At 37.0% G+C, this 57,671-nt stretch carries 60 protein-coding genes, 1 pseudogene, 2 riboswitches and 1 other annotated feature (1 of these 64 running past the window's edge); of the genes and pseudogenes, 23 read left to right on the top strand and 38 right to left on the bottom strand.

What is annotated here, in order from left to right:
- The 4 genes from ACIP9W_RS20615 to ACIP9W_RS20600 all read left to right on the top strand — a co-directional run.
- On the top strand, positions 1 to 143 hold the end of the coding sequence (locus tag ACIP9W_RS20615) for a DUF3889 domain-containing protein (RefSeq protein ID WP_400793051.1). Its footprint begins 187 nt before the window's first position; 143 of the gene's 330 nt are visible here — the last part of the coding sequence; the start codon falls outside the window, past its left edge; its stop codon occupies positions 141 to 143.
- Positions 144 to 282: 139 nt separating this feature from the next.
- Positions 283 to 540, top strand: coding sequence for a translation initiation factor 2 (locus tag ACIP9W_RS20610; protein ID WP_400793031.1), 258 nt, complete (start codon positions 283 to 285; stop codon positions 538 to 540).
- A gap of 187 nt (positions 541 to 727) precedes the next feature.
- A complete protein-coding gene (locus tag ACIP9W_RS20605) occupies positions 728 to 1,153 on the top strand; it encodes an SRPBCC family protein (protein WP_400793030.1) in 426 nt (141 codons plus the stop codon).
- Positions 1,154 to 1,313: 160 nt separating this feature from the next.
- Entirely contained in the window at positions 1,314 to 2,453 is a 1,140-nt protein-coding gene (locus tag ACIP9W_RS20600) for a zinc-dependent alcohol dehydrogenase (RefSeq protein WP_400793028.1), read from the top strand.
- A 75-nt stretch (positions 2,454 to 2,528) separates the two neighbouring features.
- On the opposite strand, the gene ACIP9W_RS20595 is transcribed toward ACIP9W_RS20600, so the two are convergent.
- Together ACIP9W_RS20595 and ACIP9W_RS20590 are read right to left on the bottom strand one after the other, a co-directional pair.
- Positions 2,529 to 2,975: a hypothetical protein gene (locus ACIP9W_RS20595; RefSeq protein ID WP_400793027.1), complete on the bottom strand. Its 447-nt coding sequence runs from the start codon at positions 2,973 to 2,975 to the stop codon at positions 2,529 to 2,531.
- A gap of 163 nt (positions 2,976 to 3,138) precedes the next feature.
- Complete coding sequence (locus tag ACIP9W_RS20590) at positions 3,139 to 4,329, bottom strand: MFS transporter (protein WP_400793026.1); 1,191 nt, start codon at positions 4,327 to 4,329, stop codon at positions 3,139 to 3,141.
- A gap of 474 nt (positions 4,330 to 4,803) precedes the next feature.
- On the opposite strand from ACIP9W_RS20590, the gene ACIP9W_RS20585 reads away from it, so the two are divergent.
- The 3 genes from ACIP9W_RS20585 (at position 4,804) to ACIP9W_RS20575 (ending at position 9,228) form a co-directional block, all read left to right on the top strand.
- Positions 4,804 to 4,992 carry an SE1561 family protein gene (locus ACIP9W_RS20585; RefSeq protein WP_282242371.1) on the top strand — a complete coding sequence of 63 codons (189 nt, stop codon included), beginning with the start codon at positions 4,804 to 4,806 and terminating at the stop codon, positions 4,990 to 4,992.
- A 662-nt stretch (positions 4,993 to 5,654) separates the two neighbouring features.
- The gene (locus tag ACIP9W_RS20580) at positions 5,655 to 7,184 is read left to right on the top strand and encodes a fumarate hydratase (RefSeq protein ID WP_400793024.1); all 1,530 of its coding nucleotides are present in this window, start codon (positions 5,655 to 5,657) and stop codon (positions 7,182 to 7,184) included.
- Between the two features lie 145 nt (positions 7,185 to 7,329).
- Complete coding sequence (locus ACIP9W_RS20575; protein WP_400793023.1) at positions 7,330 to 9,228, top strand: heavy metal translocating P-type ATPase; 1,899 nt, start codon at positions 7,330 to 7,332, stop codon at positions 9,226 to 9,228.
- 823 nt (positions 9,229 to 10,051) lie between these two features.
- On the opposite strand, the gene ACIP9W_RS20570 is transcribed toward ACIP9W_RS20575, so the two are convergent.
- Both ACIP9W_RS20570 and ACIP9W_RS20565 read right to left on the bottom strand, forming a co-directional pair.
- Complete coding sequence (locus tag ACIP9W_RS20570) at positions 10,052 to 11,020, bottom strand: YihY/virulence factor BrkB family protein (protein ID WP_400793021.1); 969 nt, start codon at positions 11,018 to 11,020, stop codon at positions 10,052 to 10,054.
- 24 nt (positions 11,021 to 11,044) lie between these two features.
- On the bottom strand, positions 11,045 to 11,419 hold the full coding sequence (locus ACIP9W_RS20565; protein ID WP_400793020.1) for a YtxH domain-containing protein: 375 nt from the start codon (positions 11,417 to 11,419) through the stop codon (positions 11,045 to 11,047).
- A 149-nt stretch (positions 11,420 to 11,568) separates the two neighbouring features.
- Here ACIP9W_RS20565 and ACIP9W_RS20560 point away from each other — a divergent pair, with 149 nt between their 5' ends.
- Positions 11,569 to 11,790: a DUF1128 domain-containing protein gene (locus tag ACIP9W_RS20560; protein WP_282242366.1), complete on the top strand. Its 222-nt coding sequence runs from the start codon at positions 11,569 to 11,571 to the stop codon at positions 11,788 to 11,790.
- A gap of 56 nt (positions 11,791 to 11,846) precedes the next feature.
- Here ACIP9W_RS20560 and ACIP9W_RS20555 read toward each other — a convergent pair whose 3' ends face one another.
- The 4 genes from ACIP9W_RS20555 to motA form a co-directional block, all read right to left on the bottom strand.
- A complete protein-coding gene (locus ACIP9W_RS20555) occupies positions 11,847 to 12,755 on the bottom strand; it encodes a pseudouridine-5'-phosphate glycosidase (RefSeq protein ID WP_400793019.1) in 909 nt (302 codons plus the stop codon).
- Complete coding sequence (locus ACIP9W_RS20550) at positions 12,752 to 13,852, bottom strand: PfkB family carbohydrate kinase (RefSeq protein ID WP_400793018.1); 1,101 nt, start codon at positions 13,850 to 13,852, stop codon at positions 12,752 to 12,754. The genes ACIP9W_RS20555 and ACIP9W_RS20550 overlap by 4 nt, the downstream gene beginning before the upstream one ends.
- Before the next feature lie 108 nt (positions 13,853 to 13,960).
- Positions 13,961 to 14,728: a flagellar motor protein MotB gene (gene motB / locus ACIP9W_RS20545; protein ID WP_282242363.1), complete on the bottom strand. Its 768-nt coding sequence runs from the start codon at positions 14,726 to 14,728 to the stop codon at positions 13,961 to 13,963.
- Positions 14,712 to 15,515 (bottom strand): flagellar motor stator protein MotA, encoded by an 804-nt coding sequence (gene motA, locus ACIP9W_RS20540; protein WP_142540213.1) that lies wholly within the window; start codon positions 15,513 to 15,515, stop codon positions 14,712 to 14,714. The genes motB and motA overlap by 17 nt, the downstream gene beginning before the upstream one ends.
- Before the next feature lie 193 nt (positions 15,516 to 15,708).
- On the opposite strand from motA, the gene ACIP9W_RS20535 reads away from it, so the two are divergent.
- From ACIP9W_RS20535 to ACIP9W_RS20520, 4 genes are all read left to right on the top strand, one after another.
- Positions 15,709 to 16,941 carry an aminopeptidase gene (locus tag ACIP9W_RS20535; protein WP_400793017.1) on the top strand — a complete coding sequence of 411 codons (1,233 nt, stop codon included), beginning with the start codon at positions 15,709 to 15,711 and terminating at the stop codon, positions 16,939 to 16,941.
- Positions 16,942 to 17,031: 90 nt separating this feature from the next.
- The gene (locus ACIP9W_RS20530) at positions 17,032 to 17,166 is read left to right on the top strand and encodes a hypothetical protein (protein WP_268238284.1); all 135 of its coding nucleotides are present in this window, start codon (positions 17,032 to 17,034) and stop codon (positions 17,164 to 17,166) included.
- Between the two features lie 406 nt (positions 17,167 to 17,572).
- The gene (gene mreBH / locus ACIP9W_RS20525) at positions 17,573 to 18,580 is read left to right on the top strand and encodes a rod-share determining protein MreBH (RefSeq protein WP_400793016.1); all 1,008 of its coding nucleotides are present in this window, start codon (positions 17,573 to 17,575) and stop codon (positions 18,578 to 18,580) included.
- A 76-nt stretch (positions 18,581 to 18,656) separates the two neighbouring features.
- On the top strand, positions 18,657 to 19,226 hold the full coding sequence (locus ACIP9W_RS20520; RefSeq protein WP_400793015.1) for a beta-class carbonic anhydrase: 570 nt from the start codon (positions 18,657 to 18,659) through the stop codon (positions 19,224 to 19,226).
- Positions 19,227 to 19,406: 180 nt separating this feature from the next.
- On the opposite strand, the gene ACIP9W_RS20515 is transcribed toward ACIP9W_RS20520, so the two are convergent.
- Positions 19,407 to 19,952, bottom strand: a complete 546-nt coding sequence (locus tag ACIP9W_RS20515; RefSeq protein WP_400793014.1) for a GNAT family N-acetyltransferase — start codon at positions 19,950 to 19,952, stop codon at positions 19,407 to 19,409.
- Between the two features lie 7 nt (positions 19,953 to 19,959).
- The gene (locus ACIP9W_RS20510) at positions 19,960 to 21,762 is read right to left on the bottom strand and encodes a M3 family oligoendopeptidase (RefSeq protein WP_400793013.1); all 1,803 of its coding nucleotides are present in this window, start codon (positions 21,760 to 21,762) and stop codon (positions 19,960 to 19,962) included.
- Positions 21,763 to 21,919: 157 nt separating this feature from the next.
- On the opposite strand from ACIP9W_RS20510, the gene ACIP9W_RS20505 reads away from it, so the two are divergent.
- The gene (locus ACIP9W_RS20505; RefSeq protein ID WP_400793012.1) at positions 21,920 to 22,645 is read left to right on the top strand and encodes a tryptophan-rich sensory protein; all 726 of its coding nucleotides are present in this window, start codon (positions 21,920 to 21,922) and stop codon (positions 22,643 to 22,645) included.
- A gap of 26 nt (positions 22,646 to 22,671) precedes the next feature.
- Here ACIP9W_RS20505 and map read toward each other — a convergent pair whose 3' ends face one another.
- Positions 22,672 to 23,421 carry a type I methionyl aminopeptidase gene (gene map / locus ACIP9W_RS20500; RefSeq protein WP_400793010.1) on the bottom strand — a complete coding sequence of 250 codons (750 nt, stop codon included), beginning with the start codon at positions 23,419 to 23,421 and terminating at the stop codon, positions 22,672 to 22,674.
- Positions 23,422 to 23,468: 47 nt separating this feature from the next.
- The gene (gene thiT, locus ACIP9W_RS20495) at positions 23,469 to 24,050 is read right to left on the bottom strand and encodes an energy-coupled thiamine transporter ThiT (protein ID WP_400793009.1); all 582 of its coding nucleotides are present in this window, start codon (positions 24,048 to 24,050) and stop codon (positions 23,469 to 23,471) included.
- A gap of 63 nt (positions 24,051 to 24,113) precedes the next feature.
- A riboswitch (TPP riboswitch) is annotated at positions 24,114 to 24,205 on the bottom strand.
- 104 nt (positions 24,206 to 24,309) lie between these two features.
- On the opposite strand from thiT, the gene ACIP9W_RS20490 reads away from it, so the two are divergent.
- Together ACIP9W_RS20490 and ACIP9W_RS20485 are read left to right on the top strand one after the other, a co-directional pair.
- A complete protein-coding gene (locus ACIP9W_RS20490) occupies positions 24,310 to 25,377 on the top strand; it encodes a M20 family metallopeptidase (RefSeq protein ID WP_400793008.1) in 1,068 nt (355 codons plus the stop codon).
- 35 nt (positions 25,378 to 25,412) lie between these two features.
- Entirely contained in the window at positions 25,413 to 25,754 is a 342-nt protein-coding gene (locus tag ACIP9W_RS20485; RefSeq protein ID WP_400793007.1) for a magnetosome magnetite crystal formation protein family, read from the top strand.
- 196 nt (positions 25,755 to 25,950) lie between these two features.
- Here ACIP9W_RS20485 and ACIP9W_RS20480 read toward each other — a convergent pair whose 3' ends face one another.
- The 6 genes from ACIP9W_RS20480 to ACIP9W_RS20455 all read right to left on the bottom strand — a co-directional run bounded on the left by ACIP9W_RS20480 (position 25,951) and on the right by ACIP9W_RS20455 (position 31,188).
- Positions 25,951 to 26,820: an SGNH/GDSL hydrolase family protein gene (locus tag ACIP9W_RS20480; protein ID WP_400793006.1), complete on the bottom strand. Its 870-nt coding sequence runs from the start codon at positions 26,818 to 26,820 to the stop codon at positions 25,951 to 25,953.
- A gap of 15 nt (positions 26,821 to 26,835) precedes the next feature.
- A complete protein-coding gene (locus ACIP9W_RS20475) occupies positions 26,836 to 28,065 on the bottom strand; it encodes an aminopeptidase (RefSeq protein WP_400793004.1) in 1,230 nt (409 codons plus the stop codon).
- 2 nt (positions 28,066 to 28,067) lie between these two features.
- On the bottom strand, positions 28,068 to 29,219 hold the full coding sequence (locus tag ACIP9W_RS20470) for a DEAD/DEAH box helicase (RefSeq protein ID WP_282242350.1): 1,152 nt from the start codon (positions 29,217 to 29,219) through the stop codon (positions 28,068 to 28,070).
- A 444-nt stretch (positions 29,220 to 29,663) separates the two neighbouring features.
- Entirely contained in the window at positions 29,664 to 29,834 is a 171-nt protein-coding gene (locus ACIP9W_RS20465; protein WP_142540227.1) for a Fur-regulated basic protein FbpA, read from the bottom strand.
- 58 nt (positions 29,835 to 29,892) lie between these two features.
- The gene (locus ACIP9W_RS20460) at positions 29,893 to 30,456 is read right to left on the bottom strand and encodes a VanZ family protein (RefSeq protein ID WP_400793003.1); all 564 of its coding nucleotides are present in this window, start codon (positions 30,454 to 30,456) and stop codon (positions 29,893 to 29,895) included.
- Complete coding sequence (locus tag ACIP9W_RS20455) at positions 30,457 to 31,188, bottom strand: AAA family ATPase (protein WP_400793002.1); 732 nt, start codon at positions 31,186 to 31,188, stop codon at positions 30,457 to 30,459. It lies immediately after the preceding gene.
- 54 nt (positions 31,189 to 31,242) lie between these two features.
- On the opposite strand from ACIP9W_RS20455, the gene ACIP9W_RS20450 reads away from it, so the two are divergent.
- Both ACIP9W_RS20450 and ACIP9W_RS20445 read left to right on the top strand, forming a co-directional pair.
- Positions 31,243 to 31,851, top strand: coding sequence for a DUF3298 and DUF4163 domain-containing protein (locus ACIP9W_RS20450; RefSeq protein WP_400793001.1), 609 nt, complete (start codon positions 31,243 to 31,245; stop codon positions 31,849 to 31,851).
- 62 nt (positions 31,852 to 31,913) lie between these two features.
- Positions 31,914 to 32,690 carry an HAD family hydrolase gene (locus ACIP9W_RS20445; RefSeq protein ID WP_400793000.1) on the top strand — a complete coding sequence of 259 codons (777 nt, stop codon included), beginning with the start codon at positions 31,914 to 31,916 and terminating at the stop codon, positions 32,688 to 32,690.
- 175 nt (positions 32,691 to 32,865) lie between these two features.
- Here the strand turns inward: ACIP9W_RS20445 and serA are convergent, their stop codons facing one another.
- The gene (gene serA, locus ACIP9W_RS20440) at positions 32,866 to 34,452 is read right to left on the bottom strand and encodes a phosphoglycerate dehydrogenase (RefSeq protein ID WP_400792999.1); all 1,587 of its coding nucleotides are present in this window, start codon (positions 34,450 to 34,452) and stop codon (positions 32,866 to 32,868) included.
- Positions 34,452 to 35,612, bottom strand: coding sequence for a pyridoxal-phosphate-dependent aminotransferase family protein (locus tag ACIP9W_RS20435; protein ID WP_142540233.1), 1,161 nt, complete (start codon positions 35,610 to 35,612; stop codon positions 34,452 to 34,454). Before ACIP9W_RS20435 ends, serA begins: the two co-directional genes overlap by 1 nt.
- Positions 35,613 to 35,672: 60 nt before the next feature.
- Positions 35,673 to 35,904, bottom strand: a binding site (T-box leader).
- A 381-nt stretch (positions 35,905 to 36,285) separates the two neighbouring features.
- On the opposite strand from ACIP9W_RS20435, the gene ACIP9W_RS20430 reads away from it, so the two are divergent.
- Positions 36,286 to 37,650, top strand: a complete 1,365-nt coding sequence (locus ACIP9W_RS20430; RefSeq protein ID WP_400792997.1) for an aspartate kinase — start codon at positions 36,286 to 36,288, stop codon at positions 37,648 to 37,650.
- Between the two features lie 98 nt (positions 37,651 to 37,748).
- Here ACIP9W_RS20430 and ACIP9W_RS20425 read toward each other — a convergent pair whose 3' ends face one another.
- From ACIP9W_RS20425 to ACIP9W_RS20360, 14 genes and pseudogenes are all read right to left on the bottom strand, one after another.
- The gene (locus ACIP9W_RS20425; protein WP_400792996.1) at positions 37,749 to 38,570 is read right to left on the bottom strand and encodes a hypothetical protein; all 822 of its coding nucleotides are present in this window, start codon (positions 38,568 to 38,570) and stop codon (positions 37,749 to 37,751) included.
- Between the two features lie 207 nt (positions 38,571 to 38,777).
- Positions 38,778 to 39,350, bottom strand: a complete 573-nt coding sequence (locus ACIP9W_RS20420; protein ID WP_400792995.1) for a class I SAM-dependent methyltransferase — start codon at positions 39,348 to 39,350, stop codon at positions 38,778 to 38,780.
- A 46-nt stretch (positions 39,351 to 39,396) separates the two neighbouring features.
- Complete coding sequence (locus ACIP9W_RS20415) at positions 39,397 to 40,299, bottom strand: NAD(P)/FAD-dependent oxidoreductase (RefSeq protein WP_400792994.1); 903 nt, start codon at positions 40,297 to 40,299, stop codon at positions 39,397 to 39,399.
- 23 nt (positions 40,300 to 40,322) lie between these two features.
- Positions 40,323 to 40,736 (bottom strand): RrF2 family transcriptional regulator, encoded by a 414-nt coding sequence (locus tag ACIP9W_RS20410; protein ID WP_400792993.1) that lies wholly within the window; start codon positions 40,734 to 40,736, stop codon positions 40,323 to 40,325.
- A gap of 437 nt (positions 40,737 to 41,173) precedes the next feature.
- Positions 41,174 to 41,446, bottom strand: a complete 273-nt coding sequence (locus tag ACIP9W_RS20405; RefSeq protein WP_483880180.1) for a hypothetical protein — start codon at positions 41,444 to 41,446, stop codon at positions 41,174 to 41,176.
- Positions 41,447 to 41,571: 125 nt separating this feature from the next.
- The gene (locus tag ACIP9W_RS20400; protein ID WP_400792990.1) at positions 41,572 to 42,648 is read right to left on the bottom strand and encodes a helix-turn-helix transcriptional regulator; all 1,077 of its coding nucleotides are present in this window, start codon (positions 42,646 to 42,648) and stop codon (positions 41,572 to 41,574) included.
- 94 nt (positions 42,649 to 42,742) lie between these two features.
- Entirely contained in the window at positions 42,743 to 43,240 is a 498-nt protein-coding gene (locus tag ACIP9W_RS20395; RefSeq protein ID WP_400793050.1) for a GNAT family N-acetyltransferase, read from the bottom strand.
- A pseudogene (locus ACIP9W_RS20390) lies at positions 43,238 to 43,720 on the bottom strand (NUDIX hydrolase); the annotation flags it as partial. The gene ACIP9W_RS20395 and the pseudogene ACIP9W_RS20390, both read right to left, overlap by 3 nt.
- A gap of 391 nt (positions 43,721 to 44,111) precedes the next feature.
- Positions 44,112 to 45,389: an MDR family MFS transporter gene (locus ACIP9W_RS20385; RefSeq protein WP_400792989.1), complete on the bottom strand. Its 1,278-nt coding sequence runs from the start codon at positions 45,387 to 45,389 to the stop codon at positions 44,112 to 44,114.
- 509 nt (positions 45,390 to 45,898) lie between these two features.
- Positions 45,899 to 47,167: a nucleobase:cation symporter-2 family protein gene (locus tag ACIP9W_RS20380; protein WP_400792987.1), complete on the bottom strand. Its 1,269-nt coding sequence runs from the start codon at positions 47,165 to 47,167 to the stop codon at positions 45,899 to 45,901.
- Entirely contained in the window at positions 47,164 to 47,751 is a 588-nt protein-coding gene (locus tag ACIP9W_RS20375; RefSeq protein WP_400792986.1) for a xanthine phosphoribosyltransferase, read from the bottom strand. The genes ACIP9W_RS20380 and ACIP9W_RS20375 overlap by 4 nt, the downstream gene beginning before the upstream one ends.
- A gap of 147 nt (positions 47,752 to 47,898) precedes the next feature.
- Positions 47,899 to 48,000, bottom strand: a riboswitch (purine riboswitch).
- A gap of 138 nt (positions 48,001 to 48,138) precedes the next feature.
- A complete protein-coding gene (locus ACIP9W_RS20370; protein WP_400792985.1) occupies positions 48,139 to 48,432 on the bottom strand; it encodes a hypothetical protein in 294 nt (97 codons plus the stop codon).
- Positions 48,433 to 48,462: 30 nt separating this feature from the next.
- Positions 48,463 to 49,551, bottom strand: coding sequence for an NAD(P)/FAD-dependent oxidoreductase (locus ACIP9W_RS20365; protein ID WP_400792983.1), 1,089 nt, complete (start codon positions 49,549 to 49,551; stop codon positions 48,463 to 48,465).
- A 3-nt stretch (positions 49,552 to 49,554) separates the two neighbouring features.
- Positions 49,555 to 50,586, bottom strand: a complete 1,032-nt coding sequence (locus tag ACIP9W_RS20360; protein WP_400793049.1) for a S66 family peptidase — start codon at positions 50,584 to 50,586, stop codon at positions 49,555 to 49,557.
- 210 nt (positions 50,587 to 50,796) lie between these two features.
- On the opposite strand from ACIP9W_RS20360, the gene ypfJ reads away from it, so the two are divergent.
- The 4 genes from ypfJ (at position 50,797) to ACIP9W_RS20340 (ending at position 53,784) form a co-directional block, all read left to right on the top strand.
- Entirely contained in the window at positions 50,797 to 51,645 is an 849-nt protein-coding gene (ypfJ, locus tag ACIP9W_RS20355) for a KPN_02809 family neutral zinc metallopeptidase (RefSeq protein WP_400792982.1), read from the top strand.
- Positions 51,646 to 51,746: 101 nt separating this feature from the next.
- The gene (gene dapF / locus ACIP9W_RS20350; protein ID WP_400792980.1) at positions 51,747 to 52,589 is read left to right on the top strand and encodes a diaminopimelate epimerase; all 843 of its coding nucleotides are present in this window, start codon (positions 51,747 to 51,749) and stop codon (positions 52,587 to 52,589) included.
- 210 nt (positions 52,590 to 52,799) lie between these two features.
- A complete protein-coding gene (locus ACIP9W_RS20345) occupies positions 52,800 to 53,357 on the top strand; it encodes a 3D domain-containing protein (protein WP_282242331.1) in 558 nt (185 codons plus the stop codon).
- 100 nt (positions 53,358 to 53,457) lie between these two features.
- A complete protein-coding gene (locus ACIP9W_RS20340) occupies positions 53,458 to 53,784 on the top strand; it encodes an antibiotic biosynthesis monooxygenase family protein (RefSeq protein ID WP_400792979.1) in 327 nt (108 codons plus the stop codon).
- A 68-nt stretch (positions 53,785 to 53,852) separates the two neighbouring features.
- Here ACIP9W_RS20340 and ACIP9W_RS20335 read toward each other — a convergent pair whose 3' ends face one another.
- From ACIP9W_RS20335 to ACIP9W_RS20320, 4 genes are all read right to left on the bottom strand, one after another.
- On the bottom strand, positions 53,853 to 54,149 hold the full coding sequence (locus ACIP9W_RS20335) for a DUF3817 domain-containing protein (RefSeq protein WP_400792977.1): 297 nt from the start codon (positions 54,147 to 54,149) through the stop codon (positions 53,853 to 53,855).
- Between the two features lie 130 nt (positions 54,150 to 54,279).
- The gene (locus ACIP9W_RS20330) at positions 54,280 to 54,915 is read right to left on the bottom strand and encodes an NUDIX hydrolase (protein WP_400792976.1); all 636 of its coding nucleotides are present in this window, start codon (positions 54,913 to 54,915) and stop codon (positions 54,280 to 54,282) included.
- A 52-nt stretch (positions 54,916 to 54,967) separates the two neighbouring features.
- Positions 54,968 to 55,606, bottom strand: coding sequence for a FusB/FusC family EF-G-binding protein (locus ACIP9W_RS20325; protein WP_400792974.1), 639 nt, complete (start codon positions 55,604 to 55,606; stop codon positions 54,968 to 54,970).
- 139 nt (positions 55,607 to 55,745) lie between these two features.
- Positions 55,746 to 56,009 carry a CD3324 family protein gene (locus ACIP9W_RS20320; RefSeq protein ID WP_400792973.1) on the bottom strand — a complete coding sequence of 88 codons (264 nt, stop codon included), beginning with the start codon at positions 56,007 to 56,009 and terminating at the stop codon, positions 55,746 to 55,748.
- A gap of 262 nt (positions 56,010 to 56,271) precedes the next feature.
- Here ACIP9W_RS20320 and ACIP9W_RS20315 point away from each other — a divergent pair, with 262 nt between their 5' ends.
- The gene (locus ACIP9W_RS20315) at positions 56,272 to 57,402 is read left to right on the top strand and encodes a polysaccharide deacetylase family protein (RefSeq protein WP_400792971.1); all 1,131 of its coding nucleotides are present in this window, start codon (positions 56,272 to 56,274) and stop codon (positions 57,400 to 57,402) included.
- Positions 57,403 to 57,671: the final 269 nt, after the last annotated feature.

Raw genomic sequence — 57,671 nt, 5'->3', positions numbered from 1 at the left:
AATCTAAACACGATTCAACCGTTGAAAAGTTCAAGCTTTGGTTAAAAGAGGGTGACCACGAATTCGGCGTTTTTGTGAGAATCGAGTATAGTACTATAACTGAGAAGGTGGTAAATATTGAACTGCAAGAAACGTCTCAATAGAATAATTATATTAAGGTTAACCAAGAAATCTGGTTAGCCTTTTTTGTTCTTCTATCTAGGTTTTACATAAGCAATTCTTTATAAGCATAGGATACATTGGAGTTATTTTATTTATGTAATATCGGAGGTTATTCGAAAAATGACAAATAGCGGGAGCATAAATCAAAATAATCAAGATTCCAATAAAGCAATCAGTGCAGCAGAGCTTGCTGTCCTAGGTGCACTTTTTACGACATTTGGTGATGTGTTATCTACTATTGCCGCAGTGCTTGCATTAGAGGAAGAGAGAAAAGATTCAGATGACAATAATGATTTACAAAAACAGATCGATGACTTGACTAATGAAGTAAAAAAACTAAAAAAACATCTAAACAATGATAAACCAAGACGTTTTTAGAAGTTAACATTTCCGCTCAACTGGTCAAACTATAACTCGCAGCGTTATTATACTTTTTCTTCAAACTTGGAATAGAAATCTGGTTAACCTAATTACTATTTTCACTTTCTCAATGGAGATAAATTATGTTACGATGTCTCTGTAATAACTAAATATTCTAAAATATATCGTAGAACGGTGGATGATTATGGAAAACAAATCCAATAACAAAGTTACGGTGGAGGCAATAGTACATGCACCAGTTGAGAAGGTTTGGAATTATTGGACGGAGCCAGAGCATATAACTAAATGGAATAGTCCTTCGGATGATTGGCATACACCATCTGCTGAAAATGACTTGCAAGTCGGCGGTAAATTTTCTTCCCGAATGGAAGCGAAAGACGGAAGCTTTGGATTTGATTTTGGCGGTGTGTATGATGAAGTTAAATCAAATGAGTTCATCGCTTATACATTAGGCGATGGAAGACAAGTTGAAATATCTTTTATCACTCAAGATAACAACACGAAAATTATTGAAGTATTTGATACAGAATCAGAAAATCCTATCGAAATGCAGCAGCAAGGTTGGCAGGCAATTTTAAATAATCTTAAAAAGTATACAGAACAACAATAAACATAAGGGCAATCAGGACTTTCACCGTCTTGATTGCCCTTATTTATTTTTCCTTACATAACTTAGTACATAAATAAATCCATTAATTTAAAGGAATATTAGTTTTTTTATATAAAAATGGGTAAAGAATAAGGAGAAAGCAATTTGAGGAGGAGATTTTTTGAAGGCAGTAACATACCAGGGAGCTAAAGATGTTGAGGTTAAAGAAGTACCGGATGCAAAGCTAGAAAAAAAAGATGATATAGTCGTTAAAATTACTTCAACGGCCATTTGTGGATCTGATCTTCATATTTATAGAGGCGCCATTCCTACTCACAAAGACTACGTCATCGGTCATGAGCCGATGGGTATCGTCGAAGAAGTTGGACCAGATGTAACAAAAGTGAAAAAAGGAGATCGTGTGGTTATCCCATTTAACGTATCTTGCGGGGAGTGTTTTTATTGTCAAAACGATTTGGAGAGTCAGTGTGACAATTCAAATGACAATCCAGCAGTGGATTCGGGAGGGTATCTTGGATTTACAGAACGATACGGCAATTATCCAGGCGGACAAGCCGAGTATTTAAGAGTACCATATGGAAACTTCATGCCTTTTGTCATTCCCGAATCTTGTGAATTAGAAGATGAGTCATTGCTATTTATATCAGACGTTCTCCCGACTGCCTATTGGAGTATCGAAAACTCTGGTATGAAATCTGGCGATACTGTTGCGGTGCTTGGATCAGGTCCTATCGGATTAATGGTCCAAAAATTTGCATGGATGAAAGGTGCTAAACGAGTTATTGCGGTAGATCATCTTCCTTATCGTCTAAATCACGCGGTCAAAATGAATAAAGTAGAAGCGTATAATTTTGATGAGTTCGATGATATGGGAAGTCATATTAAGGAAATTACAAACGGTGGAGTTGATGTGGTCATCGATTGTGTAGGGATGGATGGAAAAATGAATCTCATGGAAAAGGTTGAGCAAAAACTGAAGCTTCAAGGCGGGACATTGAGTGCCATTGATATTGGCTTAAACGCAGTGCGTAAGTTTGGAACTATCCAATTAACGGGTGTTTACGGTTCATTGTACAATATGTTCCCTCTCGGTAATATTTTTGAACGCAATGTAACACTCAAAATGGGACAAGCACCCGTTATTCATTATATGCCGAAGCTATTTGATATGATCAACAAAGGTGAGTTCGATCCAAGAGAAATTATTACACATAGCGTTCCTTTAAGTAAAGCTAGTGATGCCTATCGAATTTTCCATGACCATGAGGAAGAAAGTATTAAGTTCATCTTAAAACCGTAAGTAAAATATTGAATTCTAAACTAGGAAAGCGTTGAATACCAGATGTTCATTTCAATCTAGTATTCAACGTTTTTTTCATTCATTGTTTGTTACTTTTGGTGAAGTACTAAATAAGCCTATCATTAGTGTTAAACCAGCAATAATTGCTGGAATCCCATTGAAGTTCATTTGTAGCAACGGATATAGAAATGGTACTGAATAATTGCTAGGATCTGATGTAGTATTTTCAATTATTGAGATAACTATAGGATAATAACAAGCGAAAAATAAAGATGGTAACGTAACACAAACAAGTAAAGACCAGTTCCTATTAAATGACCATTTTTTTATAAAAAGTAAAGAAAGATAAACCCCTAATACTAAATTAGCAATAAATTGGAACCAAATAATAGGAAGCATATGAAAGGTAGTTGCCACATGAGTCTTCACCTTTAGCTCTAGGTTATAACTAATCATCAATAAAACAATTAACCCAATAGTCCATAATAATTTCCAAACATATGGAGACCAATTTTTACGCAAGATATCTCCTCCTTTCCATATAATTTCCTTACAAATATCATATACATATTCACATGCATTTGCACCCTTATTTATTTTACTTTTCAGAATAAAATAAAAAAGCACTACAAATTGTTCTCTCCTTTTAAGAGACACAAATCTGTAGTGCTTTATTCATTGCATACTAAGTTGTTTCCTGCAGCTTTCGATTCTTTTGCGGATTGGCAAAAAAGATAATACACGCAAGTGTTCCAAGGAGAACCGCAACTAATACTAAAAAGCTAACTCCTTCGAACACTTGGATAAACAGACCACCTAAAAATGGACCAGAAAGACTTCCAATACTAAAAGAAATTCCACACATCAAATTACCAGTTGGGAGAAGTGCCTTTGGCGTTAAATCTGCCATATAAGAAATGCCAAGTGAAAATGTGGATCCAACAAACATACCCGCTATGAAAAAGAGCGCACCTATTATCAAAGAGGAGTTTTCGAAAAAGCTGGCTATTCCAAAAGTCAATGATCCTAGACCTATCATAATCATCAGTACTTTTCGTCTTCCTATTTTGTCACTTAATACACCAAGCGGTAATTGCGAGACAACCCCTCCTATTGAAAAGGCTGCCAATATGTACGATAAACTAGTTACTTCTATAGAATTACGTAGTGCATAAACCGGGTAAATGGCATTAAGTGATGATTCTAAAAAACCATAGCTAAATGGCGGTATAAATGCCACCCAAGCAACTGCTAAGGCTGCACCAAAACGTTTCCACGTTCCTCCTTCATGAGCAGAAGCACCTTTAATAATCTCTGGTTTTTCATTTTTCACAAAGAAAATAAGTACCCATGCACCTAAACAAAGAATGCTGGAAATAATAAACGGCAGTCCTTCGAAAATTTCTACTAGTTGGACAAACAAAGGGCCAACAGCAAATCCGACTCCAAAAGAAAGACCATAAATAGCAATATTTCGTCCTAAACGATGCTGAGGAGAAAAGCTCGTAATCCACGTCTGTGTAGAAAAATGAAGGGCATTATCGCCAATCCCTATAAATAATCGCAAGACAAACCAAAAAGCGACACTTTTCCATAAAGGAAACAGTAATAAGGAAACAATAACGATTAAACCACCTGCGATAATAATCGGCTTATAACCAAATTTACGTAGAGGCGGTTCAATAAATGGGGATATCAATAATGTTCCAACGTAAAGACCGGTTGCACTTAACCCATTTATCATCGGGCTTACTCCGTCCTGCTCAAATATAACCGATATAAGTGGCAATAACATTCCTTGTGAAAATCCTGATATAGATACAATTGCTACAAGTATCCAAAACCTTTTTCTTTCAATTGCTGTAAACTGTTGCATACATTACCTCATTAATATATTTAAATTATCTATTCAGTAGTGTATCAGACAACAGCCATACTTCCTATAAAGAATTTATCAAAACTTACTTTGTTCCTTCCTTTATTCTTTCCATTATTACATAAATTCAGTTTTACAAATCAACAACAAAAGGCTCAGTCCATATCCGCATAAGATTGACTGAGCCTTTTAAATATAACTAATATCCTCTTGAGTAATCATAACTGCATTTTCAGCGTATTTGCCGGTGAAATGTCTGAATCCCCTCCTTCTTATTGAATGAATGGTTTCTCGACTATTCACTACGCCCTCCCTTCTATGTATGGGTTGTAAAGATTATAACATTAAAATTAAATAATGTAAATATTCTAAATTAATAAATTACAAATTTGACACCTTCGTCCTATCTTTTCTTTTCATTTTGTTTTATTCTTATCATATAAAGTGAAACTTCAACCAGGAAGGTGTTTTTCTGTGGGTAAACAAATTTCAAATCCAGAACAACAAGTATCTTATTTAAAAGATCGTCTACAAATGTTTTTAGAAGTATTAGACACAATTGAACCTGAGTCAACTGAAATAGAAGATATCGACCGTCTAATTCAAATGATGGATGATTTAGAGTTGAAAATGGAACAGTTTAAAAATACAAAATTTGAATAACCGGAAAGAAGCTTGGAATGCACTATTTCTAAGCTTCTTTTTTATGGAATGGAAAGAAAATGCTCGGTTACGTGAACCTTTTGCTCGCTCTCCATTTCTTTGCTCGGTTACGCTCTTGGATTGCTCGCATTCGACGGATTTATGCTCGGTTACGCGAACCTTTTGCTCGCTCTCCATTTCTTTGCTCGGTTAAACATTTGGATTGCTCGCATTCGACGGATATATGCTCGGCTACGCGAACCTTTTGCTCGCTCTCTATTTCTTTGCTCGGTTACGCTCTTGGATTGCTCGCATTCGACGGATATATGCTCGGTTACGCGAACCTTTTGCTCCCTCTCCATTTCTTTGCTCGGTTACGCTCTTGGATTGCTCGCATTCGACGGATATATGCTCGGTTGCGCGAACCCTTTGCTCGATCTCCATTTCTTTGCTCGGTTAAGCATTTGGATCGCTCGCATTCGACGGATATATGCTCGGTTACGCGAACCCTTTGCTCGCCGGATATATACTAGGTTACGTGAACCTTTTGCCCATTTACCATTCCTTATTCACGCGTACGCTTGTCATAATTGAATCCCAAGCGAACTGCCCTTTTGTAAATAGAAATATAATAGTATACTAAAAAGTGTTTGGAACTCATACATAAAAGGAGCGTTTACACCATGCAATTGGAGCAATTGGAAAAAAGTATTTATGATTTAATTACTGAAACATCTACAAATTTACCAAAAGACGTTCGACGCGCTATAAAAAAAGCAAAGGCAGCAGAAAATGCTGGTACACGAGCTGCAATGAGTTTAGATACTATTACAAATAATATTCAAATGGCAGATGACAATGTTTCACCTATTTGCCAAGACACCGGTCTTCCGACATTCAAGATTAAAACACCGATTGGCGTAAACCAATTGGAGATAAAAGCAGCGATTAAACGTGCGATTGTAAGCGCTACAAAGGATGCAAAGCTTCGTCCAAACTCCGTAGACTCCCTAACAGGAGCAAACAGTGGGGACAATCTTGGAGAAGGCGTTCCTGTTATTAAATTCGAACAATGGGAAAAAGATTATATAGAAATGAAGCTCATCCTAAAAGGTGGTGGCTGTGAAAACAAAAATATTCAATATAGCCTACCTACTGAATTAGAAGGTTTAGGCCGTGCTGGACGTGATTTAGATGGAATTCGTAAATGTATTTTACATTCTGTATACCAGGCTCAAGGACAAGGCTGCTCTGCAGGTTTTATTGGCGTAGGGATTGGTGGAGATCGATCTTCTGGATATGATCTTGCAAAAGAACAGTTATTTCGTCACGTAGAAGATACAAATCCAAATCCAGACCTTGCTAGTTTAGAAGCGTATATTGTAGAAAAGGCAAATACATTAGGAATCGGAACAATGGGATTCGGCGGCGAAGCAACTTTACTTGGTTGTAAAATTGGGGTTATGCACCGTATTCCGGCAAGTTTCTACGTATCTGTTGCGTATAACTGTTGGGCATACCGTCGTATGGCGATTAATATCCATCCAACTACTGGTGAAATTATCGAATGGCACTACCAAGACGGAGAAAAAATTGAATTTAAAGAAGAAACAACAGAAGAAGCACCTAAAAAAGTAGTGGAACTTCAAGCTCCTATTACAGAGGAACAAATTCGTTCTCTTCAAGTTGGAGATGTCGTGTCTATTACTGGACGTATGTATACTGGTCGTGATGCAATTCACCATCATTTAATGAGCCATGATGCACCAGTGGATCTAGATGGGCATATTATTTACCACTGCGGTCCTGTGATGCAAAAAGATGAAGAAGGTAAATGGCATGTTCGTGCAGCTGGTCCAACAACATCTATCAGAGAAGAGCCATACCAAGGCGATATTATGAAAAAGTTTGGTATTCGCGCAGTAGTCGGTAAGGGCGGCATGGGTCCGAAAACACTTGCTGCTTTAGCAGAACATGGTGGGGTTTACTTGAACGCTATCGGCGGAGCAGCTCAGTATTATGCTGACTGTATTAAAGATGTTGAAGGCGTTGATTTAATGGAATTTGGTATTCCAGAAGCGATGTGGCATTTACGTGTAGAGAACTTCACTGCCGTAGTGACGATGGACTCTCATGGGAACAGCCTTCATGCAGATGTAGATAAATCTTCCTTAGAAAAATTAGCGAACTATAAAGAACCAGTTTATAATTAATCTAATCTGTTGACGATTTGTCCTTCTTACATTATAATGATTATAAATTAGTAACGAATATAAAATGGATTTCTACTCAGAAATCCATTTTTGCTATTTTATACACTCAAATAAGAGTGAAACTCATTATCAAGGAGGGTATTAAATGTCCACAATTCAAGAATTTACACAAAAAAGACCACTCACTCAAATAATAATCCCCCATGCAGAATTAGTAGCTGCTCTGTTTTCAGGAATACTTATTTTAATTGCTTGGTTAGCTGGAAACGAAACATTTTCTATCATTCTTTATATACTGGCATTTGTAATCGGCGGATTTGCTAAATCAAAAGAGGGTATTGAAGCAACGATACGGGACAAAGAACTGAACGTCGAAATGCTCATGATTTTAGCCGCTATTGGTTCCTCTATTATTGGCTACTGGACAGAGGGAGCTATTTTAATATTCATCTTTGCAGTAAGTGGTGCCTTAGAAACTTATACAATGAATAAAAGCAATAAAGAAATTTCCTCTTTAATGGAGCTCCAACCCGAAGAAGCATGGAAGCTTAAAAGTGACGGCACAACGACTCGCGTTTCTATTAAAGAACTTACATTAGGAGATCATTTAGTTGTAAAACCGGGAGAACGAATTCCAGCTGATGGAATCGTTCTGCGTGGAGCAACGTCCATTGATGAAGCAGCAATTAGTGGTGAATCGATCCCTATATCAAAGCATGTAAACGATGAATTATTCGCTGGTACAGTCAATATTAGTGGCGCAATTACAATGGAAATGACAAAAGCAAATGAAGATTCCCTTTTCCAAAAAATTATTCAATTAGTACAATCCGCTCAAGACGAAAAATCACCTGCTCAGCAATTTATTGAAAAATTTGAAGGTACTTACGTTAAAGTGGTGCTCATTGTAGTAGGTTGTATGCTATTTCTTCCACACTTTTTGCTCGATTGGGATTGGAACACTACTTTCTACCGAGCAATGGTTTTATTGGTCGTTGCATCCCCCTGCGCACTAGTTGCTTCTATCATGCCAGCAACACTTTCGGCTATTTCAAATGGAGCAAAAAATGGTATTTTGTTTAAGGGTGGCGTTCACTTAGAAAACGTCAGTGAAATGAAAGCTATCGCGCTCGATAAAACCGGTACTTTAACACAAGGTAAACCAATCGTGACTGATTTCCTCACTCGGGAAGATCTAGATTTTAATGAGACACTAACTACTTTAGCAACGATTGAAGCGCAGTCCAATCATCCTTTAGCGCAAGCTATTACAGCCTATACAAAAAAGAATGGGATTGAACAACTGCCCTCTCTTCCAATTGAAGATAAACCTGGATTCGGCTTACAAGCCAATTTAAACGGTCAAACGATAAGCGTTGGAAAACCTGACTTTGTCAATAAAGAAGATGCACTCGCATTCCATCATGGCATAGCAGAAACATTAGCAACAGAAGGAAAAACCGTGATCTTTATGCGCGATGAAAAAGGAATTGCGGCTGCTGTTGCATTAAAAGATACGGTACGAGAGGAAGCAAAAGAAGCGATAAAACTCCTCCACTCTTTAGGCATTAAAACAGTTATGCTTACAGGAGATAACGAAACAACAGCAAAAGCAATCGCCAAAGAGGCTGGTATCGATCAATATTATGCGGAATGTCTTCCAGAAACAAAAGTCGAACAGATGAAAGTTTTATTGAAAGAGTACAAATTCGTAGGAATGGTCGGAGATGGGATAAATGACGCGCCTGCTCTTGCGACTGCAACGACAGGATTTGCAATGGGTGAAGGAACAGATGTAGCACTTGAAACTGCGGATGTTGTACTAATGAAAAATGATTTATCTAAAATTGCTTATGCGGTGAAAATGTCACGTAAAATGCAACGAATCGTGAAACAAAATATTGTATTTTCTCTTTCCGTTATAGCTGTACTCATCATTTCCAACTTCCTACAAGTAGTAGATTTACCATTAGGTGTTATCGGTCACGAAGGAAGTACAATCTTAGTAATTTTAAATGGGTTAAGAATGTTGAATAGAAACTAAAAAAGCGCTAAAGCGTCTGTCTCGGGCTTAAGACAATAAAGGGAATTACCGCACATAATAAGGAAACTGCGAAGTAGTGAGTGGAAGAAAGTGACCACTATGATTTAGCATGGCGGCGCTTCGCTTTCCGCGGACGAGCGACTGCAGGGTCTCGTCTGCCTCGCTTTCCCGCAGGAGTCTCGCGCGGCCGCACTAAATCCCTCCAATTATGTAGCGACAGAATAAATATCTCCCAGAAAATGGCTAAGGGCAATCAAAAACTGGTGAAAGCAACCAGTTCTATTCTGAGAGCAACTAGAGGCAGTCTGAAAGCAACCAAATTGCCCCTGAGAGCAACCAATTATTCATAAAACAAGTTTACTTGGAGTGAGACGCAGAGAATAATGGCGCATTATTGGGGATGGCTTTACAAAAAGCATCGACTTTGTCGTGTTCAGGGGCTAGTTTATCGCAGTCACAGTGGATATTCTCGCACTCCACCATTTATTGGATTTACCCAGTTTAGAAACTGTTTAATAGTTGGTTTTAGCAAGCCAATAATGAATAAACAAGCAGTTATTATAGATTTTCGCTACTGGCGTCGACTCCTGCCGAGGCCAACAGGATGTTGGTTTCTAAGGCGTTGCCACACGATGTGGCGTTCTTAGCCTTTGTTCCTCCGCCTGAGCAAAATGAGACATTCCAACGACGCCCTAAGCGGAGGGAATGGCTCATCGCTCACCCGGCGGAAAGCGTACGACTGCAGTGAAAATCTAGCGGACAACTTCATCAACTAACTACTTCGCAGTTTCTCTATATCATGAACAAAATAAAAGCAGAGGGATTAATCTTTTCCCTCTGCTTTTTCTATTGCTATTTTTCGTTCCTGTGTCACGGCATTTATTTGACCGCCAACTAATAGCATGATTCCGGATATATATAGCCACAACATAAGCACGATGATTCCACCGATACTACCGTAGGTGGAAGAATAATTCCCAAAATTGCTAACATAGTATGAGAAACCTAGTGATACGATGATCCAGCCTACCGTTGCAAATATTGCTCCTGGAAATACACTACGTAAAAACAGCTTTTGGTTTGGGACAATCCAATATAATGCAGTGAGAACCATTAGCATAATGATTGGGGTAATCGCCCACCTTAAACTATTCCAAATTTTCACAAACCCTTCTTCAAAGCCAAAATAAGAAAATAATATAGTACCTATCTGTTGTCCAAACACCGGTAAGACTAACATTACGGCAAACAATACTATCATAATTAAAGTAAAGACAACCGATAAACCACGTACGATAAAAAATGGTCTTGTTTCGTCTAAATTATAAGATCTATTTAATGACTTAACAATTGCATTCATACCATTGGAAGCAGACCAAATAGTACCTATTATCCCGATAGACAACAGTCCACCGTTTCGAGTCAGCAAAATGTCTGAAACAGTATCCTCAATGAGAAGATATACATCCTGTGGAGCGTAATTTTCTAGAAAACGAAATACTTGTGCTTCGTCTAAATTTAAATAAGGTAATAGGGTAACAATAAAAATAAGTAAGGGAAATAAGGATAATAAAAAGAAATAAGCAAGCTGAGCCGCCAGTCCCGTTATATCTGTTTTTTGGATATGTACGATTAAATGTTTGAAATATCCTTTCCATGTTGTTAAGTCTTGGGGCTCTTCTATCTTTTTATCCTTCTTTTTCATATTAAGAAACTTTAATTTATTAAACCAATTATCAGAGGAGGAAGAATGCGCCTTCAAATTATGCTCTTGTTCTTTTTCGGGGTTCATTCTATCCCCTCCTTTCATTATTATTTATTGCTTGACGATATATTCTTCTGATTCAGGGTCTACAATAGATTTGTATTCCTCTTTCGATTGGGCGAATGCTTCCTTCGTATCCGTTAGTAATGTTTTGACTTGAGGAGTCATTTCTTTTACTTCATTTACTTTTTGCGATATGTAAGTCGCATCCGAATTAATTTGTTCATAAAATGATTTCCATTTCGTTACTTGTTCCTCGAGGGTCGCTTTCAGCTCTTGTCTATTTGTACTGTAATATTTTATTTGGCGTCCCAGACTATTCGTTTTTTGGACAACTGCATTTCTCGTCTTATTATCTAACATCGTTAATGCACCACCAATAAGTGCACCACATACAACGCCTTTTACAAATTTGCTCTCACTCATCTCATTACCTCCGTTATATAAGTTAATATAAATTAATTATACCCCCGACTCGAAGGAATAAAACAAAGTATTTTATAATCTTCTTGACTCACCCTCTCGCTTCCCATTAACATTGGAAATAAGAATGTAGGAAAGGCAGGATAACAAAGATGAATTTATCAGAACCTTCTGCGGAGAATGTAGCATACATGATTGAAACGATAAAAGAAAAACTTCGTATGGTAAACGTAGATGCAATGAAGTCAGAACATTTTAATGCATCTCAATATGAAGATTTAGTCTATTTATATGAAATGGTGAAAAAAAGAGATTCTTTTAGCCCAAGTGAAATGCAAGCGATCGCCGCTGAACTTGGAAGTTTACGTAAATAAAAAATTCCTTCCCAATATAACGTTGGGAAGGAATTTTTTTATGTGACCTGATTAATTTATTTATTTAATTCAACTGCGATTTGAGCTCCAACTCTTGCATTATTATACACAAGCTCAATATTCGATTCTAATGATTTACCTTCTGTTAACTCTTTTACTTTGCCAAGTAAGAAAGGTGTTACATCTTTCCCTTTAATGCCGTTTTCCTCTGCTTCTTTTAACGCTGTGTGGATGATGTCATTGATATAAGCTTCATCTAATGAGAATTCTGCTGGGATTGGGTTTGCAATAATTGCTCCTCCGTTTAATCCTAGTTCCCATTTCACTTTAAGCATATCCGCTACTTCTTTTGGTTCGTTTAAACGGAAGTTAGCAGCAAATGGGCTTGTTGCTGTATAGAATGCTGGGAATGCATCTGTTCCAAAACCTACTACTGGCACGCCTTTTGTTTCTAGATATTCTAAAGTTAAACCGATATCTAAGATAGATTTTGCACCAGCACATACAACTGCTACATTTGTAGAAGCAAGTTCTTCTAAGTCAGCAGAAATATCCATAGTCGTTTCAGCGCCTCTATGTACGCCACCAATTCCACCTGTTACAAACATTTTGATGCCTGCAAGTTCCGCACAAATCATCGTAGTTGCAACTGTTGTAGCGCCAATTTCTTTAGAAGCTACTACATATGCAAGATCTCTTCTTGATGTTTTTCTTACATTTTTACTTGTAGCAAGTGTTTCTAAATCTTCATTGGAAAGACCGATTTTAATCTCGCCATCCATAATAGCGATTGTTGCTGGTACTGCTCCATTATCACGAATAATTTGTTCTACTTTTTTAGCCATTTCTACGTTTTGTGGATAAGGCATACCATGTGAAATGATTGTTGATTCTAATGCTACGATTGGTTTTCCTGCTGCCATCCCTTGTTCTACTTCTTGTGAATATGTTAAATATTGTTTCATAATTTATATTCCTCCATTTCATTTTTTAAACCGATTTTTGTAAGTTCTGTACGAACCGTTTCAGCAGACTGAAGCGTTTTATTGGCATTGACCATCCCCGTTTGTACCGCTTCGGTTATCTCTACGCCTTCTAGCCACGCATGTAATGTTCCAGCTACAAATGCGTCTCCTGCTCCAGTTACATCTACAATGTCGTCTGCATGTATTGCTGGGGCTATAGTTGTTTCAATTTGCTGACCAGCAAATACAACACCTTTACTACCACCTGTTACAACCACTTGTTTTATCCCTTTTTCTACGAATAGCTCTGCTGCTTTTTTCCATGAGGAATCATCTTCTATTGTCATATGGAAATAAGTTTCTGCCTCATCTTTATTTGTTATTAACCATTCAATTCCTTCTAAAGACTCCGGCATTCTGTTCATCTTCGGAGAAGAAACCGGAATAATAGCGAGTGGTATTTTATAGCCTATTGATATGGTTTGTACATATTCAATGACATCTTTTGGACAATTCATATCAATGATTAGCAGCTGGGCTTTCGTTAAATGTGTCTCCTGTTTCTTCAAATACTCTACTGTGAATTGATCGTAAATGTCCATGTTTGCTAAAGCAAACAACATCTCTCCATATGTGTCTAGAATTGCAGAGTAAGTCCCTGTTTGATAATTTGATAATTTTTCAACGGAAAATAAATTCATCCAAGGGCTTGAAGCTTTCTCAATGGATTCGTATTCCATGTCATTGCCTACTACAGTAAGCATGCGTACACTATGGCCTAATCTCCCTAAGTTTTCCGCAATATTCCTTGCAACTCCACCGATACTCTGTAAGCTCGTCGTTGGATTGGATGTTCCCATTTGCAAGACGCTTTTCACTATATATTTTCTGTCTACATTCGCTCCGCCAATACAAATAATTTCTTTGTTTTCGGGTAAAATATAGGCTCTTCCAGTTATCTTTCCAGTTTTAATAAGACCAGAAATAATATTAGCAACAGCAGGTCTAGACATGTGTAATTCATTTGCAATTTCTAACTGAGAAGCGTATGGATTCTTTTTAAGATAGTTCAAAATCTTAACTTCTTTTGAGTCCAATTCATTTCCTCCTTTCCCGCGATAATGAACTTTTGTTTTAATTATAAACTTTTGTTTCAAAAAGTCAAAAGAAAACTGACAACCAAAAATTAGTTGTCAGTTGTAGTATTACTGTGGAGAGTCATTTAATGTACCGTCTTCTAATACACGTGGTTGAATAAGTACTTCGACTCTTCTATTTTGAGCACGACCTTCCGCAGTATCATTGGAAGCTACAGGTCTAAATTCACCATATCCCTTCGCACTAAAATATAGAGGGTCGATCGTATTATTTTCTACTAAAATTTTTAAAAAGTTAACAGAACGCATAACACTTAGTTCCCAGTTAGATGAAAATTCACTGCTTGATATTGGAATATTATCTGTATGTCCAGTAATAACAACGTTTCTAGGCGGATCAAATATAAGAAGATCCGATATATCTTCCGCGATTTGTCGATACTCTGGCTTTACTTCTGCTTGTCCCATCTCAAATAATATATTATCTCGAATAGTAACGAGCAAACCTTCATTTGTTAACTTTGTAGCAAATTGCTTTTCTAGTGCATTCACTGCAATATATTCATCGACGCTATCTTGAATACCAGCTAAGGCTTGTTGGTCTTCTATATAGGCAGAGCTTTCTTCTGACTCATTTGTTTGATTTGGCACTACTGGTACATCTAAAGGAGACGGATTGTCCATAAAGCCTGTCCCACCATCGAATATTTGGTCAAATACTTGTGACATCTTCTCCAATTTTTGTTGATCTACTGTGCTTGCTGCAAAGAGTACAATGAACAAGGCTAATAATAATGTCAGAATATCGGCATATGGAATAAGCCAAGATTCGTCCATATGCTCTTCCTCTTTATGCTTTTTACGCTTCCTTGCCAAGGCCATCCTCCCCGCTTCCACCTAAAATTTTCTTGCGGTCCGCCATCGACAAATAAGAAGCTAATTTTTGTTCAATAACACGAGGGGAATCTCCTTCCAATACGGAAAGAATACCTTCTAACATCATCGTCTTTTGACGAACCTCTTGTTTGGACTTTCGCTTTAATTTATTTGCAAATGGGTGCCAAATTACATAACCTGTGAAAATCCCCAAAAGCGTTGCAACGAACGCCGCCGAAATGGCATGACCTAATTTTTCAATATCATTCATATCCTTTAAGGCAGCGATAAGACCGATAACCGCACCCAGTACTCCAAGTGTCGGTGCATAAGTTCCTGCTTGTGAGAATATTGAAGCCCCTCCAGCATGGCGATCTTCTAATGCGTCAATTTCTTCGGATAATACATCTCGAATATAATCCGCATTTTGACCGTCAATGGCTAATGTTAAACCGTTTTTCAAAAAGGGATCCGTCACCTCAGTAGACTTACTTTCTAAAGCAAGCAACCCTTCTCTACGAGCTAAATCCGCCCAACTAGAGAACATCTTAATAATTTCTGCATCTGACTCTAATTTATCATCTTTAAAGAGTACCCCAAAAAGTTTAGGAACTCGTTTTAATTCACTCATCGGAAATGCGATAACAACTGCTGCAACAGTCCCAAAAATAATGATGAAAATAGCAGCTGGATTTAAAAGTGCGTCCGGTGTAACTCCTTTAAAAAACATCCCTACTAATAAGGAAACTATAGCAATTATAAGACCAAAAACGGTAGATTTATCCAATCTCGTAACCTCCACATTCTATTTCTTTACTTTATTTCGGCAATATTGTCGAAGTTTGAATATAAAACTTTCTTTTTCAGTGATATAAACCTATTAATAGTGAACAATTTTCTACTTTTTTAACTCCAATGTATATTGTCATAGCATTCAAAAAACTGATACTATGAATTATGTATAGAAAGGGTGAAGGAAAATGTCTTTGTTCAATCAAAAACTAGAAAAATATGCTGCTTTAGCAGTAGAGGTTGGGGTAAATATTCAACCAGGGCAGAAGTTATACATTGCGGCTTCAATCGATAGTGTAGAGCTTGTCCGATTAATTACGAAAAAAGCTTATGAAGTTGGAGCAGCTCAAGTATTTGTAGACTTCTCAGATGATGAGATTACACGCTTACGTTACGAGTTAGCTCCAAAGGATTCTTTCGACTATTATCCTTCTTGGAAGGTACAAGAACGAGAACTATTAGCTGAAGAAGGCGCTGCATTTATGAGCATTATGAGCCAAAGCCCAGATCTATTAAAGGGAGTGGACACAGCTAAAATTGCAGCTTTCCAAAAAGCTACTGGGCAAGCATTAAGTAAATATCGTCAGTACGTACAATCAGATAAAATCAGTTGGACAGTAATCGCCTCCCCGTCAAAAGATTGGGCTAGTAAAGTATTCCCAGAGCTAGCTGAAGAAGAACAATTACCAGCCCTATGGGAGGCTATTTTCAAAGCAGTTCGTGCGGATTTAGAAGACCCAGTCGCAGCATGGAAAGAACATGATACGCTTTTACATGCAAAAGTAGATTACTTAAATAATAAAAACTATCAAAAACTCCGTTATACTGCTCCTGGAACAGATTTAGTTATCGAACTTCCAAAAGGACATCTATGGTGTGGGGCAAGTAGCGTCAACGAAAAAGGCGAAGATTTCATGGCAAATATGCCAACAGAAGAAGTATTTACAGTTCCTTTAAAAACAGGTGTACAAGGATATGTTGCAAGCAGTAAGCCATTAAGCTATGGCGGGAATATAATTGATAATTTTACAGTCACTTTTGAAGAAGGTCGTATTGTAAAAGTAGAAGCAGAAGAAGGTCAAGAAGTGTTGGAAAATCTTGTTGCTACTGACGAAGGCTCTCACTATTTAGGAGAAGTAGCGCTTGTACCGCACGATTCACCAATTTCTAACTCTCATTTACTATTTTATAACACATTATTTGATGAGAATGCTTCTAACCATTTGGCTATCGGAAGTGCATACGCTTTCTGTATCGAGGGTGGGAAGAAAATGAGTCGTGATGAGCTCGCGGAAAATGGATTGAATGAGAGTATCACACATGTAGACTTTATGATTGGTTCAGACAAGATGGACATAGACGGCATAAAAGAAGATGGAACTACAGAACCTATTTTCCGCAATGGTAACTGGGCGTTCTAGTTAGACGTATTCGCTTCTAAATATTTCTTCTTACTTTTTCACGTCATCTAAGCTATAATGATAGTATCATAACTAGTGAGGTGTTTAACAATGGGCTTATTCACAGTTACCGTTCTTGGTTTTGCAGTATGTATAGGAATCTCAGGATATGCAATTATTCATTACTTCGCTAAAGGCATGAACACACACGATGCAATCCAAGTAGATCCAAAACCTTCTAAATAATACAAACAACCGCATTTTATGCGGTTGTTTTTTTGTTTATTATTGTTAAGTAAGAATAGGTAGTGCAACAAAATTATCGAGAACTATCCTATATTACAAATCCAAAATTGGATACTTCCTCATTTTTAACTAAATTAGATGTCATTACGTCTCTTTTTCCTTTCATTTTCGTAACAATAGTGTTTCAAATTTATGACTAAGTAGTACTATTATATCAATATAACAAAACCTTTTAATCTTATATAACCATTTCCTAATGAAATATACGTAAACTTCCAACATATAACATATGGCAAACCTATAATTATCTATTATACTTACTAAGTATCTAGAATGCGACGCATGACCCTGAAGGCTTGCATAGGCACTTACACTTATAATGTTCGATTGGATTGGAGGAACAAAAATGTTTTCAAACGCACATATTGGAATAGATTTAGGAACAGCAAATACATTAGTTTATACAAAAAACAAAGGCTTAATTATAGATGAACCAACTATTGTGGCAATTAATACAAAGACAAAAGAAATAGTAGCTTTCGGTGAAGAAGCAAAAAAAATGGTAGGTAAAACACCTATTTCAATCGAAGTAGTACGCCCGTTAAAAGATGGCGTCATCGCGGACTTTGATACTACGACTCAATTACTAAAATTAATTATGCAAAAAGCTAGTAAAAAATTAGGCACTGCACTAAGAAAACCGACTGTTATTGTTTGTACTCCTTCTGGCGCAACTTCAGTTGAACGTAGAGCAATTCAAGATGCGGTACGTCAAAGCGGTGCAAAAGAAGTACAACTGATGGAAGAACCTGTAGCTGCAGCAATCGGCGCTGGTCTTCCAGTAAACGAGCCTGTTGCAAGTATGATTGTGGATATTGGTGGAGGTACAACAGAGGTTGGTATTATATCGTTTGGTGGCGTAGTCGCTTCTAACACAGTAAAAACTGCAGGTGATCGAATGGATGAAGCGATTATCCATTTTGTTCGAAAAGAATATAATGTCATCATTGGTGAGCCAACTGCAGAAAATATTAAGAAAACAATTGGTCATGCATTAGTCCCTCATACTGTGGAACAAATGGATGTGCGCGGAAGAGATGTTGTTACTGGTTTACCTAAAACAATCCATCTTTCTTCTACACAAATTCAAGGAGTTTTAAAAGAATCACTTGAAAGTATTTTAGAAGTAGTCCGTGCAACACTTGAAACATGCCCACCTGAACTTTCAGGGGATATCGTAGATCATGGCGTAGTACTTACGGGCGGCGGTGCCCTATTAAAAGATATAAAAGAATGGCTTTCAAGCGTTATTGAAGTGCCGGTTCACCTTGCACCTGAACCGCTACAATCTGTTGCTATTGGAACAGGAAAATCTTACTTCATATCTGAACGCAAACAAAAGGTAGCAAAATAGACTCGAAACAAATTTCAAGCAATCCCCTTTAATTTCATATAAAATAAAAGAAAATTATTATCAAAGGGGCAATACTATGTCACAGTTAAATGAAATTTTAGCATTCAATAAATCTTTTGTAGAAAACGAACTATACACACCTTATGTAACTACGAAATTTCCAGATAAACGAATGGTCATTTTAACATGTATGGATACGAGACTTACAGAGATGCTTTACAAATCAATGAACATCAAAAATGGTGATGTCAAAATAGTAAAGAGTGCCGGCGCCGTTATTAATCATCCGTTTGGTGGTATTATGAGAAGCTTGATTGTCGCTGTTTATGAACTTCAAGCAGATGAAATTTTTGTCGTCGGTCATCATGATTGTGGTATGAGTGCAATTCAACCAGATAAATTAGTAGAAAAAATGATTGAAAGAGGCGTAGAACCGCATACTTTCGATGTATTAAAATACTCTGGTGTTAATATGGATAAATGGTTAGAAGGCTTTTCTGACGTAAAAGAAAGTGTTTTACATAGTGTGGAATTGATCAGAAACCATCCGCTCATTCTACCAAGCATTCCTGTGCATGGTCTGATTATTGATCCTACTACTGGACGTTTAGACTTAGTTGCAGATGGTTCAATCGACAAGAATTAATTTATTTCCTGGGAAATCGACAGAACAAAAGCGCAAGCGCCTATGTCTGCCCCACGGGGAATCACTAGTAGAAAGTAATCCACAAGTCATAATTTTATAATTTCCAAAAGCAATTAAAAAGCCGGTTGTTCAGAAATGAAACAACCGGCTTTTTATTTTTCTATAAAGACTCTTCCCCTTTCAATGCTCTTCACTAAGTGAAGCGTACATATAATGATCTTCCCATTTACCGTTAATAAACAAAAGCTTTCGTAGCAATCCTTCGCGCAAAAACTCATTTTTTTCTAACACTCTAATAGAACCAATATTTCTAGGAGATACATATGCCTCTATGCGATTTAAATGGACATGTTCAAATCCAAAAGATTTGACGATATGTACTGCCTCCGATGCTATCCCTTTCCCAACAAATTGTTCATCAATTGAATAACCAATTAGTCCACTTGAAAAGGGCATTCTTTTTAGGCTATATAATGAGATATGACCTATCATTCTATCCGTATGATGTTCGAAGATGCCAAAACCAAATTCTCTTTTTTCTTGCATCAACAGCAGGGATTCTCTAATTTTCTCTCTTTGAACGGTAGTAGTGTAATAGTCGTCTCGGTGCAGAGGTTCATAAACGGACCAATAATATTTGTTTCGATAGACAAGATCTGCTAAACTCGGTGCATCTTTTATACTTAACGTCTGTAGATAACAAGTATCCCCTTCTAAGTAAACCAAACTTTTTTCACCCTTTTGCATTAGTAAATTGAATAAATTCGTTCACATCTTGAATACAAAGGTTGATACCTTTAATCCAAAACGCTTCTTTCGTAATATCTTCTCCCAAATGCTTCATTGCTAAATCTTCCACTGTCATTACTGCCGTATCTTGAAGTAGAGAAATGTATTTCTCTTCGAAGCTAGATCCTTCTGTAATAGCTTTTGCATAGATACTTAAAGAAAATAGATACCCAAACGTATATGGGAAGTTATAAAAAGGTACATCTGTAATATAGAAATGTAATTTAGAAGCCCAGAAATGTGGATGAGTTGTTTCTAGCGCATCGCCATATGCTTCTTTCTGAGCGGCTTCCATCAAATCATTTAATCTTGTTGCAGAGACCATTCCCTTTTTACGTTCTTCATAGAATCTAGTTTCAAATAAATAGCGAGCATGGATATTCATAAAAAATGCTACACTACGTTGAATCTTATCTTCTAAAAGAGCGATTTTTTCTTCGTCTGTTTTCGCTTCTTTTACTGCAGCATCTGCAACAATCATTTCAGCGAATGTGGAAGCCGTCTCCGCTACTCCCATTGCATACTGACGATTCATCCAATGTACCGGTCTTAAAGCATATGAGTGAAAAGCATGTCCTAATTCATGAGCAAGCGTCGAAACATTGGACATAGATCCACTATACGTCATAAAAATACGTGACTCTTCTGAAACAGGCATCCCCGTACAAAAACCTCCTGGTCGTTTGTTCGGACGATCTTCCGCTTCTATCCACCCTTTTTCAAAAGCATTTCTAGAAAACGCTGCTAGTTTAGGTCCAAACTCTTTGAAATGCTTCAAGATAAATGCTGCACCTTGTTGAAAGTCCATTTTTTCAGTAGAAGCGCTAACTGGTGCATCCAGGTCATACCAATGCATTCTTTTTTCGCCTAGCATAGCCGATTTTCTCTGTAAATATTCAACAAAAGGTGCTTTGTTTTTGGAAATAGCTCCCCACATTGCATCCAGTGTTTCTTGTTTCATGCGATTGATTTGCAACGGTTCTTGTAAAACGGAATCCCAGCCTCTTTTTTCGTATACAGCAAGTCTAAAGCCAGCTATATGGTTTAGCGTTTTTGCAAAAAAGTCTTCTTTCTCTGTCCAAGCAGTTTCTAACGCATTAAATGATTCTTTACGAATAGCAGCGTCCTCGTGTGAGCTTAAATTATTCGCTTGTCCAACAGATAACACTTTTTCCACTCCATCTAATGTTAACTTGATGCGAACATCACCTACAAGCATATCGTATAGTTGACCCCAAGCATGATATCCATCAACGCTTAGATTTGTGATCATATCTTCTTCTTTTTCAGATAGCATTAGCTTTGCTTCGTTTCTCCATTCGTTTAATACAAATGCAAATGTAGAAAGTTCATTTGTTTGAAGCAAATCTTGCCATACTGTCCCTTCTGTTTGTCCAATCTTTTGCTGGATGGTAAGCATGGAGGAGGATAGTTTAGCATATAGCATTCCTACTTCCCCTTCTAATAATGCCGCTTGTTTATCTGTTGTGTCTTGAGCTTGGAAGCAACCGATTACTGCCCCAGCTTCTGATAAATTCACTGCAATATCCTTCAACTTGTCAATTGTATGTACTATTTTGTTTACATCTTGGATGGATGATGGTGTATAAAAGCCTTTCAGTTCCTCTTCAAAGGCTACCAATTTATTTTTCACTTCATCCAAATGCTTTCTAAGTGCCGTTGAACTACTTCCCCCTACAAAAAAAGAATCTAAATCCCATACAACTGAATAATTTTCTTCAATCATTTTAAATTTCCCCCTAAAGTGACAGTTTATTTAGAAATCTAGTATACCATGTTTTGTGCTACTCGATTATCCGGTTTTCGTCACATAATATTCATAATTGTAATTTGTCGAACGATTATTTCAAAGGTATACTTACTATAGAGAAGGAGGAGATCGAATGGTCAAAATAATCCTTTTGATTTTAAGCTTAATAGCTACTATAACTGTACATATACTTGCCAACACGCTTCCTATAAATGGTCAAACAACTGTAAGTATTTTAAATAGACTTCCGATATTTTTCACACCTGCCCATTATGTATTTTGCATTTGGTTCATCATATATCTATTATTAGTATGTTGGATTTGGAATAGTATTAAAGAGTATTCGGCTATGCGACAACTCCCTTTAAAACGAGTTCTACTCTTCGCCTTTACTTCTATTTTTCAAATAGCGTGGATTCTTTTTTGGCATTTTGAGCTGTTTCATTACTCATTAATTTCAATGATTGCTTTGCTTGGAACCTTATTTTTACTTTATATAACTTATCCAGTTCTACAACAAAATTGGATGAGTAGATTGCCTATTTCTATTTATTTTGGTTGGATTTTTATCATGACGTTTATCAATCTCGATTATCTTTTAACTTACTATGAATTCAGTGGTTTAGGAATTACAAAATCACTGTGGACAGTTATTTTCTTAACTATTGCCACAGCTATCGCCCTTCATTTCCGATATCATTTCGCTGATCGTGCGATAGTAATTGTTTTTATCTGGGCATTTTTAGGTTTAGCCGTTCGTCATATGTTTAACGAGTTACTCATTTCAACCGCTTCTATATTTTTAAGCAGTGTGCTAGTGGTAGGCATCCTGTTCATCAAAAAAACGCCATCGAAATAAATATTTCGGTGGCGTTTTTGAATGGCTTAATCTAATTTTGTTAACAAAATCGGTCCTTCTTTTGTAACTACAATTGTATGCTCTATTTGAGCTACCAATGATTTATCAGGTGTAACGAACGTCCATCCATCTCCAGACTCTACAATATGTTCTGCTTTTTCGGAGATAAATGGCTCTACCGCAAGTACCATACCTTCTTTTAAAATCGTTGGATCCCAAGCATCATAATAATTTAGTACATGCTGAGGTGCTTCATGAAGTGACTTTCCAATTCCATGCCCCGTTAAGTTCATAATAACATGTAAACCATTGTCTTTTGCTTCTCTAGCTACAGCTTTACCGATTTGGTTTAGGCGAGCACCTGTCTTCACTTTTAACATCGCACGATTGAAGGCACTTTCTGCTACTGTACATAGTTTTTCTTTTTCTGAATAGCCTTCTCCCACGACGAATGAAATACCAGTGTCAGCAAAATATCCATCGCATGACCCAGACACGTCAATATTGACCATATCCCCTTCTTGAATGACACGTGATCCCGGAATTCCGTGCGCAACTTCCTCATTTACGCTAATGCAAGTATATCCCGGAAAATCATATTCACCTTTTGGTCCTGAAATGGCACCTGTTTCTGCAAACATTTTGCCTGCAATTTCATCTAGCTCCTTGGTAGTAACACCAGCTTTTGTTGCTGCCTGCATCGCATCGCGTATTTCTGCTACAATACGGCCGATTTTTTTTAACGCTTCTAACTCTTCATTTGTTTGTACAATCATCTATATAAGATCCCTTCTCCATTAACTGTACAATAATCATATCATATTTATACTCTATTCGGCAGTAAAAGGCGTGGTGCTTTTACGAACAACACCGTACAAATAAATGCCGCGACTAAAAATACTGGTATCATATAAGTAGAATTATATATGATCGAATATAAAACCGGATTTTGATCTCCAGCAAATTCACTAAAAAATAGAAATCCAGATGTTACATGTGCTAAATAACGAAGAAATGCCGCGATAAACGTTCCAGCAATAACGACTGAAGCCATTTTCTTCGTGTCCTTGTTTTCCAACGCTCTTATAAATGCCGGTCTAAAGAAACCAGCGAATCCTGCCACCATAAACGCGATAAAATAATCGATTGCTACTTGTAAAACTACAATTTCAAAAGACAGCGGTGCTGGGTAAAAACGTCCAGTCACTACTTGCAACAAACCGATTAAAAATCCAGTGATGAGACCTGCTACAACTCCACGTCTGAAAGCAATCAAAATAATTGGCACTAGCACAAATGTAACGGATCCACCTTGTGGCATACTAAATCCAATCATATCTAATACATATCCTAAAGCTGCAAATATAGCTATTTCCACTAATAATAATACTCTTTGATTTCTCATTGTAATCCCCTTTTTTGCCCACAAAAAAACGACACCCGGGATAGACCCAGACATCGCGCGATTGTCAGTTTCCATCCACATCCCTACGCAAGCATTAACTTACAGGTTCGAAGGGTACGATCTCAGCCGCATAAGCGACGCCCCTTGTGGTTATGAATTATTTAGTTCGAGTTCATTGTAGCAGTGTAAAATAAGGAATGCAACCCCTCTTCCTTCATTGGTATACTTATAGAAATAAAAAATAACGGAGGGGTTACAAATGATAGAGTTATTGAAAGATTTAATCCGTATTAAAAGTGATGATTTAGAAGGAGCGAACGAAGCTCTCTTATTTTGTAAAACTTGGCTTGAAAAACGTGGTATTACACCAACAGTATATGAACATGACGGTAAACTTATGCTTGTTGCAGAAATAGGCAGTGGTGATGATTGTATCATATGGAACGGGCACGTCGATGTTGTTCCTGGGGAGCTAGAACAATTCGTTCCTTATATAGAGGGTGATTTGTTATTTGGAAGAGGTGCTGCCGATATGAAAGCTGGCGTAGCAGCGATGATGCAAGCCTTCTATGAGCTTTCATTGGTCCCCCAAAAAATTTCCCAAAAAGTACAATTGCATATTGTAACAGATGAAGAAACTTCAGGAGATACATCAAAGTATCTTGTCGATCATGGATTTCACGGAGATTTCGTTATTTGTGGTGAGCCGACTCAATTACATATTGGATTACAAGCGAAAGGAATTGTCCAATTAGATATCGTTTTAAAAGGAAAATCTAGTCATGGAAGTCGCCCATGGGAAGGAATTAATGCGATTGAGCAAGCATTCCTTTTCGATCAGGAAATGCGTAAGCTTTCTTTTTTAACAGCTAGTAATACATTTTATGATTATCCATCTTTAAACTTGGCAAAAATACATGCAGGTGAAAGATACAATGTAGTCCCGGACGAATGTATTATGTCCTATGATATTCGTTTTGTTCCCGGCCAACATGCAGTAGACATTATAAAGGAAATAAAATATATGACTAGCAGTCTCTACCCAAATAGCGAGGTCATATTTCATTCTACTGCACCTGCCGTTACGACAGAAGAAAACAATAAATATGTAAAAAAACTACAACAAGTAACTTCTACTTTATCCGCTCGCCCAACTAAGTTATTTGGTCAACATGGCTCTGCTGATACTCGATTTTATGCGGAAAAAGGTGCAGGGGCAATTGAGTTTGGACCAAGTGGTGCTGATTGGCATGGAGAAAAAGAATATGTTTTGATTTCATCTGTGGAGCGATTTAAAGAAATTTTAATTTCATTTATTTTGGAATGAATTATTGTGATCAAATGGAAAGGAGGTCCTGATAAGTGGTTAATAATAAAATGTTAAGTGCATTATCCTATTTTAGTGTATTATTTGCGCCATTCATTGTACCGATTATTGTCTTTTTTGTTTCACAGGATAAAGAAGTAAAACATCATGCAAAAAAGTCACTTCTTTCTCATATCATACCAGTTGTCCTTATGATTATTATATTTATTAGTATATTTGCAACTACGATCCCCTCCTCTACTTCGATGGTCATAATGTTTGAAAAACCATCTTTTTGGGCAACATTTGGGCCGTTGTTATTTATCATAATCTATATAATAATTTATTTAATTGTTTTAATCTGGAATATTATACAAGGCGTTAAGGTCTTAAGATAATGTTTATGATACACTCATAATGGGAATATAGACAGCATAGAGAAAACCCAGGGAGAGATAATGATGAAAGTAAAAGCGATCGTAAAAACTGCAATCAAATTAGCTCCAATCGTCTTACCGATTGTAAAAAAGGCAATACAAGCAAAAAAAACAACGAAATAATCAAAAGCTGTCTCCTTTTTCGGGAGACAGCTTTTTAAATGTATGGTTTTAATGTTGTTAATGATAGATAATTTTCGAAGCCTTCTATTCTGGAAACTGGTGATGTTACGGTTTCTTTTTGACTCTTTATAATTTCTTCAAATGAGAGAGGATTCGGATTTGGTAACTCGTTTGGTCGTACATGTAAGTTTTTATTATAATGTGCAAAGAACGCATTTGCCATTATCCGGTACCCTTCCATCGAAGGATGTACATCAGCCGGATTTGGAATAAGTTCCTTGTCTTGAGATGCAAATTCTTCTTCTACAGATACATATATTGCACCGTTACTTTCTGCTTGTGTTTTTAATATGGAATTCAATGTACTAAGTTCTTGTTGAACACCTTGCTTTTGCGCTTCATGTACATGCGGATAAGCAAAATAATACCCCATTACATAAACTTTTGCTTTTGGAGTTGCTTTTTTTACTTCTTTTATAATTTCAACGATATTTTTTCGTACATTATTTAAGGCAAAATCAGCTGGAATTTGTTGATAGGAAAGTGACCCATTTGCTGGGTTTGCTTGCACCAGTCTTAGTAAATCATTTGCTCCTGCAGAAATTGTTACGAGCGTTGCATTTTTTAGTAATTCTTTTGCTTCCTCTGATTGCACAGTGGACAGGATGTCAGCCGTCGTATAGCCCGGGAAAGCGAGCCCTTTCGAATAAAAAGCAAGCTGACGTGAACGTTTCAATTCCTGCGCTATTAAATCTGCATAGCCAGCATCAATTTCCCTATTTGGCGTTTGCCCGGCTGCCAATGAATCACCTATCGCAATATACACTTCCGGACTTTTTGCTTCAACAGACGCAGCCGAAAAAGGAAGCAATAAAAAAACGATTATAACAAACCATTTCTTCATGCTTTGTTCCACTCCTTAAAATGCCCAAGTACCTTTATGGAAAATAGGCTCTATTGTTCCATCCTCTAATTCACCCATAATATCCATATCTGCGCTACCAATCATAAAATCTTCATGGACGATGGATGTATTAAGACCGATTTGTTCTAGCGCTTCATGAGATAAACCGCGAGCTCCCTCTACACATGTTGGATATGCCTCGCCAATCGCAAAATGATTCGATGCATTTTCATCGAATAATGTGTTGAAGAACAATACATTTGAAGCAGAAATAGGAGATTCATGCGGAACTAATGCAATTTCCCCTAAATACTTAGCTCCTTTATCAGTTTGTGTTAGTTCTTGTAAAAGTTCATTGCCAATTAATGCCTCTATTTTAGTAATGGCACCATTTTCAAATGTCAACGTAAAGTCGTCTACAATATTTCCTTGATATACGAGTGGTTTCTTATTTTTTACATACCCATTTACACCAGTTTTTAGTGGTGCTGTATACACTTCTTCTGTTGGCATATTTGCAATATAAGGAATACCTTGTGCATTTTTACTAGCCCCTGTTAGCCAAATATGATCTTTTGGTAACTCCACTTGAATGTCTGTTCCTTCCGCTTTATAATGCAGCTTTTTAAAACGTTTTACATTTAAAAGAGCAGCACGACTTTCCAAATTGTTAATATGCTCTTTCCATTTTTGGACCGCGGTACCTTCTCCAACTCTCACCACTTTGAAAATAAGATCCCATAGCGCTTCCATTTGGCGTTCCGATTCTAGCTCTGGAAATACTTTAGCAGCCCATTTTTCAGAAGGAATTGCAACAATCGACCAAGTAATCACATCATTCATCACTGCTTTTCGATAGTTTTCTAATGCTTTTCCAGACGCCTTTTGAAAATTGGAAATTCGGTCAATTGACACTCCCTCCAACAAATCTGGATTGTCCGCATCTATCCATAATAATGCACCATTGTTTTCAATTAACTCGTCTCGCTGCATTGCTAACCATTTTGGATATTCATGAAATGCTTCGTCGGGAGCTAAATCATAAAATGCTCGTGCATTTAATTCATCGGTATAGTTTACATCTACTCGTTTTGCACCGGCTTCATACGCTTTTTTTACGATAAGCCTTGTAAATTCGATTGTATCTGTTGTTGTACCAATTAATAATGGCTGCCCCTCTTGAATATTTAAGCCAACTTTGACAACTAGCTCCGCGTATTCTTCTAGCTTTTGTTGGAAATTCATCTTTATTTCCCCTTTTTCTCTACAGTTTTAGAGTTTCCTTCTATTAATGCACCACGATGCCAGATTTTTTGAACCGGTTTGCTCGGAAGCTCTTTTGTCCATTTCTTATATGTTTTTTCATCTGAATAAGTTAATAAAGTTAATACTTCTCCATCTTTTCCTGCTCGACCTGTACGTCCAGAACGATGTAAATATTGTTCGATCGAATGCGGAACATCTACATGAATGACATGGGTTAAACCTGAAATATCGAGTCCACGTGCAGCCACATCTGTAGCTATTAAAATGCTTACTTTTCCATTTTTAAAATCATCCAATGCTTTTTTACGTTCTTCTTTTTTCATCTCCGAGTGAAGGGAAACAATTGGAGCATCCATATACAATAATTTAGAATCCTTCATGAGCAATTGGTCTAAACTATTAACAAACGCGAGTCCTTTCATCCCTTTTATGTGTGAGAGTCTTCTTAAAAGATCTGTTTTGTCCCTTGTCTCTGTTTTAACGAAACTATGGATTACTTCACCCTTCGCAGGAATCTCTTCTGCTGATACTTTAATACGTACTGGGTTATCCATCATTCTATCTGCTACTAACTCAATTTCATCTGTAATTGTTGCAGAAGTAACAACGAGTTGGCTTTCTACTGTTGCATCGATTAATCCTTTTACAGTAGTGCGGTGTTCTCTGCTTAATAATTGGTCGCCCTCATCTAATACGATTGTTTTAATTTCGTGCATCTTTAATTTTTTCGTCTTTACAAGTTCTTGTAATCGTCCAGGTGTTCCTACGACAATCGTTGGCTTCTTTTTCAGTGTGTCTATTTGTCTTTGGATATTAGCTCCACCGATTAATTGCGCAACAGTTATGTCTGTACCTGTAATCCACTCACGAAAAACTTCAATAATTTGCATGCCAAGCTCTTGAGAAGGGACGATTACTAATGCTTGCACTTGCTTCTTCGTCGGGTCTACTTTCTCTAAAAGCGGAATAACATAAGCTAATGTTTTTCCTGTTCCAGTTGGAGATTCTGCTACTATATCTGAACCATCCAACATATGTGGGATTAGTTTGGTTTGTATTGGCATCTCAAATGCGAAATTTGCTTTCGCCCATTTTTCTTGTAATGTTTCATTTAAATTTTGTAAAAAAGTCAAGTTTTATTCCACCTCATCTATGTTTGATTCAAGTGTACCACACTTTTATTATCGGCAATTAGTGATTCGGAATTGAAAGAATTCACTAAAAAAGTATACATGAACTTTAAGTGTATTTAGTTTACCCATGTTATTTAAATGAGAGAGTTTCTAAGCATAGGATGTCCTATAGTAAAGGAATCGCTTTTTATGATTAGGGAGTGATGACAATTTATAAATACGCATTTGCACAACGTTTGCCAAAAATGAGTCACAGTCATCGTCGGCTCACTCCAAGTAAACTTGCTGTTTTAGGAATTGGTTGCTTTCGTGCTGAAGTGATTGCTTTCCGATTAGAAGTGATTGCTTTCACTGACCAATTAATTGCTCTAAGCTGCCTTATGGATTCTAATACTAAGAAACGTTATATAAAATCAATAGTTAAGCATAAAAAAAGCACCTTATTTATAGGCACTTTTCACTTTCTTCTTCTGCTATATATTCTTTCATTAATTCATAATAATTTAGTTGATATAATTGTCTTCCATCGATTTTAAATATTCCTTTGTTCACTAGATCCTCAATTATATTATCACGTTTTTCTTCCATTTTTGATTCTTTCATTTGCATGTTCATAGTTGTCTCCTTGCATAGTTAATACAATGTATGTTTACCCAAATTAGAGGATAATAAACTACTTTTTAAAAGCTTTCGTGATAACTGGAAAACGTCTATGGATGAACAAATAACATAGATAACCTAAAAACGCACCTAGTGTATTCAGCCAAAGATCGTCTACATCGCTGCTTCTACTTTGAGGAATTTGCGTAATTTCAATAAAAAGCGATACGCACAATCCCATGATTACTGTATTTGGAAAATATACCATCCTTCTATAAAGTAATGGTAACAAAAAACCGATCGGCATAAAAAGAATAATATTTCCTAGAAAGTTAATATAAAAAGGTTGCCAAAATCCTAAATACACAATCGCATTATATGTTTCTTTTACAACCCGAAACAGCTGTAAGTTCACGCCTGTTCCATAGACTTGCTCCGCTCCTGACTTCGGAAGAATGGTTTGAGAAAATAGTCCGATGAGAACACATATAAACAGAAGAAACCCGATTTCATGCAAGCTTTCCTTTACATTAAATCCTCTTTTCTTCCAGCGAGCGATACGCCAAATAATCACAAGTGGGAGAGCTATACAAATAAAAAAGAACATATCGTCCAAATAAGCCATAATGACAGTCATTTATTCACCTGCTAACAATTCCTCTAAAAATTTTTCACGATGATCTAAAAAATACTTGGTTATTTGGTAATGGCCCGTCATTTCATATTCCACTTCTTCAATTTCCCCATGATCAAAGCTAAGAATGGTAGCATTAGGATAACCTAAAATAATCGGGGAATGCGTGGCGATGATAAATTGACAATCTTCTTCTTCCACAAGATCATGCATAATACGCAAAAAAGACAGCTGCCTTTGTGGGGATAGTGCTGCCTCTGGCTCGTCCAATAAGTAAATAGCACGTCCATTGAAGCGATTTAAAAATAAAGAAAGAAATGATTCCCCATGTGATTGCTCGTGCAAAGACTTCCCTCCATAGCTATCTAAAACGCCCGGACGTTCTCTTTCTAGCTCATCAATATGGGAAGCGAATTGATAAAATGATTCCGCCCTTAGGAAAAAACCATTCGTCACTTTAGGCATCCACGACAAACGAATATATTCTCCTAATGCACTTTCGGAAGCATCTACCTCAAATAAGTTATTTCTGCTTCCACCCGCAGTATTAAATTCACAATTATCCGCAATTCCTTCTAGTAATGTAGATTTACCAGTTCCATTTTCGCCAACTAAGAAAGTTACACTGCTTGTGAGCTCGATTTCGGTTAAATTTTTTATCGTTGGTATCGTAAACGGATACTGATCCTTCATATTTGCTTCTCTATGTAATATTGAGATTTTATTTAAAAACATATGTATCCCCTCCTACTCATACTATCTATTAATAACTTCGAAAGGCTGTGAACCTTGAATCTACCCGTTCGTATTGAAACAAAGCGTATTTTTAAACATTCACCTTCCGTGAATGTGTACTATCCTATTGTAACTAACTTACACCATCCGCATATAGAAAAAAAGATTAATGCAGATATTATTACACTTCTTAACAAAATGTTGATCGAGCAAGGCTTTTATACAGAAGGCGTACAAGAGATTACTGGATATTATGAGATAAAAAATAATCAACGGGGCATTTTAAGCATATTATTGATTGTTTACACTTTTTCTGGCGGTGCTCATGGTTTAACCGTCTGCAAATCGTTAACTTTTGATATTACTACTGGGAAAATGTATACATTACAAGAGTTATTTAAACCGAATAGCGATTATGTCAAAACCTTATCTGCCATTATCAATAAAAAAATTATCGAATGGGATGTACCACTTCTCGGAGAATTTAAGGAAATACGAAAAGACCAAGATTATTATATTGCAGACCATTGTTTAGTCATCTATTTTCAATTATACGAGATTACGCCATATGTATATAATTTTCCGTTTTTCCCTATTGTCATTAAAGATATTGAAAGTCTCGTTCCAGTAAATAGTCCACTTGAAAAAATGCTCTACTTCTAGTGACACTTCCCCTTTACTAAGTTAAAGTATTAAGTAAGATAGTAAAGGGGGAAAATTCAGAAATGAAAGCTATTTTTTTCGATTTAGATGATACTTTATTATGGGATAAAAAAAGCGTGGAAACCGCATTTCAAAAAACATGCGCATATGCGGCTTCAAAAGTAAACGTCGATGCAGCATCACTAGAACTTGCCGTTCGTGAAGAAGCAAGCGCCCTATATGATACATATGAAACACGTCCTTTTACACAAATGATTGGTATAAATCCTTTTGAAGGGTTATGGGGAACTTTCGATGACCCGAGCGAGGATTTCCAAAAGATGAAAGCGATCATCCCTGAATATCAAAAACAAGCATGGACAAGAGGATTAAAAAAATTAGGTATTGATGATGAAGCTTTTGGAATGGAGCTCGCTGAATACTTTCCTAACATGCGAAAAGAAAGTCCATTTATATATGAAGAAACCTTTGAAGTGCTCGACCAATTAAAAGATAAATACACTCTTCTGTTAATGACAAACGGATCGCCTAGCCTACAAAATACGAAATTAGAAATCTCACCAGAAATTGCTCCATACTTCGACCATATTCTTATTTCCGGAGCATTCGGAAGAGGAAAACCAGACCCATCGATATTTGAACACGCGCTAGATTTAGTCGGAATCACAGCGGGTGAAGCACTGATGGTTGGGGATAATTTGATGACGGATATACTTGGCTCTTCTAAAGTCGGTATACGATCAGTGTGGATTAACCGAGAAAACAAACCGGCAAGTGAGGAAGTAGAGCCTACTTATACGATTGAGAACTTACGTGAGCTATTTGCAATTCTTGAATAGAGCCAAAAGAAAGAGCTTGTCTCATAGTCGCTAAATAGACTTGGGAGACAAGCTCTTTCTATTCATTTAATGATTTTCCAACTAAAAGCAGATTTTTTCCAACTAAACTCTTAATTATTCCAACTAAATCAGCATTTATTCCAACTAAACACCGAATTATTCCAACTAAATGAAATTACAAATCAATCGGTGTCGCATCGTAAATATCCGCTAAGCCCTTTAGCTGCTCGACGCCTGTCTCTTCCACGTGCTTATCAATGGAAAGCATCATAATTGCATCCCCACCAACTTCAGAACGTCCAACTTGCATCCCTGCAATATTAATACCTTCCGCAGCAAGTAACGTCCCTACACGTCCGATAGCACCTGGTTGGTCTTTATGGCGAATGAACAATAAATAACCTTCTGGCACAACATCTACAACAAAATCATCCACACGTACAATTCGAGCTCCTAGGCCGTTTAAAAGGGTACCAGATACTTTACGAGTTTCCTTGTCAGTTTTTACTTCTACTGTGATTAAGCTCATAAAACCTTTAGACTTCGTTGTTTTATGTTCGTTCACAACAATCCCAATCCGATCAGCAAGGAATTTAGCATTTACATCATTGACTGATTCCCCTAGCTTACTTTTCAGTAATCCTTTCACTGCATTTCTAGTCAGTGGACCTACCGTCATATTAGCTAGCTCACCAGAGTAGTAAATATTTAATTCTTCCGCCACTCCGTCTGCTAAGTCACTTAAAAATGAACCAAGTTTTTCAACTAGATTAAAGTATGGTTCAATTTTGGCCATAATATCTTTTGGTACAGATGGAAGGTTTACTGGATTTTTCACTACTCCACCTTGTAAAAAGCTCACAACATCGTAAGAAACATCTACTGCAACGATTTCTTGTGCTTCGACTGTACTTGCACCTAAGTGTGGTGTTGCAATAACCTGCGGAAGTTTCAGTAACTTGTGATCTAAAAACGGTTCTTCTTCGAATACATCTAATGCTGCTCCTGCCACTTTTCCTTCTACAATTGCATTGTACAACGCATCTTCGTCGATAATGCCCCCACGTGCACAGTTAATGATTTGTACGCCGTCTTTCATCTTTTCAAATGCTTCTTTATTTATTAAATGACGTGTTTCCTTCAGAAGTGGTGTATGCACTGTGATAAAATCAGCAGCTCTGATTACTTCATCGATTGTTCCAAATTGTACGCCCAGTTTTTCAGCTTTTTCAGGTGTTAAAAATGGATCATAGGCTATCACATTCATTCGTTGACCTTTTGCACGTGTTGCAACTTCTGCTCCTATTCTTCCTAGTCCTACCACACCTAAGGTTTTGTTTTTAAGCTCTACACCGATAAACGCTTTGCGATCCCATTTTTGATTTTTCAATGCATGAAAGGCTTGTGGTATATTGCGAGCCAGTGACATAAGCATAGCTACTGTATGCTCAGCAGCCGAATTTGTATTACCATCTGGTGCATTTACAACGATAATTCCACGTTCTGTCGCTGCAGGTAAATCAATATTGTCTACCCCAACCCCAGCACGACCAATAATTTTTAGTCTCGTACCTTTTTCAATAATTTCACGAGTAACTTGGGTCTGGCTACGAACGAGTAATGCATCAAACTCTCCGATTCGTTCTCCAAGTTCCGCGGGTGATAAATTCGTTTCTATTACTATATTAAAACCTTCTGCTTGTCTCAAAGGAAAAATCCCATCTTCGCTTAGTGGATCACTGATTAAAATATTAAATGCCATTATTTATTCTCCCCTTCATTTAAATAGACTAGTTGTGCTGCCGCTGTCGCTTTTCCAAGTTCGATATCTTTTCCGATTTTCTTTAAAGCTACTTCCACTGCACTAATAATTTGAAGTACATCTGCTGGAGAGCAATAGCCCATATGGCCGATTCGGAAAATCTTGCCGGTTAAGTGCTGTTGACCACCTGCAATAGAAATCGCAAATTCCTGCTTTAATATTTTTCGGAATTCCTCTGCATCAAAATCCTCGGGTTGTACAGCAGTTACTGTTGGTGAAGCATCCTCATCTGTTGTTAATAAAGGAATATCAATTGCTTTAAATGCAGCACGAGTCATTTTCTTCAGCAACTCATGTCTTGCATATACCTTTTCTAATCCTTCCGCTTCTATTAAGTTCAATACTTGCTCTAAACCAAACAATAGTGAAAGTGCAGGTGTGAAGGGTGTTGTATCTTTTAATAAATTGTCTCTATATTTTTTTAGATTTAAATAAAAACGTGGTTGCTCATTTTCTTCAATGATTGTCCAAGCTCGTTCACTTGCTGCTACAAACGTCAACCCTGCCGGTAACATAAATGCCTTTTGAGAACCAGTTACCATCACGTCGATTCCCCACTCATCCATTCTTGTTTCTACTCCACCTACACAAGAAACACCATCTACAACTATTAGAGCTTCTGATACTTCACGAACTGTTTTAGCTAGAAGGTCAATTGGGTTTAATACTCCGGTAGAAGTTTCACAATATGTAGAAAACACAACTTTCACTTCCGGATGTTCGACTAAAAATGCTTTCACTTCTTCTGGGTTCAATGCTTTGCCCCATTCAACATCTAATACATGTGTTTTTATATTGTAAGCTTGGCAAATTTTTGTGAAGCGATCGCCGAATGCACCAGTCACCACAACAAGTACTTCCTCACCTGGCTTTACTACATTGACTACTGCAGTTTCTAGTCCAGCTGTCCCACTTCCCGCAATAATCGCAACTTCTTGTTCTGTCCCAAAAACACGTTTTAATCCCGGAGCGATATTTTTCAACATTTGAGATGTTTCTTTGCCTCTATGACCAATCATTGTTTGGTTCATCGCTCGTTGTACACTCGGTGGAATTGGACTCGGTCCTGGAATTCGTAAAATGGTTTGATCTTGTAACATATTCATTCTCCTCCCTATTTTGAAAAACAAAAAAGCCCTTCGCTCCCTACACATATACATGTAAGGGGCGAAGAGCTTGTAAAAACTCACGCGGTACCACCCAAATTTACTGCAGAAAACCTGCAGCCTCAAAAGAAATATGCTTAACGCGCTATTAGACGGATGAACCTACTAAATCGTTCAGCTCACCAATTCAAGAGTGGAACTCTATAAACGAAATCACTGATTTGCACCACCCATCAGCTCTCTTTAGACTTCAAATTATAAAACTTGTCTCTATCCAAATTGTTAATGTGTTATTGAATTTAAATCCATATTATCAGAGTAATTTTTATTGTCAATATAGTAAAAATTTTTGAAAGCGTTATCATTTAAAAATCTTTAAAAAAAACATTGATTTAACGCCTTTTTTATAAATGAAAAATATTTTTCGAGTTTTTATAATTCGTATTTAAGTGTTGCATATACTAACATATCAACCGATAATAATGAATAACTATCAATACACGAACTTAAAATATAAAATATAATAATTCGTTCGTATTAAGAAGAATCAATAGGCAATAATTTCAACAAATATATTGACTGAAATCATTATAATTTGTACACTGTATAAAATCATTTGTTTTTTCTAGAAACACATCCATATATTAAAAAGTAAGGATTTGATAAAATGAAAGTGAGTAAGTTTGGTGGAACATCTGTTGCAAATGCAGAACAGATAAAAAAAGTAGCCGCAATCGTGAAAGCAGATCCATCTCGTAAATTCGTAGTCGTGTCAGCACCCGGAAAACGATTCGACGCCGATAAAAAAGTAACGGATTTATTGATTGAGTTAGCAAATGCAGCAATACATAATGAAAATGTCGAGGAAAAACTGCAAAATGTAGTCAATCGCTATAGAGAAATTGCAGAAGGGCTTGACCTAGAACAAACAATTTGCGATGTGATTGAAAAGGACTTACGCACTCGTACCCTTGAAAGTAAATCTAATGTCGAGCTATTTGTAGATAATATAAAAGCAAGTGGAGAAGATAATAATGCAAAGCTTATTTCTTCATACTTTACAAGCATTGGTATGCCAGCACAATACGTTAATCCGAAAACAGCAGGGTTAGTCGTGAACGATTTACCTGAACGTGCCCAGGCTTTACCTGAAGCGTATGAAAACTTAAGTGCGCTACGAAACAGTTCGGAAATCACCGTTTTCCCTGGATTTTTTGGATATACAAAAGAGGGGGTTCTTCGCACATTTGAACGTGGTGGTTCTGATATAACTGGATCTATCGTAGCAGCAGCAGTTCAAGCGGAATTATACGAAAACTTTACGGACGTCGACTCTGTTTTTTGTGCAAATCCTAGGGTTGTTAATAGCCCGGCAGAAATTGAAGAAATAACATACCGTGAAATGCGAGAGCTTTCTTATGCAGGTTTCTCCGTTTTTCATGATGAAGCCTTAATGCCTGTTTACAAAACTGGCATTCCCGTTTGTATAAAAAATACAAATAACCCTTCTGCTCCAGGTACAAAAATTGTAGCTGAGCGTAAAGCTAACCGTCGTCCGGTTACTGGAATCAGTGCAGATAACGGGTTTTCTATTTTATATGTGAGCAAATATTTGATGAACCGGGAAATCGGTTTCGGTCGTAAACTACTTCAAATTTTAGAAGAAGAGAATATTTCCTATGAGCATACACCATCAGGCTTAGATGATATCTCTGTTATTATGCGAAGCCATCAACTGACACCCGAAAAAGAAGTGCGTATCATAGATCGAGTTATAAACGAGCTACATGCAGAAGACGTACATTTCCGTCATGATTTTTCGATGATTGTAGTTGTTGGAGAAGGTATGAACAACAGCACAGGGCTTGCAGCACGTGCGGCAACAGCAATTTCTAGAACCGGTGCCAATATTGAAATGATTAACCAAGGATCCTCTGAAGTCAGCCTTGCATTCGGTGTTCACAGAAGTAATGAAGATAAAATATTACGCGAGCTGTACAGCGAATTCTTTGCACCTGTAACAGTCGGATAACTAAAAACCTCCAAGAAGATTGGCTCTTCTTGGAGGTTATTTTTAACTAAGTTTAAATTAATGGATGGTTTTTCCCTTTTTTTTTCTACGATCTTCAATTAATCATACGTTTGGCATTGTTTCCGGCTTTCTTCCTCCGAAATATGCTTCATTATTTTTATGTTTGTTACTTGTAGTCCTGTTTGATTAGAATCACTTACATAAAAAGTAAGCTTACTATAATCTCCACCGTGATGTCCTGAATAGTCTAAAGCACTCGCATAAATGATATGTCTCCTAGGATCTCCGTCAATGGGTTCAATTTGGATTTTGGGACACATAAAAAATTCCGAAAAAGCTGGACCCAAATAATCTAAATAACGAGAAAACAATGCTTCTTCAAGTAGTTCTTCTTTCGTAAGTCCATCCGGTTCTTTTCTCCATCCTACCATGAGCCAATCATAAAGTTTTTGTGACTTTAATATCACCTTTTTTCTATTTTCCGAAACGATTAGTTCTCCTTCTTTAGCTGTGCAGATTTTACGTTTGTTGTCATCCACACATGTATAAGCTGGTTGAAAGGTGATCACTTCATCATTTGCCATTTTTATCATCACTTTATTGGACGGATTAGCTATAAATACCTCGCTTTCTCCATTCACCAGGGTAGAGTTATTAAGCCAGTAAACCACTTTTCTAAGGACGCGTTCTTGAAAACCATCATTGATACTGAACACATGCTGAAGCCCGGAATTATTTTCAACTTTTATGTTATTAATATCAGAATGGTCTAGGGAATGCTTCATTAATCGTTCTAAAAAAGGCGGGTCAGTCTTCTTATTTGATTCAGCCATTCGGTTAGGAGCTTCTTGTTTAGCAAAAACAACAGTATTATTTACGAGAAATAGGATACAAAAAAGGATGCAGAGTTTTCTCTTCAACAAAGCTATCCACCTTTTTTATAGGTATCTTTCCCGAATGTTCTTCCCTTATCCAAAAGAATTTGCCTTACTTTACTTAAGCTAGCCTATAGTTGGAGGATTAAACTTTCCAATCTTTATAATATAATAGTCATTTGAAAGCTTCTTCTTTAGTTGAAAATAAATTAAATACTTTAGAGACACTTAATATCTCTAATCAAGCAAAAATTAATCCGTTTTCTGTGCAACAAGCATGTATAGAGATTCAGCTGGGAAAAACTTCTCCGTTATCTGGAATCCTGCTTCTATCATTTCCCGCTCCATTTTTTCCATGGTAATTCTCGGGGCTTTCTCGGAAATTCTTTTTGGTTCAAGTTCGAGACAAATTAGATAACCTTCTTTTTTTAGTACATTTTTCATTTGCTGTAACAGCGGTGCAAGCGGCTGAATTTCATGCAGTACTAGAGAAGCAATGATTATATCGATAGAGCCATCAGGTAAAGGCAGTGCCTCCATACTTCCCTCTACCGGAACAATATTTGTAATCTGTTCCTCTAGGGCTTTCTCATTTATTATTTCGAGCATCGCAGCGTCGATATCCAGAGCGTATACGTTACCCTTAATCTTTTTCGCCGCAGGGATGGAAAAATAACCGGTTCCAGCGCCAAAATCCAATATACTATCCGTTTCTTTTAGGGGAATTCTGTTCAACAACTGTTCCGGGGAAAATTCTTTTCTTCGTTCGGGACTTTCTAAGTACGATACTTTTCCTTTATTGTGCTTACCATGCATGTGATGCATATATATCCTCCTTTTTTTAAGTAACTGTTTAGGCATGCTGTTACGCCTAGTTAAATTTTTCCTCAATCAGAGCGGCGTTCACAGCCATTGCAGCCATACTACCTTCCCCCGCTGCAATAATTAATTGAGAGGGACCAGCAATTCGCGTATCTCCGCAAGCAAAAACCCCTTCTGTCTTCGTGCGTTGCCAGCTGTCCGTTTCAATGCCGCCATGCTCGTTTAATGCATATTCCAGTGAGGATTCAAAAGAAGCGGCTTGTTTCCACTCTGCAGCGATAAATCCACCTTCACGAAGCACTGCTGTGCCATCTTCCAACTGTATTTTTTCCATTATCCCTTCTTCGCCAATGAAAGCGGCAATCTTCTTTTCATTAATACTAATGCCTCTACTTTTGAGCAATTCTTGTTCTTCCAGCGAAAGGACCTTACTGCCGTTAGTAAAAATAATTAAATCGTTCGTCCAGTTGGACACCAATTTCGCCATATGGAACGCCCTTTGATCATCTGCAATCACTGCGAGTGGTCGATCTCTTAATTCCCAGCCATCACAGAAAGGACAGCTGAATAGGCTCTTACCATAGAACTCTTTCACCCCTTGGATATCCGGAAGGACTTCCTTAAAGCCAGTTGCGAGAATAATCTTTTTAGCGCTGTAAACTTCCCCATTTTCTGTCTCAACCTGAAACAAGTTGTTTTCTTTATTTATACGATGCACTCGTTGCTTTTCAATACTCACGTCTGGGTACTTGCTTAGTTCTTCCTTGGCGATCCTTTTGAGTTCCTGCGGATGTATCCCATCTCTTGTGATAAACCCGTGGGACTCAGAAGTCACTATATTTCTCGGTTTGTTGTCATCGAACAGGATAGTTTTACGTCTTGATCTTCCAAGTACTAAAGTAGCATTCAGTCCAGCCGGACCTCCGCCAATCACAGCGCAATCTAATATCATCTTGTTCACTCCTTTAATAAAATTTAACTTTTTTCTTCTTTCTGTTTGGATTGTGCCTCTTTAGCAATATCGATCAAAAGCTTGGATCCAAGTTCAGCTTTCATATTTTCCTCTGCCTGCCTCATAACGTTTTCAATCAAGCAGCCTTCATGATGAATAGAGCAATCAAATAAGCTAGTATCTCCTTCAATCGCATTAATAACATCCAAAAAAGATATTTCCTGTTTTGTTCTGGAGACTTTATAGCCTCCCTTTGCGCCCGGCGTCGACTCGATCAAACCGGCTTTCGCAAGTTTAGTTAATATCTTAGAAAGGTACGTCGGGGAAAGCTTCTGCATTTCGGCTAATTCCTTCACTCCCACCGAGCTCCCCCCAGGCTGTAGCATCAAATGAATCATCGTATGCAGGGCGTAGTTTGTAGCGTTTGAATACCTCATACTTTACCTCCTTATTCCAAAGTGGATATTAAAGACTCTTGATATCCGTAATATTGATGAGTTTATCACTGGAAGTGAAGGAAGTCAACTTGTAGGTTCATTAGTTCACGACCACGTTCTAGCGTTTTCTAATGATCCTTTCTTATTATTGATTGACATTGTACTAAATTTAAAAAAGAGACACCATAAATGATGACTCTTCTTGTTTTTTCAGGGAATAAAATTCAGTCCAATATTTGCGCAACGTTTCAGGGCGGACGCACAACGTTTACTACCTTTCTCGCAACATTTCTGACAGTTTGCGCAATGTTTCAGGGCGGACGCGCAACGTTTACTAGCTTTCTCACAACGTTTCTGACGGTTTGCGCAATGTTCGGGAGCGGTTGCGCAACATTCTCCCGAACAATAATTCTTTTGTTAACTAGTATCGACTTTTATTACTTAATCATTTGTTCGTTGATTAGACGTTCTTTTTCGTCCAGATTAAATATGCCAGGATCCCAATTTGGAAGAACTCCATACCCCCCAATAACTTCTCCCTCGACTTCGAATACCACTGCTTTCAAACGTTTTCCTTCAGCATCTTCTTCTCTTAAATCATAGGAATGCTGTGTAACTTCTTCTCCTAAATGCTCACTTAAAAATGTAATATCACTTGCTTTGTAATTACGAAGCATTTCATCAGGAATATCTAGTATATAAGTTTCCACTTCTAGTAAATCTTTAATTTCCCATCCCTTGTTTGACAAATATATTTCGTGTTGTTCATGAAGGTTTTCGTGACTGCAAGCTGAAACAAATAATATACCAATAAGTATTAATAGTATTCTCATTTTCATCTAATTTTATTAATTAGCTCTATATATTGTAAATCACCGTAACCTATGGTTGGGAAACGTTCAAATAATCGATTGATCATTTCTTTTGTTGATAGATTTTTATTTTTATTAATATATTTTACCACTGGATTATCTTCGTTTAGCATATCTAAATATATGTTTATTGCTTGATACAAAACCGGCATGACTTCATGAGAGGGTTTAGCATGGTTGACCAACACCTCTTTATATACTGAATGATAAGGACCTAATTTAAGTTCAGTTTGATTAACTTTAAATTCATCCTCTCTGAAACTATTTAGAAACACTTTCCCTTCATAACCTGACTGTTCAAGATAGGCAAGTATGGTTAGTAGATTCATTTGACAAAACATATCTTCACCAAACCATAATACGATACATTTATACTCTTTATTAAAAAGATTGGCTAAGGGAGCGATAACCTTTTCCATATATCTCTCCACTGGTTCATGATGACCTGCAGCTCGAATAAGTATAAATTCTTTATCAAATGTTTGGTCCGTAGTCTCATTTACACACATCGCTTCATTAAACGGTGCGTAATCAGATTCACCCATCAATCTGTTATTGTTAAATTCCTCATACATAACCTGACCATTTAAGATATGTAATACATCTTTGTCAAACAACTCACTTCTATCATGACGTAGCTTTTCCACCTCGATTTTTTTAGAAATGTTCATTTTATTCCACTCCCCGTTTTTATTAATATTGAGTTTAACAATTGACTGAACTGGAAATTTGTTGAGTTGATATTCTCTCGGATTGATACCAAAAATATTTTTAAATGCTCTACTATACGCTTCATGTGAAGAATAACCATAATCAAAAGCAATATCGATGATTTTCTTATTGTTTGCCAAGTCTTCTGTAGATAAATACAACCTTCTAAGAAGAATATAGCGCCTAATACTTATACCTGTTATTTGATGAAATTTAAATGAACAATAATAAGGGGAGTATCCCATATAATTTGAAAGTTCATCTAAGGAAAACTTATTTTTAAAATTTGTTTCAATCCAATCAATCATAAGCTGTATTTGTTCATTCATTTGTCTCACTCCTACATTAAATAATATGAGGAATTCGTTTATATTTCTTGATACTTCTTGTGTTTATTCCGTCATGAATTTCTAGTGCCATTTTTCAAAGACATGGCATATGATTCAATCGCGTAGTTTTCACGTAATGAACGATTGTCATTTTATCATTTACTTTCCACTTCTCATCTGTTTGTACATAACCCATCTTTTCATACAAATAGCAATTTCTTTTTTCCTCTTGTATCGTATCCAATTCCCAACGATTCGCTTCTGGGTGTAAACCTTCAAGCCGCATCATCACTTGTTGGGCGATACCTTTCCCTTGAAATTCATCTAAAATATTGATCATATGAAATCGCATGACCCCTGGTGATTTCGGATATACATGTACACTTCCGACAAGCAAATTTTCTAGCATTATTTTAAAGTACTCTCCAGTTTTTAAACGCTCATTAAAACGCTCAAACGTTTGGTTTACCGGGGTCGTTTCATGATCTTCGTATTTTTCATAAAGCGGTTCAAACACTTTTCTTTGTATTTCGAACAACTCTTCCGCATCCTCTACAGTTGCTTTTCTGAGTGAAATCTTGGATTGAATCATGGTAAATATAGTATCCAAAATATGATAGGGAATAAATTCACCAGTTTGGACTAATTCTCGAATTTCTTCCATCGTAGCCCATTTTGCATCTGCCACTTCTTCGTATTGAAGGCTTAGATCCTCGATATTTATATCTTGGATCACAAGAAAATGATCATCAAATCCTCTTTCAAATTTAATCGTAAACAAAATCTCTGAAGTGGACATCTCTAGTTCAATCCCAAGCTCTTCCTTTACTTCACGGATTGCGGCGATTTCACTCGTTTCACCTACAAGGGCTGATCCAGCGGCTGAACAGTCCCACATGTTAGCCCAACCTTTTTTCCAAGGCTGTCGTCGCTGGATTAAAAACTGACCGCTCGCATTCATTATCCAAACATGAATGACTTGATGAAAATCTCCTGCTTGCATCTCTTCCCCACGGATATGGGTTCTCTTTGTTTTCTCACGGTTTTCATTATATATATCCCAAACTTCCATTTTCCCACCTACCCCTATATTGATTCGATCATTATATCATTTAAATCCTTTTTGTTTGACATCATCATTTATTTATGTGATAATGCGATATGTTGACATTTTTGGTACGACATAAATTTTAGAAATATGGCATTCTGCTTTATGTGTTTTTGATAATACTTATTCACACTGGCGCGACTATAGGGTCGCAAGGACGTAAAAGAAGGTAGGGTTTACGTTGCTTAGGTTAGAAAGCAAACCAGTGGAACAATTTACCGCGGCATTGAAAGGGAACTCTTTCATGTAGATTATTCCCCGAACTTTTTCGGGATGAAATTTAAAATTCAAAAGTTATGTTATACCTATACAAAACCAAGGGGTACTCTTTTACTTAGAGTACCCCTTGTCCAATTTACGCAGCTATTTCATTTCGTCTCTTGTCATATTCCTTGAACATCACCAAATAAATAAATCCACTACCTATCGCTAAAACCGCTAGAATAACAAATGTCCATGTGAAGCCGATCCAGGTTACAAGCGGAAACACCAATGGTGCAATTGTTCTTCCTATCGTATAACGCAAACTTGCAGCAGCAAAGTATTGTCCCCTCATATCCGCCGGCGCTAGCTTTGACACGAAGCTTTCTTGCAATCCAACCGTCGCTAGCTCCCCAAACGTAAATATCGCCATCGCAATAAGGAACACCCAAAAGTTTGCAGTCATCGGGAAAATGAGCATAGCAATCATATATAAGAATGACGAAAGAAAAAACACCCATTTCTCCGGATATTTAGTCATCCACCTTGATACAAAAACCGTTAGCAACACAACCAATAATCCGTTTTCGGATAATAAAATACCGAAAGAGCCTTCACCAGTTACGGCCCATTCCCTACCAAAGAAATTTCCTAATACTTGTTTATCAATAACCTCTTTCATATAAACAGGTATCAGCAGGTCTAACTGCATAAACGTTTGCCCAAGTAATATTCCCGCAATTACATAAAGGAGAAACACTCTATCCCGCACAATTAATCCATATGCCTTCACTTGATCGACCACTACTCGCATCCAACCATTTCCGCCTTTTGCAACTAGCTGATTCTTCATCTCTTCTGGCAATGTCTCCTCGGTTAATAATCGAAGTGCCAAACCAACTAAACAGAATATAATACCTGCCGTCAGCAATAATGCAAAGCGATATTGGAAGAATAATACTGCTCCAACAATTGGACCAATCACAACTGAAATATTGATGGATGTATAAAATACTGAAAAGACAGTACTTCTATCACTCTCTGGCACAACATCTGCCACAATCGCCTGACTCGCTGGATGATAAAATGAACCAGCTACTCCAGCAATTGTGAACGCTACAAAGCTAAGCATCGGAGAATCTAGCCATGGTGAGTTAGCAAACGCAAAAAGGATAAATGCTGCCCCTTCCACCGTAGCAGAGAAGAATAACATCGTTCTTCTACCAAAACGATCTGCACAATAGCCTCCGATTAAATTCGCTGCAACCGAAAAGACTTGCGAGATTACAAGCAAAATTCCAGCCATACTAGTTCCGAATTCATCTGCAAAATATATAGCAAGAAACGGAAACACCATCCAAAAACTTAAGTTACTAAAAAACTCGCCGAATAATCGGACTTTTAAAGGCCTATCCCAATCTCTTATTCTCATAACTTTTTCCTCATATCTAATAGATTATACTATCCTATCATAATGTTTCGATTTCCGAAACAGAAAAACAGGTTTTTACATATGTTTTACAAACAACAAATATCCTAATGCAAAATACCCCTCAGGATAGCAAAAATTTCAACTTTATTTTTGCGCATTTTAAAGGATAGTGCGTCTTAGAAAGTAGAATGAAATGTACACTAAGATTTTCGCAACAGACCGCGAAAATCATATAGGTATCCCATGCACTCCTTAAAACAGTTTGCGCTCATACATGCTTCCCATGCGCTCGTAAATCTTCGGTATCCGCTCCTAAATAATAGCCATGCGCTCCTTGGAACAGTTTGCGCTCATACAAGCTTTCCATGCGCTCGTAAATCTTTGGTATCCGCTCCTAGCAGAAGTCAAGTATGGCAATTTGGGCAGCTTTAAGATATATTGTCCCTATACTACGTATATTCATCCACAAAAAAGCACGAAGGGAGGACCTTCGTGCTTTTTAAGTTATTTTATTTTCTGAAAGGAATCATATTAAAGATAATATTGAGCACAATTGCTGTTATACTACCAGCTACAATTCCGTTACTCGTTAAGATTTGGAAGCTATCTGGAAGCGAAATAAATAGGTCTGGAACTACTGTTACCCCAAGTCCCATACCGATGGAACAAGCGATAATCATTGAGTTATCCCCTGATCCAGATACTACTTTACTCAGCATTTTTACACCTTGTGCCACTACCATTCCAAACATCGCAATCATTGCGCCACCTAACACAGAGTTAGGAATAATTGTCGTAAGCGCAGCTATTTTAGGGATGAACCCTAGTGCTATTAACATACCGCCTGTTATATAAATAATATTTTTCGTTTTAACACCCGACATTTGCATCAAGCCAACGTTTTGCGAAAAAGTGGTATACGGGAATGAATTGAAAATACCACCTAATAATACAGCAATACCCTCAGCACGATAGCCTTTTGTTAAATCTTTTTTCTCTATTTTTTTCTCGAGAATATCACCAAGTGCAAAGTAAACCCCAGTTGACTCGACTAAAGACACCATTGCTACTAATATCATTGTTAATATTGGTGACCACTCAAACGTTGGTGTACCAAAGTAGAATGGCTGAACCATATGAAAATAATGAGCTTCTACAACTGGTGTGAAATCCACTTTCCCCATAAACATCGCAGCAACTGTTCCAAGAATTATACCAAGCAAAATAGAAATTGCTCTAATAAAACCAGTCGAAAAACGATAAAGTAAGACGATGAAAAGTAATGTACCAAACGCTAAAGAAATATTGGAAACCGATCCAAAATCGCTAGCACCTTGGCCTCCCCCCATATTATTAATCGCTACAGGAATAAGGGTAATCCCAATAATCGTTACAACCGAACCAGTTACTACCGGCGGGAAGAACATCACAAGATAACTAAAAAAACCACTAACTACGATAACAAATATACCTGATACAATGATTGCCCCATAAATAGCGGAAACACCATATTCCCCACCGATCGCAATCATCGGACCTACTGCTGTAAATGTACACCCTAATACAACAGGTAGACCGATACCAAAAAAACGATTGCTCATCACTTGTAAAATCGTTGCAACACCACACATTAAAATATCAATGGCAACTAAATATGTTAACTGCTCCGAATTAAGTCCAATTGCACCACCTACAATAAGTGGAACGAGAACTGCCCCTGCATACATAGCAAGAACATGTTGCAAACCAAGTGCAGTGTTTCTTAACGCATTGTTCATACAGTTGCAGTCTCCTCAAAGAAAGTGACTTGTCCATTCTCTAGAGACTTAATATTCGCAAGAGACTCTACTCGAACTCCTTTTTCACGGATAAGGCTACCGCCAGTTTGGAAACCTTTTTCAATGACTATACCGACTCCCGCATTTTGGGCATTTGCCTGCTCTAAAATTTCCATTAGTCCAAGAGCGGCTTGTCCATTTGCAAGGAAATCGTCAATGATTAACACTACATCATTACTATTGATAAAATCTTTGGATACGGAAATATCATTTGTTTCATTTTTCGTAAATGAATGTACTTTTGAAGTATATAAGTTTCCTGATAGAGTGAGAGATTTACGTTTGCGAGCAAAAACTACTGGAACTCCTAACGTTAAACCTGCAAACATAGAAGGTGCAATACCCGAAGATTCGATTGTTAAAATTTTTGTAATCCCCGCATCTTTAAAACGTGCAGCAAATTCTTCTCCAATCGCTTGCATTAGTACTGGATCAATTTGGTGATTTAAAAATGTATCTACTTTTAACACTTGTTCAGATAGCACTTTACCTTCTTGAACAATTTTTTCTTTTAATAATTTCATAAGTATTTGATCCCTTCGTTTTCATTTTTTTCAAACAAAAAAGCCCGATGATATTGCGCCAAACCATAAGTGGAGTGGAACAATGTCATTCGAGCTTATAAATTCGAATAAAAATAAAAGAAATCATGACAGAGAGGTCATAAATTCAATTATTTCATTGCCACTCATAGTCAGCTTATTTACGGTAAGCCGGTAGAAACTTGCAGGCCATATTCCTGCGATTATACGAGTTAATACTATTTGAATATTTTTCATTATAGCACGACAATGATCTAATTCAATGAATATAAAATAAGTTCAATGATTCACAAAATTCAGTGGAAATTTAACAAATCGATTACAAATTCATTACAAGAATATAAAGGATGCCTGTACCTATAAAAGTGGCTATGTTTTATTCTCTGTTTTTAATGATTTGAATGCATGTATGAAAGGTGTAGGATTATCTTGAATCTTATAAGAAAATACTCCTTGGTTTGTGTGTAAATATAGAATACCCCCACCAAAAGAGAATGATTTATGTGATATATCATGAACATGTCGAAGTTCAAAACGATGCCGGGCTGTAATGATTCCTTCTATACTTAGCTGGAGTTCGTATTGAATTTCAATTTGTTGCATTTGATAGTAAAAATCTATTTTCCGTTCAATTTCAATATAAACAATTGAATACTCGTTCAAGCATACACCTCCTAGCCTTTCCATCTTCATTTAATTTGGAGCGTACATAGATAAATCTAGCACAGTTTCATGCCCTAACGCTAATCTAGCAAGCTCTGCGCCGACAAATGGTCCTGCAGTCAATCCGGAAGCACCTAAACCATTTGCAAAAAAGATGGAATCAAATCCAGGTACATTTCCGATTACCGGTAGAAACTCAGGTGTAAATGGTCTGAATCCTACTCTGACTTCCTCTATTTGTGCAGTTCCCAATGTTTCAGCAATACTAGTAGCATTCTTTAATAATAGAGTTTTTCCTTCTTCTGTTATATGTTGATCAAATTCCGTAACCTCTTCATAAGTAGAACCAGCCACTATTTTCCCCTCGTCAAATGCTAACAAATATTGATTTGTCGGTGGCAAAACGACTGGCCACTTCCCTGTACCTTTATCTTCTATATCAAAATGCATAATTTGTGCTTTTTGAAAGCTTACTTTCATGTCTTTCCCTAATTTAGATGGAATCTCATTTCCCCAGGCTCCAGCAGTCAAGATAATCTTATCCGCAATTAATTGCTTTCCATTCACGAACACACCACCATCCAAAAGCTGTGCATCTCCATCTATTATTTCCGCCCCTAGCTTTTTAGCTGCACGTATCAAGGCATCTCGCATGGCCCGCCCATCCACTCTAGCAGCCCCTTCGACGTATAAGGAAAAAAAGTCTTCCGAAATAAGTGGAAATAGGGATTTTGTTTCATCTGGTGAAAGAATTCTCAACTCTCCAATTTCAGGTGCTTCTTCTCTTTTTTCTAGTGCCCGATCAAGCATCTTTTGGAGCTTTTTCGCATCGTTTTGTAATGCAACTGCCCCTACTTGCTTATATCCAGTGGAAGTTTCCCCTAATTTCTCGAGTTCACTTACAAGCTGTTTATAATATTTAGCACCATTTCTCACAAGCGCATACCATTTTTTATTTCTTCTTTGGGAAATCCAAGGGCAAATAATTCCTGCAGCTGCCGCAGATGCTTGACCGAGATCTCGTCTATCAATTAGCGTAACTTTTACATTCTGTTTTGCCAAATGATACGCCGTAGAGGCACCTAAAATCCCACCCCCTATTACGATAAAAGAAGTCATTCGTTACTCCACTCCACTTTCTAAAATAGAAAAAGTTACCTTCTCACTATCAATTTCTGCCAAAGCTCCATAAGGTAAGACAAATTTTGGCTCTGTATGACCAAAATTTAAATTGTAGAGAATCGGCAAATTCGTTAAATCCAATTCTTTCATTATTTTTAATATGGATTCTTTATACTCTTCATAGTACTTTTCTTTCAAAGGCTTTCCAAAAATAATACCTTTTGCCTTTTGTAAAATTCCTTGTGCGCCATAGTTCCGTAACCAATATTCGATATAAGTGGGTTCTGGCATCTCTTCTGACGTTTCAAAAAACAAAATACTATCTTTCCAATAAGCGTCATTTGGCCAAAGAGCTGTCCCTTTTGCAAATTCTAACACTTCAATACATCCACCGATTAACGTTCCTTGTACCACTCCATTGCCTTGTAGTAATTCATAGCCACTGTTAGGATACATGTCTCGTTTTGTGTTTTTGTTTTCCACAACCCATTCTAAACGATCACTTGTCCACTCAGCTGCCGGTTTAACTTCTCCGATCACTTCATTTGTAAATAAGGTCTTTTTTAAAGCTTCCACTGTGTATTCATGCATTTCCACATTTTCCGCGAAGTCCATTAAAATAGCTGGACCGTAAAAAGAAGAAATTCCTGCTTTGTGACAAAACAGATGTGTCACAGTAGTATCTGAGTATCCAATGAATACTTTCGGATTTGAACGGATAATATCAAAATCTATATATGGCAGTAAACGAATGCTTTCACTCCCGCCAATATTTGAAATAATCCCTTTTATCGTTGGATCTTTAAATGCATTCATCAAGTCCTCTGCCCGAGCCTTTGGATTTTCATATAAATAATCAGCGCCCTTTAAACTGTTCGGCATTGAAATAACTTCTAAACCAAACACTTTTTCCAGACGTTCCACTCCTTGTTCATATCTCCATTTTAAATCAGGTTCTCCTGCTCCACCCCATGATAAACTAATCGTAGCCACTTTATCTCCCGGTTGAAGCATTTTTGGTTTTATCAGCATCATAAACAATTCCCACCCTTTTATCCCAGTTTTTCAGATCGTAATACTCCAAACAATTTTTGTATTAATCATCAGCGGAGAATGAAGATCCCCACTGATGAAAGTTTCACTTTATCCTCATTATAGCGGAAAGATTCCATTTATTATTGTCTAAACTTAAAGAAATTGGGTATAAGATAATTATATTAGCTTTGAATGGAAGTGAACGAGATGAAATGGCAAGGCAGAAAAGGAAGTTCTAATGTAGAAGATCGACGTGGAAAAGGCGGCGGAAAAGCAATCGCTGGTGTTGGAGGCGGTCTTGGACTCATTATTGTGCTTATCGTAACCTTGCTTGGTGGGAATCCAGAAGATTTAATCGGTAATTTAGGCGTTACTGATCAATCTAACTCAGCCCCTTATGTAGAAACAGCACAAGAAAAAGAACTAGCGGAATTTGTTTCTGTTGTACTCGCAGATACGGAAACGGTATGGACTGAAATATTCCAAGAAAACGGTTTACAATATACAGAACCAACCCTTGTACTATATACGGATAGTGTAAACTCGGCATGTGGTACTGCTGGTGCATCTGTTGGTCCCTTTTATTGTCCAGGTGATCAAAAATTATATATCGATTTGAGCTTTTATCAAGAATTACAGGATAAATTCCACGCACCAGGAGATTTTGCCATGGCTTATGTTATAGCACATGAAGTAGGTCATCATGTACAAACTTTGCTCGGAACTTCTGACCAAGTAATGCCACTTCGTCAAAAGTTAAGCGAAGAGGAATTCAATAAATACTTAGTCCGATTTGAACTTCAAGCAGACTATTACTCAGGTGTATGGGCAAAACATGCGGCGGGAATGGATTTGTTAGAAGAAGGAGATTTAGACGAAGCACTAACTGCAGCTAGCGCAGTCGGAGATGATACGTTACAAAAACAAGCAATGGGATACGTCGTTCCAGAAAGTTTTACACACGGTACATCTGAACAACGTAAAGCCTGGTTTTACAAAGGCTATGAAAATGGAACGATACAAGGCGGAGATACCTTTAAAATTAAAACTCCTTAAAGCAGATCCAGGTGGTCTGCTTTTTTTCATTGACCCGAGCGAAAGAAACTGATTATAATGAAAATAAATTGTTCCTTTTAATGGAAAAGAGAGTGTGGAATATGAATATATCTTTTACAAAAATGCATGGCTGTGGAAATGATTATATATACATTAATTGCTTTGAACAGTATATCGAACATCCTGAGAAGCTAAGTAAAATTATTTCTGATCGACATTTTGGTGTCGGAGGAGATGGTATTGTCCTTATATGCCCTTCGGAAAATGCAGATGCGAAAATGCGGATGTTTAATATTGATGGCAGCGAAGGAAAAATGTGTGGTAATGCTATTCGATGCGTTGCTAAATATGTATATGATAATAATATTGCAAAAAAAGAAGTACTTCAAATTGATACACTTAGTGGAGTTAAAACGATTGAGTTAAAAGTAAAAGATGATCAAATGTATGAGGCAACTGTTGATATGGGAGATGCTATTTTAAATCCATCCTCTGTACCCGTATTGATAGAGGAAGAAGGAGCATTGATTGATGTTCCAATTGAAATAGAGGGTACGACTTATAATATTACGACAGTTTCTATGGGTAATCCCCATTGCGTTTTGTTTGATGATGATATTACCTCTATTAATCTACCCGTCATAGGACCTAAATTTGAACATCATCCTCTATTTCCGGAAAGTGTGAATACGGAATTTATCCAAGTCGGAAATAGAAATACTATTCATATGCGTGTTTGGGAACGTGGAAGTGGAGAAACGCTAGCTTGTGGTACAGGTGCATGTGCGGCGGTTGTAGCTTCTGTCTTAAATGGTTATTGCGACAAGGATACAGATATTACGGTTAAGCTGTTAGGTGGGGATCTAGTAATTCGCTATACTGACAATAGTGTTTTTATGACAGGTCCTGCTAAAAAAGTCTTCGAGGGTATCTTTCAGTGGTAAATAAAATATTATTTAAATGCGTTTTGATGCCTTTCAAATATCTATTTGAAGGGCTTTTATGCATAGTCAAATAAACTAGGACATACACTTGTTTAGTATTTTGAAATATTACCTCTCTACTTTGTAACGTTATTGGTAAATTGTCGTAATATTCCTGTAATACAATACTGCTAGTATATTGATTAGACTAAATAGTAAGGGGTAGAGTATTTGAGAAAAATTCTTGGGACACTCATCATCACATTAGCACTATTGGTTAGCGGAACAACAACTAGCATGGCCGCAACTTCCATGCACACTGTAAAAAAAGGAGAAACATTATATAAGATTGCGAAATCGTATAATGTATCCATCACTAATTTAAAATCATGGAATAATTTAAAAACGGATACTATTAAACCGAACCAAAAATTAAAACTTACAAAGCAAGCTTCTAAAACGAAAAACCCATCCCGTTCTGATTCAGAGGATAATGTAGTGAAAGAAATCGTTGTATCTGCAAGTGCTTTTACTGCGAATTGCAATGGTTGCACTGGAATTACAAGTACAGGTATTAACTTGAAAAAGAATCCCGATATCAAAGTAATAGCGGTAGATCCGAAAGTCATTAAACTTGGGACAAAAGTCCATGTGGAAGGATACGGTTATGCTATCGCTGGTGATACGGGTGGAAATATTAAAGGGAATAAAATTGATGTGTTTTTCTCCTCTAAAAGCGATGCTTATAAATGGGGTCGTAAAAACGTGACGATAAAAATATTAGAATAGACTTCAAAATGACTCCATTTTTGGGGTCATTTTTTATTGTTGCAGCTATCTATTCAGTACATTATGATTACAAGAAAAGATTAATAAGGACGTGCATAAAGTGAGCAAAATAGTTAAAGGATTTCAACTGCCTTATTATGCTGTTATTTTTTCTTCTCAAAGAACAGATGGTGAGAAAGGCTATGCAAAAATGGCAGACAAAATGGTAGAATTAGCATCTCTACAAGAAGGATTTTTAGGTGTGGAATCTGCGCGTGATAACGAACTAGGGATAACCGTATCATACTGGAGCTCTTTAGAGTCAATTAAGAATTGGAAAAACCATTCCGCTCATCTAATTGCACAAGAAAAAGGAAAAAAGGTATGGTATCAAAGCTTCTCACTAAGGATTTGTAAAGTTGAAAGAGACAACTTTTTTGAAATGTAATCCTTTTTTACAACAGAGCTCCATTGATGATAAGTCCCTATCAGTCAAAGTAAGACAGGGACTTAGCATTAATTTGCTTGCAACTTCTTCAGACGACTGTCCAACACAAAGTTACCGAAAGGAATGAATGCAGAAACAATAGCCCCAATGGTAAATCTAAATGGCCATCTGACAGCAAACTGAGCATATACAATCGCAATTAAATAAACGAGAAATATATAACCGTGCAGTGTTCCAAAAACGGTTACTGCCTTCGGAATATCAAACCAATACTTTAAAGGCATCGCAATGAACAACAGGATTACCAGAGAACTACCATCCAATAAGCCCATGAAACGGAACCGCCCTAATGCAGTTTTTAACATTATTTAACTCCAACTTTCTTTAACTATCTTCCAACATTATAGAATGAGAATTATACTAAAGTCTATACATCTCAATAGACTGCAATTTTTGAAAGCCAATACAATCTTCTTCAAATTCGTTATAATATGGCTATTTACGAACTGACTCTACTAATTTTTTTATGCCACTTATTATAGCTTCATAGTAATACTGTTCATGTAACACAAAATCATGCTTTGTTACAACCTTTTTGAATGAAACTCTTTCTCCTGTTTTATTTATCTCAAAGCCTTCTACTCGAATCTCTTCTACTTCCCCTAACCAAAGCTTTGAAAATTGTTCGAATTTGGCTCGAACCACTCCGGAAACTTCTTCTGCTTGAAGAATAAAATCATCAAAACTTAAAGCACCATTATATACAAAAACATTTGCTAGCTCTTGATCAATAAGTTCTCCTGTCGTAACTGAATAATCTATTATTCCAAGTGGCGCTAATTCCTCAAAAGAAATGTCGATACCAAGTTCTTCTTTCACTTCTCTAACACCATCATGCACTGTCTCCGTAGCCAATAAATGACCTGCAGCTGTAATGTCTAAGAGTCCAGGATAATCTTTTTTAGATTCACTTCGGATTTGCAAATAGATATAATCTATTTCCTCTTCCCTACTAATAAACCAGCAATGAAATGTTTCATGCCAATGTCCTAGTCGATGCACTTCATGGCGTGGAGCTGTGCCTATAGCATTTCTATTGCTGTCAAATATTCTTAGCAATTCTTCTTCCATCTCTAAATCCCTCCCTCCTTTATTTCAATTTTTTTAGGTACCTGACACCAAACTATGCTTTTATAAGATTTACAAAATCATTTAGTTTATCTAAAGAGATTAAATTGTGATTACATTTCTGACTGTCTTGGCAAATGTAATTGCCTCTTTTAATATAAGCATCTTGTGAAGCGCCCTTTACTGCCGAGGTAAACATACCAATTTCCTCGGTACGATTGCATAGCGCACAAATACCTTTCTTGTTGGAGGGTGTATAATCTCCTATGATTCCAACAAGTTTACCGTTATGTTCTACAATCAGGAATTTTTTATTGGAGCCTTTATCCAACCATCCTAAATAAGAAATCTCCCTAAATTCTATATTTTCTAATGAGGGAGTTTTTAGCTTTTTTACTTTTGGAAACAACTTTTTAATCGTTTGCTCTGTTACTTCTTTAAAAGGGAGAACGAAAGTTTTTATTTGTTCCAAAAATGCTTCGGCATCTGCTTTTTCTTTGATTTCTATAATGGAATCTAATAATTGTTTTTGCTCTTTGTTAAGATTTTCGAATAAATTGGCTATTTTTTCGCTAGTGATGGATTTTAAGGCAGTTAATACGTGTTGATCATTTACGGTAGCATGACCATTTATTAACGCTTGCCCTTGTTTTTTTATGAAATTAAATTGATCGTTTCTTATGAAAGGATCCATAATTATCTCTCCTTAATACATTTTTCTATTAGTTTATTGTAGCGTGAAGTTATCTTTTTAGAAATGGAAAAGATGATTAGGAAAAGTTCTCTACATACAAAAAGCTGATAATCCTTAAATGGAATCATCAGCTAAAAAATCACTTTGTATAAATAATTTTTTTAATCGTTTCAACGGATAGAAAAAACTCTTCCGCTAATTGAGCCATCGCAGTTCCGCTTTTATAAGCTTGTTTAATCGAATAATTTCTATCATCTATTCTCTGTCTTTCCCCAGAAAGCGTTCCCCACTTTTTGTAGCTTTTGTCTGGTTTCGGAATATAAATAGTTTCCCCTTGAATATACTTCTGAATTTCCCTTACCAGCTCTTCGGGTAATACAGAAGTTGCTTTTACATATGTCATTTTGCTCGCTCCTTATCTTTTTAAGCTTTCAATAAGGTGCAAAGCCGACATTATGAAATGGCGATTGAAGGTCTTCCCACGCAAAGTATCGCCTTTCTATAAGTAGGCTTTGCATGAGACGTTGCACTATCTGGCATTCTATAATTATTTGCCACGAAACTCACCTCTCTTTATTCATAGTTTATAACAAGCATACATGGATTACCAAATACATATAGTTTTAAAAAAGAGATTCTAAACTATATTGGGAGTGGTCGATTTCATGAAAAGATATTTAATAATATTCGCAGCTTTTATCATTTCTACTATATTTAGTACTGGCCTTGTAACAGCAGCCGAAGCACCTTTGACCCATCACGTAGCTTTCCAAGATCAATTGCTCGATTTTAGTGATGTCAAAGTGATCAATCAAGACACAAAAGTTCCACTCGAAGAAATTGCAGCATATCTAGATATCCCTTTTGAAATAGAAAATGGCATTACTTACATACGAAAAAACGGAATAGAAATCAGTTATAACGAAAAGTCTCAACTAACATCGAAAGACGGAGTAGCACTCGAATGGTCCCCAATTGTTAAAGTTGATGGCAAACTTTTTATCAGTGTGGAATATCTCGCAATTGAAATAGGATACAAAGTGAAAACCTTTGAGAAACAAAAAACACAACGTATATACAAAGAGGACTGGGCTCATATGTCGCATGCTAATTTTGAAATTTATTTAGACAAACTTTTGAATAAAAAACAGCCTTCGCAGGCAACTCCAAAAGCAAATGTCTATTTAACATTTGATGACGGTCCAAACAAATTTACAACGACCAATAATTCTATCTTAAAAAAATATAATGCCAAAGCGACTTTCTTCTTTTTAGGCAATCATATGAAAAAGAACTCCTCCATTATTAATGCAGTAGTAAAAGATGGTCATTATATCGGAACTCATAGTATGACACATGATAAAAGCAAAGTTTATCTTTCTTCTAAAGCTTTTATAAATGAGATGATAGAAGGAACAAAACTGATCAAAAAAATGACTGGGAAAGATGCAAAACTCGTTCGCACCCCCTATGGAAGCAAACCACATATTACAACTGCTATGAAAGATGAGCTAGTCACAAACGGCTTCAAACTATGGGATTGGGACGTCGATTCAAATGATTGGAAATACACCGATAAAGAAGCCAACAAAATTGTCCAAAACGTAAAAGTCGGAGTAGAAAAAGCCTACAAGTCCGGAGATCGAGATATTATTATCCTTCTCCACGATCGTAGCCAAACAACAAAAGCACTACCTCAAATAATTGAATGGCTTCAAAAAGAGGGGTATACACTTAAAACATACGAGCCAGACCATCATATCGTTCAAAACTTTCTAAGAGACACCACTCTTTAAAGAACAAAAGTGCTAAGCGCCTATCTTTGGCCAATTTAGCTCATGGAATCGATAAAACGGAATAAGGCACATAATAGGGAAACTTCGCGGTAAAGCTTTATTAGGTATCCACCGTGAATTTCGCTACATTCGGACGCTTTCCGTGGGGTGAGCGATGAGCCATCCCCTCCGCTTTGGGCGTCGTTGGGATGTCTCATTAGCCCACTAGAGGAACAAAGGCTAAGAACGCCACATCGTGTGGCAACGCCTTTGAAACCAACATCCTGTTG

The sequence above is a fragment of the Psychrobacillus sp. NPDC093180 genome, assembly GCF_044754065.1.
Classification (GTDB): domain Bacteria; phylum Bacillota; class Bacilli; order Bacillales_A; family Planococcaceae; genus Psychrobacillus.
This window is presented reverse-complemented; position numbering and strand designations above follow the sequence as displayed.

Excerpts from the sequence above, each read along its gene's own strand:
- ACIP9W_RS20555 (WP_400793019.1), bottom strand. The coding sequence starts at position 12,755 with ATGAAACAATATTTAACATATTCACAAGAAGTAGAACAAGGGATGGCA.
- ACIP9W_RS20570 (WP_400793021.1), bottom strand. The coding sequence starts at position 11,020 with ATGAACCCCGAAAAAGAACAAGAGCATAATTTGAAGGCGCATTCTTCC.
- ACIP9W_RS20380 (WP_400792987.1), bottom strand. The coding sequence starts at position 47,167 with ATGAACAATGCGTTAAGAAACACTGCACTTGGTTTGCAACATGTTCTT.
- ACIP9W_RS20385 (WP_400792989.1), bottom strand. The coding sequence starts at position 45,389 with ATGAGAATAAGAGATTGGGATAGGCCTTTAAAAGTCCGATTATTCGGC.
- mreBH (WP_400793016.1), top strand. The coding sequence starts at position 17,573 with ATGTTTTCAAACGCACATATTGGAATAGATTTAGGAACAGCAAATACA.
- ACIP9W_RS20375 (WP_400792986.1), bottom strand. The coding sequence starts at position 47,751 with ATGAAATTATTAAAAGAAAAAATTGTTCAAGAAGGTAAAGTGCTATCT.
- ACIP9W_RS20475 (WP_400793004.1), bottom strand. The coding sequence starts at position 28,065 with ATGAATTTCCAACAAAAGCTAGAAGAATACGCGGAGCTAGTTGTCAAA.
- thiT (WP_400793009.1), bottom strand. The coding sequence starts at position 24,050 with ATGAGAAATCAAAGAGTATTATTATTAGTGGAAATAGCTATATTTGCA.
- ACIP9W_RS20335 (WP_400792977.1), bottom strand. The coding sequence starts at position 54,149 with ATGTTAAAAACTGCATTAGGGCGGTTCCGTTTCATGGGCTTATTGGAT.
- ACIP9W_RS20415 (WP_400792994.1), bottom strand. The coding sequence starts at position 40,299 with ATGATATTAGATTGCGCTGTGATTGGCGGAGGTCCGGCTGGACTGAAT.
- ypfJ (WP_400792982.1), top strand. The coding sequence starts at position 50,797 with ATGAAATGGCAAGGCAGAAAAGGAAGTTCTAATGTAGAAGATCGACGT.
- ACIP9W_RS20565 (WP_400793020.1), bottom strand. The coding sequence starts at position 11,419 with ATGAGTGAGAGCAAATTTGTAAAAGGCGTTGTATGTGGTGCACTTATT.
- ACIP9W_RS20365 (WP_400792983.1), bottom strand. The coding sequence starts at position 49,551 with ATGACTTCTTTTATCGTAATAGGGGGTGGGATTTTAGGTGCCTCTACG.
- serA (WP_400792999.1), bottom strand. The coding sequence starts at position 34,452 with ATGGCATTTAATATTTTAATCAGTGATCCACTAAGCGAAGATGGGATT.
- ACIP9W_RS20560 (WP_282242366.1), top strand. The coding sequence starts at position 11,569 with ATGAATTTATCAGAACCTTCTGCGGAGAATGTAGCATACATGATTGAA.
- ACIP9W_RS20520 (WP_400793015.1), top strand. The coding sequence starts at position 18,657 with ATGTCACAGTTAAATGAAATTTTAGCATTCAATAAATCTTTTGTAGAA.
- ACIP9W_RS20510 (WP_400793013.1), bottom strand. The coding sequence starts at position 21,762 with ATGATTGAAGAAAATTATTCAGTTGTATGGGATTTAGATTCTTTTTTT.
- ACIP9W_RS20535 (WP_400793017.1), top strand. The coding sequence starts at position 15,709 with ATGTCTTTGTTCAATCAAAAACTAGAAAAATATGCTGCTTTAGCAGTA.
- ACIP9W_RS20435 (WP_142540233.1), bottom strand. The coding sequence starts at position 35,612 with ATGTTACAAGATCAAACCATTTTACGAATTCCAGGACCGAGTCCAATT.
- ACIP9W_RS20505 (WP_400793012.1), top strand. The coding sequence starts at position 21,920 with ATGGTCAAAATAATCCTTTTGATTTTAAGCTTAATAGCTACTATAACT.
- ACIP9W_RS20480 (WP_400793006.1), bottom strand. The coding sequence starts at position 26,820 with ATGAAGAAATGGTTTGTTATAATCGTTTTTTTATTGCTTCCTTTTTCG.
- ACIP9W_RS20320 (WP_400792973.1), bottom strand. The coding sequence starts at position 56,009 with ATGACATATGTAAAAGCAACTTCTGTATTACCCGAAGAGCTGGTAAGG.
- ACIP9W_RS20605 (WP_400793030.1), top strand. The coding sequence starts at position 728 with ATGGAAAACAAATCCAATAACAAAGTTACGGTGGAGGCAATAGTACAT.
- ACIP9W_RS20575 (WP_400793023.1), top strand. The coding sequence starts at position 7,330 with ATGTCCACAATTCAAGAATTTACACAAAAAAGACCACTCACTCAAATA.
- ACIP9W_RS20400 (WP_400792990.1), bottom strand. The coding sequence starts at position 42,648 with ATGAATGAACAAATACAGCTTATGATTGATTGGATTGAAACAAATTTT.
- ACIP9W_RS20395 (WP_400793050.1), bottom strand. The coding sequence starts at position 43,240 with ATGATTCAATCCAAGATTTCACTCAGAAAAGCAACTGTAGAGGATGCG.
- ACIP9W_RS20325 (WP_400792974.1), bottom strand. The coding sequence starts at position 55,606 with ATGGATCCTTTCATAAGAAACGATCAATTTAATTTCATAAAAAAACAA.
- ACIP9W_RS20455 (WP_400793002.1), bottom strand. The coding sequence starts at position 31,188 with ATGTTTTTAAATAAAATCTCAATATTACATAGAGAAGCAAATATGAAG.
- ACIP9W_RS20460 (WP_400793003.1), bottom strand. The coding sequence starts at position 30,456 with ATGACTGTCATTATGGCTTATTTGGACGATATGTTCTTTTTTATTTGT.
- ACIP9W_RS20360 (WP_400793049.1), bottom strand. The coding sequence starts at position 50,586 with ATGCTGATAAAACCAAAAATGCTTCAACCGGGAGATAAAGTGGCTACG.
- ACIP9W_RS20410 (WP_400792993.1), bottom strand. The coding sequence starts at position 40,736 with ATGAGGTATTCAAACGCTACAAACTACGCCCTGCATACGATGATTCAT.
- ACIP9W_RS20610 (WP_400793031.1), top strand. The coding sequence starts at position 283 with ATGACAAATAGCGGGAGCATAAATCAAAATAATCAAGATTCCAATAAA.
- ACIP9W_RS20465 (WP_142540227.1), bottom strand. The coding sequence starts at position 29,834 with ATGAACATGCAAATGAAAGAATCAAAAATGGAAGAAAAACGTGATAAT.
- ACIP9W_RS20580 (WP_400793024.1), top strand. The coding sequence starts at position 5,655 with ATGCAATTGGAGCAATTGGAAAAAAGTATTTATGATTTAATTACTGAA.
- ACIP9W_RS20490 (WP_400793008.1), top strand. The coding sequence starts at position 24,310 with ATGATAGAGTTATTGAAAGATTTAATCCGTATTAAAAGTGATGATTTA.
- map (WP_400793010.1), bottom strand. The coding sequence starts at position 23,421 with ATGATTGTACAAACAAATGAAGAGTTAGAAGCGTTAAAAAAAATCGGC.
- dapF (WP_400792980.1), top strand. The coding sequence starts at position 51,747 with ATGAATATATCTTTTACAAAAATGCATGGCTGTGGAAATGATTATATA.
- ACIP9W_RS20590 (WP_400793026.1), bottom strand. The coding sequence starts at position 4,329 with ATGCAACAGTTTACAGCAATTGAAAGAAAAAGGTTTTGGATACTTGTA.
- ACIP9W_RS20315 (WP_400792971.1), top strand. The coding sequence starts at position 56,272 with ATGAAAAGATATTTAATAATATTCGCAGCTTTTATCATTTCTACTATA.
- ACIP9W_RS20430 (WP_400792997.1), top strand. The coding sequence starts at position 36,286 with ATGAAAGTGAGTAAGTTTGGTGGAACATCTGTTGCAAATGCAGAACAG.
- ACIP9W_RS20530 (WP_268238284.1), top strand. The coding sequence starts at position 17,032 with ATGGGCTTATTCACAGTTACCGTTCTTGGTTTTGCAGTATGTATAGGA.
- ACIP9W_RS20330 (WP_400792976.1), bottom strand. The coding sequence starts at position 54,915 with ATGGAAGAAGAATTGCTAAGAATATTTGACAGCAATAGAAATGCTATA.
- ACIP9W_RS20445 (WP_400793000.1), top strand. The coding sequence starts at position 31,914 with ATGAAAGCTATTTTTTTCGATTTAGATGATACTTTATTATGGGATAAA.
- ACIP9W_RS20420 (WP_400792995.1), bottom strand. The coding sequence starts at position 39,350 with ATGCATCACATGCATGGTAAGCACAATAAAGGAAAAGTATCGTACTTA.